Annotated in this window: 48 protein-coding genes and 2 pseudogenes (1 of these 50 cut by a window edge); 23 read left to right on the plus strand and 27 right to left on the minus strand. The window is 73.3% G+C overall.

Annotated features, from left to right (window positions below):
* Positions 1-122 precede the first annotated feature (122 nt).
* Genes ACFWJO_RS27730 through deoC form a run of 3 tightly spaced genes read right to left on the minus strand, consistent with a single transcriptional unit; the run spans position 123 to position 3,407 of the window.
* On the minus strand, positions 123-1,013 hold the full coding sequence (locus tag ACFWJO_RS27730; protein WP_386869386.1) for an aldehyde dehydrogenase family protein: 891 nt from the start codon (positions 1,011-1,013) through the stop codon (positions 123-125).
* The gene (locus ACFWJO_RS27735) at positions 1,006-2,442 is read right to left on the minus strand and encodes an aldehyde dehydrogenase family protein (protein WP_386869388.1); all 1,437 of its coding nucleotides are present in this window, start codon (positions 2,440-2,442) and stop codon (positions 1,006-1,008) included. Before ACFWJO_RS27735 ends, ACFWJO_RS27730 begins: the two co-directional genes overlap by 8 nt.
* 5 nt (positions 2,443-2,447) lie before the next feature.
* Positions 2,448-3,407: a deoxyribose-phosphate aldolase gene (gene deoC, locus ACFWJO_RS27740; protein ID WP_386869501.1), complete on the minus strand. Its 960-nt coding sequence runs from the start codon at positions 3,405-3,407 to the stop codon at positions 2,448-2,450.
* 263 nt (positions 3,408-3,670) lie between these two features.
* Between deoC and ACFWJO_RS27745 the strand changes: the two genes are divergently transcribed.
* The 3 genes from ACFWJO_RS27745 to ACFWJO_RS27755 all read left to right on the plus strand — a co-directional run bounded on the left by ACFWJO_RS27745 (position 3,671) and on the right by ACFWJO_RS27755 (position 6,264).
* Positions 3,671-4,828 carry a hypothetical protein gene (locus ACFWJO_RS27745; RefSeq protein WP_386869390.1) on the plus strand — a complete coding sequence of 386 codons (1,158 nt, stop codon included), beginning with the start codon at positions 3,671-3,673 and terminating at the stop codon, positions 4,826-4,828.
* Positions 4,829-4,950: 122 nt separating this feature from the next.
* Positions 4,951-5,598 carry a class F sortase gene (locus tag ACFWJO_RS27750; RefSeq protein WP_386869392.1) on the plus strand — a complete coding sequence of 216 codons (648 nt, stop codon included), beginning with the start codon at positions 4,951-4,953 and terminating at the stop codon, positions 5,596-5,598.
* A 21-nt stretch (positions 5,599-5,619) separates the two neighbouring features.
* Positions 5,620-6,264, plus strand: coding sequence for a PH domain-containing protein (locus tag ACFWJO_RS27755; RefSeq protein ID WP_386869394.1), 645 nt, complete (start codon positions 5,620-5,622; stop codon positions 6,262-6,264).
* A gap of 75 nt (positions 6,265-6,339) precedes the next feature.
* Here ACFWJO_RS27755 and ACFWJO_RS27760 read toward each other — a convergent pair whose 3' ends face one another.
* The 4 genes from ACFWJO_RS27760 to ACFWJO_RS27775 form a co-directional block, all read right to left on the minus strand.
* Positions 6,340-7,686, minus strand: a complete 1,347-nt coding sequence (locus ACFWJO_RS27760; protein WP_386869396.1) for a hypothetical protein — start codon at positions 7,684-7,686, stop codon at positions 6,340-6,342.
* Between the two features lie 148 nt (positions 7,687-7,834).
* The gene (locus ACFWJO_RS27765; RefSeq protein ID WP_386869398.1) at positions 7,835-9,496 is read right to left on the minus strand and encodes a phospho-sugar mutase; all 1,662 of its coding nucleotides are present in this window, start codon (positions 9,494-9,496) and stop codon (positions 7,835-7,837) included.
* 239 nt (positions 9,497-9,735) lie between these two features.
* Complete coding sequence (locus ACFWJO_RS27770; RefSeq protein WP_384411903.1) at positions 9,736-10,539, minus strand: purine-nucleoside phosphorylase; 804 nt, start codon at positions 10,537-10,539, stop codon at positions 9,736-9,738.
* A gap of 169 nt (positions 10,540-10,708) precedes the next feature.
* Positions 10,709-11,146 carry a gamma-glutamylcyclotransferase gene (locus tag ACFWJO_RS27775; protein WP_260231531.1) on the minus strand — a complete coding sequence of 146 codons (438 nt, stop codon included), beginning with the start codon at positions 11,144-11,146 and terminating at the stop codon, positions 10,709-10,711.
* A 232-nt stretch (positions 11,147-11,378) separates the two neighbouring features.
* Here ACFWJO_RS27775 and ACFWJO_RS27780 point away from each other — a divergent pair, with 232 nt between their 5' ends.
* Both ACFWJO_RS27780 and ACFWJO_RS27785 read left to right on the plus strand, forming a co-directional pair.
* Positions 11,379-12,818: an NAD(P)H-quinone dehydrogenase gene (locus ACFWJO_RS27780; RefSeq protein WP_384411901.1), complete on the plus strand. Its 1,440-nt coding sequence runs from the start codon at positions 11,379-11,381 to the stop codon at positions 12,816-12,818.
* Between the two features lie 248 nt (positions 12,819-13,066).
* On the plus strand, positions 13,067-14,008 hold the full coding sequence (locus ACFWJO_RS27785) for a DeoR/GlpR family DNA-binding transcription regulator (protein WP_386869503.1): 942 nt from the start codon (positions 13,067-13,069) through the stop codon (positions 14,006-14,008).
* 67 nt (positions 14,009-14,075) lie between these two features.
* Here ACFWJO_RS27785 and ACFWJO_RS27790 read toward each other — a convergent pair whose 3' ends face one another.
* The gene (locus ACFWJO_RS27790; RefSeq protein ID WP_386869401.1) at positions 14,076-14,621 is read right to left on the minus strand and encodes a TetR/AcrR family transcriptional regulator; all 546 of its coding nucleotides are present in this window, start codon (positions 14,619-14,621) and stop codon (positions 14,076-14,078) included.
* A gap of 116 nt (positions 14,622-14,737) precedes the next feature.
* Positions 14,738-16,492, minus strand: coding sequence for an acetyl/propionyl/methylcrotonyl-CoA carboxylase subunit alpha (locus tag ACFWJO_RS27795; RefSeq protein WP_386869403.1), 1,755 nt, complete (start codon positions 16,490-16,492; stop codon positions 14,738-14,740).
* A gap of 395 nt (positions 16,493-16,887) precedes the next feature.
* Here ACFWJO_RS27795 and ACFWJO_RS27800 point away from each other — a divergent pair, with 395 nt between their 5' ends.
* Positions 16,888-17,361 carry a hypothetical protein gene (locus ACFWJO_RS27800; protein WP_386869404.1) on the plus strand — a complete coding sequence of 158 codons (474 nt, stop codon included), beginning with the start codon at positions 16,888-16,890 and terminating at the stop codon, positions 17,359-17,361.
* Positions 17,362-17,385: 24 nt separating this feature from the next.
* Here ACFWJO_RS27800 and ACFWJO_RS27805 read toward each other — a convergent pair whose 3' ends face one another.
* The 6 genes from ACFWJO_RS27805 to ACFWJO_RS27830 all read right to left on the minus strand — a co-directional run bounded on the left by ACFWJO_RS27805 (position 17,386) and on the right by ACFWJO_RS27830 (position 25,643).
* Positions 17,386-17,991: a nucleoside triphosphate pyrophosphatase gene (locus ACFWJO_RS27805; protein WP_386869406.1), complete on the minus strand. Its 606-nt coding sequence runs from the start codon at positions 17,989-17,991 to the stop codon at positions 17,386-17,388.
* Positions 17,992-18,030: 39 nt separating this feature from the next.
* Positions 18,031-18,159 carry a morphogenic membrane protein MmpB gene (gene mmpB / locus ACFWJO_RS27810; protein WP_384411891.1) on the minus strand — a complete coding sequence of 43 codons (129 nt, stop codon included), beginning with the start codon at positions 18,157-18,159 and terminating at the stop codon, positions 18,031-18,033.
* A gap of 126 nt (positions 18,160-18,285) precedes the next feature.
* A complete protein-coding gene (locus ACFWJO_RS27815) occupies positions 18,286-23,061 on the minus strand; it encodes a caspase family protein (protein WP_386869409.1) in 4,776 nt (1,591 codons plus the stop codon).
* A 3-nt stretch (positions 23,062-23,064) separates the two neighbouring features.
* Positions 23,065-23,604, minus strand: a complete 540-nt coding sequence (locus ACFWJO_RS27820; RefSeq protein WP_386869411.1) for a hypothetical protein — start codon at positions 23,602-23,604, stop codon at positions 23,065-23,067.
* A gap of 204 nt (positions 23,605-23,808) precedes the next feature.
* A complete protein-coding gene (locus ACFWJO_RS27825; RefSeq protein ID WP_384411881.1) occupies positions 23,809-24,021 on the minus strand; it encodes an acyl-CoA carboxylase subunit epsilon in 213 nt (70 codons plus the stop codon).
* Positions 24,022-24,038: 17 nt separating this feature from the next.
* Positions 24,039-25,643, minus strand: coding sequence for an acyl-CoA carboxylase subunit beta (locus tag ACFWJO_RS27830; protein WP_386869413.1), 1,605 nt, complete (start codon positions 25,641-25,643; stop codon positions 24,039-24,041).
* A gap of 134 nt (positions 25,644-25,777) precedes the next feature.
* Here ACFWJO_RS27830 and ACFWJO_RS27835 point away from each other — a divergent pair, with 134 nt between their 5' ends.
* The 6 genes from ACFWJO_RS27835 (at position 25,778) to ACFWJO_RS27860 (ending at position 33,067) form a co-directional block, all read left to right on the plus strand.
* Entirely contained in the window at positions 25,778-26,629 is an 852-nt protein-coding gene (locus ACFWJO_RS27835; protein WP_386869415.1) for a biotin--[acetyl-CoA-carboxylase] ligase, read from the plus strand.
* A gap of 284 nt (positions 26,630-26,913) precedes the next feature.
* A complete protein-coding gene (locus ACFWJO_RS27840) occupies positions 26,914-28,071 on the plus strand; it encodes an adenylate/guanylate cyclase domain-containing protein (RefSeq protein ID WP_384411875.1) in 1,158 nt (385 codons plus the stop codon).
* A gap of 235 nt (positions 28,072-28,306) precedes the next feature.
* On the plus strand, positions 28,307-29,173 hold the full coding sequence (locus ACFWJO_RS27845) for a hypothetical protein (protein ID WP_386869417.1): 867 nt from the start codon (positions 28,307-28,309) through the stop codon (positions 29,171-29,173).
* A 59-nt stretch (positions 29,174-29,232) separates the two neighbouring features.
* Positions 29,233-30,045 carry an enoyl-CoA hydratase/isomerase family protein gene (locus ACFWJO_RS27850; protein WP_386869419.1) on the plus strand — a complete coding sequence of 271 codons (813 nt, stop codon included), beginning with the start codon at positions 29,233-29,235 and terminating at the stop codon, positions 30,043-30,045.
* Positions 30,046-30,211: 166 nt separating this feature from the next.
* Complete coding sequence (locus ACFWJO_RS27855) at positions 30,212-31,363, plus strand: diguanylate cyclase domain-containing protein (RefSeq protein ID WP_386869421.1); 1,152 nt, start codon at positions 30,212-30,214, stop codon at positions 31,361-31,363.
* Between the two features lie 474 nt (positions 31,364-31,837).
* A complete protein-coding gene (locus ACFWJO_RS27860; protein WP_386869423.1) occupies positions 31,838-33,067 on the plus strand; it encodes a hypothetical protein in 1,230 nt (409 codons plus the stop codon).
* Between the two features lie 84 nt (positions 33,068-33,151).
* Here ACFWJO_RS27860 and ACFWJO_RS27865 read toward each other — a convergent pair whose 3' ends face one another.
* Positions 33,152-33,703: a YciI family protein gene (locus tag ACFWJO_RS27865; RefSeq protein WP_386869425.1), complete on the minus strand. Its 552-nt coding sequence runs from the start codon at positions 33,701-33,703 to the stop codon at positions 33,152-33,154.
* Between the two features lie 152 nt (positions 33,704-33,855).
* Between ACFWJO_RS27865 and ACFWJO_RS27870 the strand changes: the two are divergent.
* From ACFWJO_RS27870 to hutH, 3 genes and pseudogenes are all read left to right on the plus strand, one after another.
* Positions 33,856-35,049, plus strand: a pseudogene (locus ACFWJO_RS27870) (RNA-guided endonuclease InsQ/TnpB family protein).
* A gap of 219 nt (positions 35,050-35,268) precedes the next feature.
* The gene (locus ACFWJO_RS27875) at positions 35,269-36,165 is read left to right on the plus strand and encodes an NmrA/HSCARG family protein (RefSeq protein WP_386869427.1); all 897 of its coding nucleotides are present in this window, start codon (positions 35,269-35,271) and stop codon (positions 36,163-36,165) included.
* A gap of 41 nt (positions 36,166-36,206) precedes the next feature.
* The gene (gene hutH, locus ACFWJO_RS27880; RefSeq protein ID WP_386869504.1) at positions 36,207-37,748 is read left to right on the plus strand and encodes a histidine ammonia-lyase; all 1,542 of its coding nucleotides are present in this window, start codon (positions 36,207-36,209) and stop codon (positions 37,746-37,748) included.
* Positions 37,749-37,888: 140 nt separating this feature from the next.
* Here hutH and ACFWJO_RS27885 read toward each other — a convergent pair whose 3' ends face one another.
* The gene (locus ACFWJO_RS27885) at positions 37,889-38,155 is read right to left on the minus strand and encodes a hypothetical protein (RefSeq protein WP_386869429.1); all 267 of its coding nucleotides are present in this window, start codon (positions 38,153-38,155) and stop codon (positions 37,889-37,891) included.
* 110 nt (positions 38,156-38,265) lie between these two features.
* On the opposite strand from ACFWJO_RS27885, the gene ACFWJO_RS27890 reads away from it, so the two are divergent.
* Entirely contained in the window at positions 38,266-38,610 is a 345-nt protein-coding gene (locus ACFWJO_RS27890; protein ID WP_386869431.1) for a hypothetical protein, read from the plus strand.
* Between the two features lie 239 nt (positions 38,611-38,849).
* The gene (locus ACFWJO_RS27895) at positions 38,850-40,121 is read left to right on the plus strand and encodes an Ig-like domain-containing protein (protein WP_386869433.1); all 1,272 of its coding nucleotides are present in this window, start codon (positions 38,850-38,852) and stop codon (positions 40,119-40,121) included.
* 107 nt (positions 40,122-40,228) lie between these two features.
* Here ACFWJO_RS27895 and ACFWJO_RS27900 read toward each other — a convergent pair whose 3' ends face one another.
* The gene (locus ACFWJO_RS27900) at positions 40,229-41,089 is read right to left on the minus strand and encodes a helix-turn-helix domain-containing protein (RefSeq protein ID WP_386869435.1); all 861 of its coding nucleotides are present in this window, start codon (positions 41,087-41,089) and stop codon (positions 40,229-40,231) included.
* 129 nt (positions 41,090-41,218) lie between these two features.
* Between ACFWJO_RS27900 and ACFWJO_RS27905 the strand changes: the two genes are divergently transcribed.
* Positions 41,219-42,262: an NAD(P)-dependent alcohol dehydrogenase gene (locus ACFWJO_RS27905; RefSeq protein ID WP_386869437.1), complete on the plus strand. Its 1,044-nt coding sequence runs from the start codon at positions 41,219-41,221 to the stop codon at positions 42,260-42,262.
* Between the two features lie 30 nt (positions 42,263-42,292).
* Here the strand turns inward: ACFWJO_RS27905 and ACFWJO_RS27910 are convergent, their stop codons facing one another.
* Both ACFWJO_RS27910 and ACFWJO_RS27915 read right to left on the minus strand, forming a co-directional pair.
* Positions 42,293-42,835, minus strand: coding sequence for a hypothetical protein (locus ACFWJO_RS27910; protein ID WP_386869439.1), 543 nt, complete (start codon positions 42,833-42,835; stop codon positions 42,293-42,295).
* Positions 42,836-42,918: 83 nt separating this feature from the next.
* A pseudogene (locus ACFWJO_RS27915) lies at positions 42,919-43,842 on the minus strand (RNA polymerase sigma-70 factor); the annotation flags it as partial.
* Between the two features lie 342 nt (positions 43,843-44,184).
* Between ACFWJO_RS27915 and ACFWJO_RS27920 the strand changes: the two are divergent.
* Complete coding sequence (locus tag ACFWJO_RS27920; protein ID WP_386869441.1) at positions 44,185-45,525, plus strand: BTAD domain-containing putative transcriptional regulator; 1,341 nt, start codon at positions 44,185-44,187, stop codon at positions 45,523-45,525.
* 24 nt (positions 45,526-45,549) lie between these two features.
* Here the strand turns inward: ACFWJO_RS27920 and msrA are convergent, their stop codons facing one another.
* From msrA to ACFWJO_RS27940, 4 genes are all read right to left on the minus strand, one after another.
* Positions 45,550-46,209 (minus strand): peptide-methionine (S)-S-oxide reductase MsrA, encoded by a 660-nt coding sequence (gene msrA / locus ACFWJO_RS27925; protein ID WP_385693526.1) that lies wholly within the window; start codon positions 46,207-46,209, stop codon positions 45,550-45,552.
* A gap of 103 nt (positions 46,210-46,312) precedes the next feature.
* Positions 46,313-47,404 carry a hypothetical protein gene (locus ACFWJO_RS27930; protein ID WP_386869443.1) on the minus strand — a complete coding sequence of 364 codons (1,092 nt, stop codon included), beginning with the start codon at positions 47,402-47,404 and terminating at the stop codon, positions 46,313-46,315.
* Positions 47,405-47,477: 73 nt separating this feature from the next.
* Complete coding sequence (locus ACFWJO_RS27935) at positions 47,478-49,079, minus strand: M48 family metallopeptidase (RefSeq protein ID WP_386869445.1); 1,602 nt, start codon at positions 49,077-49,079, stop codon at positions 47,478-47,480.
* Positions 49,080-49,238: 159 nt separating this feature from the next.
* Positions 49,239-50,345, minus strand: a complete 1,107-nt coding sequence (locus ACFWJO_RS27940; RefSeq protein WP_386869447.1) for a hypothetical protein — start codon at positions 50,343-50,345, stop codon at positions 49,239-49,241.
* 80 nt (positions 50,346-50,425) lie between these two features.
* Between ACFWJO_RS27940 and ACFWJO_RS27945 the strand changes: the two genes are divergently transcribed.
* Positions 50,426-51,580 carry a cystathionine gamma-synthase gene (locus ACFWJO_RS27945; protein ID WP_386869449.1) on the plus strand — a complete coding sequence of 385 codons (1,155 nt, stop codon included), beginning with the start codon at positions 50,426-50,428 and terminating at the stop codon, positions 51,578-51,580.
* Between the two features lie 200 nt (positions 51,581-51,780).
* Here the strand turns inward: ACFWJO_RS27945 and ACFWJO_RS27950 are convergent, their stop codons facing one another.
* Genes ACFWJO_RS27950 through ACFWJO_RS27960 form a run of 3 tightly spaced genes read right to left on the minus strand, consistent with a single transcriptional unit; the run spans position 51,781 to position 53,048 of the window.
* Positions 51,781-52,032 (minus strand): hypothetical protein, encoded by a 252-nt coding sequence (locus ACFWJO_RS27950; protein ID WP_386869451.1) that lies wholly within the window; start codon positions 52,030-52,032, stop codon positions 51,781-51,783.
* The gene (locus ACFWJO_RS27955; RefSeq protein ID WP_386869453.1) at positions 52,029-52,478 is read right to left on the minus strand and encodes a sigma factor-like helix-turn-helix DNA-binding protein; all 450 of its coding nucleotides are present in this window, start codon (positions 52,476-52,478) and stop codon (positions 52,029-52,031) included. Before ACFWJO_RS27955 ends, ACFWJO_RS27950 begins: the two co-directional genes overlap by 4 nt.
* Before the next feature lie 57 nt (positions 52,479-52,535).
* The gene (locus ACFWJO_RS27960) at positions 52,536-53,048 is read right to left on the minus strand and encodes a MarR family winged helix-turn-helix transcriptional regulator (RefSeq protein WP_384411836.1); all 513 of its coding nucleotides are present in this window, start codon (positions 53,046-53,048) and stop codon (positions 52,536-52,538) included.
* Between the two features lie 112 nt (positions 53,049-53,160).
* Here ACFWJO_RS27960 and ilvA point away from each other — a divergent pair, with 112 nt between their 5' ends.
* The 3 genes from ilvA to ACFWJO_RS27975 form a co-directional block, all read left to right on the plus strand.
* A complete protein-coding gene (gene ilvA, locus ACFWJO_RS27965; protein WP_386869455.1) occupies positions 53,161-54,396 on the plus strand; it encodes a threonine ammonia-lyase in 1,236 nt (411 codons plus the stop codon).
* A 197-nt stretch (positions 54,397-54,593) separates the two neighbouring features.
* Positions 54,594-55,646, plus strand: a complete 1,053-nt coding sequence (locus ACFWJO_RS27970) for an ATP-binding cassette domain-containing protein (RefSeq protein ID WP_386869457.1) — start codon at positions 54,594-54,596, stop codon at positions 55,644-55,646.
* Positions 55,643-56,086 carry the 5' portion of an ABC transporter permease gene (locus ACFWJO_RS27975; protein WP_386869459.1) on the plus strand. The gene runs 402 nt beyond the window's last position, so only the first 444 of its 846 coding nucleotides appear in the window; its start codon is at positions 55,643-55,645; the stop codon falls past the right edge of the window. Before ACFWJO_RS27970 ends, ACFWJO_RS27975 begins: the two co-directional genes overlap by 4 nt.

Below are 56,086 nucleotides of genomic sequence, written 5' to 3' on the forward strand. Positions count from 1 at the left end.
GCACGGCACCTCGCCGCGTTGCCGAAACGCCCCGATAGCTCCGCTATCGCGACGCTCCGGCGCCTTGCGATGCACCGCACCAGACGCCGCGGCCTGTCCGGCCCTGATCCGAAAGAAACGGCCTAGTACGAGGAGCCGGACGCGCCCAGGGAACCCGTCGGGTGCCAGACCGTCTTGGTCTCCAGGAAGGCGGTCATGCGGTCCGTGCCCGGGGACTCGGCGAAGTCCTCGGTGCGGGGGCGCAGCACGCGCTTGAGGTTGTCCGCCGCGGCGATCTCGAGCTCGCGGGCCAGATCGGCGTCCGCGCCCGTGAGGTCGATCGCGTTGACGTCGAGGTGGGCCGCGAGGTGCGGGCCCATCTCGGACGCCTTGCCGGACAGGATGTTGACGACGCCGCCGGGGAGGTCGGAGGTGGCCAGCACCTCGCCCAGGGACAGGGCCGGCAGCGGGGCCTTCTCGGAGGCGATGACGACCGCCGTGTTGCCGGTCGCGATGACCGGGGCGATCACCGAGACCAGGCCGAGGAAGGACGACTCCTGCGGCGCGACGACGGTCACGACGCCGGTCGGCTCCGGGGTGGACAGGTTGAAGTACGGGCCCGCCACCGGGTTGGCGCCGCCGACGACCTGGGCGATCTTGTCGGTCCAGCCCGCGTACCAGACCCAGCGGTCGATCGCGGCCTCGACGACCACGGCCGCCTTGTTCTTCGACAGGCCCTCGGCGTCCGCGACCTCGTGCACGAACTGGCCCTTGCGGCCCTCCAGCATCTCGGCGACGCGGTAGAGGATCTGGCCGCGGTTGTACGCGGTCGCGCCCGACCAGCCGCCGAAGGCCTTGCGGGCCGCCACGACGGCGTCACGCGCGTCCTTGCGGGAGGAGAGGGGAGCGTTGGCCAGCCACTTGCCCTTGCTGTCGGTCACCTCGTACACCCGGCCGCTCTCGGAGCGGGGGAACTTGCCCCCGACGTACAGCTTGTAGGTCTTGAAGACGCTCAGACGGGTCTGATCAGACATCGAGGTAGGCCTCCAGACCGTGGCGGCCGCCCTCGCGGCCGAAGCCCGACTCCTTGTAGCCGCCGAACGGCGAGGTCGGGTCGAACTTGTTGAAGGTGTTGGCCCAGACGACACCCGCGCGGAGCTTGTTGGCGACCGCGAGGATGCGGGAGCCCTTCTCCGTCCAGATGCCCGCCGACAGGCCGTACTGGCTGTTGTTGGCCTTGGCGACGGCCTCGTCCGGCGTGCGGAAGGTCAGCACCGAGAGGACCGGGCCGAAGATCTCGTCGCGGGCGACGGTGTGCGCCTGGGTGACGTTCGTGAAGAGCGTCGGGGCGAACCAGTAGCCGGCGGACGGGATCTCGCAGGCGGCGGACCAGCGCTCGGCGCCCTCGGCCTCGCCCTGCTCGACCAGCGAGGTGATCCGGGCCAGCTGCTCCTCGGAGTTGATGGCGCCGATGTCGGTGTTCTTGTCGAGCGGGTCGCCCAGGCGGAGCGTCGACAGGCGGCGCTTGAGCGAGTCGAGCAGCTCGTCGTGGACCGACTCCTGGACCAGCAGGCGGGAGCCCGCGCAGCAGACCTGGCCCTGGTTGAAGAAGATGCCGTTGACGATGCCCTCGACGGCCTGGTCGATCGGCGCGTCGTCGAAGACGATGTTGGCGCCCTTGCCGCCCAGCTCGAGGGTGAGCTTCTTGTCCGTGCCGGCCACCGACCTGGCGATGGCGCGGCCGACGGCGGTCGAGCCGGTGAACGCGACCTTGTTCACGTCCGGGTGCTCGACGAGCGCGGCGCCGGTGTCCCCGTAGCCCGGGAGGATGTTGACGACGCCCTTGGGCAGCCCGGCCTGGCGGCAGATGTCCGCGAAGAACAGGGCGGAGAGCGGGGTGGTCTCGGCCGGCTTCAGGACGACCGTGTTGCCGGTCGCGAGCGCCGGGGCGATCTTCCACGCCAGCATCAGCAGCGGGAAGTTCCACGGGATGACCTGGCCGGCCACGCCCAGCGGCTTCGGGGACGGCCCGAAGCCGGCGTGGTCGAGCTTGTCGGCCCAGCCCGCGTAGTAGAAGAAGTGCGCGGCGACCAGCGGGAGGTCCGCGTCGCGGGTCTCCTTGATCGGCTTGCCGTTGTCCAGGGTCTCCAGGACGGCCAGCTCGCGGCCGCGCTCCTGGATGATCCGGGCGATCCGGAAGAGGTACTTGGCGCGCTCGGAGCCGGGCAGCGCCGACCACTTCTCGAAGGCCTTGCGGGCGGCCTTCACGGCGCGGTCCACGTCCTCGGCGCCCGCCTGGGCGACCTCGGAGAGCACCTCCTCGGTGGAGGGCGAGACGGTCTTGAAGACCTTGCCGTCGGCCGCGTCGACGAACTCGCCGTCGATGAACAGGCCGTAGCTCGGCGCGATGTCGACGACCGCGCGCGACTCGGGCGCGGGGGCGTACTCGAAGGGGGAGGTCATGTCGATCAGTCCACCGTCACGTAGTCGGGGCCGGAGTAGTGGCCGGTCGCCAGCTTCTGACGCTGCATGAGCAGGTCGTTGAGCAGGCTGGAGGCACCGAAGCGGAACCAGTGGTTGTCCAGCCAGTCCGCACCGACGGTCTCGTTGACCAGGACCAGGAACTTGATGGCTTCCTTGGTGTTGCGGATGCCGCCCGCGGGCTTCACGCCGATCTGGACGCCGGTCTGCGCGCGGAAGTCGCGCACGGCCTCCAGCATCAGGAGGGTGTTGGCGGGGGTGGCGTTGACCGCGACCTTGCCGGTCGAGGTCTTGATGAAGTCCGCGCCGGCGATCATGCCGAGCCAGGAGGCGCGGCGGATGTTGTCGTACGTGGACAGCTCGCCGGTCTCGAAGATCACCTTGAGGCGGGCGCGGTCGCCGCACTCGGCCTTGATGGCGGCGATCTGCTCGTAGACCTCCAGGTACCGGCCGGCGAGGAAGGCGCCACGGTCGATGACCATGTCGATCTCGTCGGCGCCGGCGGCGATGGCGTCGGCCGTGTCGGCGAGCTTGACGGGGAGGGCGGCGCGGCCGGCCGGGAAGGCGGTCGCGACCGAGGCGACCTTGACGCCGGAGCCCTTCAGGGCGGCCTTGGCGGTGGCCACCATGTCGGGGTAGACGCAGACGGCGGCGGTCGTCGGGGTGGCGCGGTCGGTCGGATCGGGGCGGACGGCCTTGGCGGCGAGCGCCCGGACCTTGCCCGGGGTGTCCGCGCCTTCGAGCGTCGTCAGGTCGATCATGGAGATGGCCAGGTCGATGGCGTAGGCCTTGGCCGTGGTCTTGATCGAGCGGGTGCCGAGGGACGCGGCGCGCGCCTCCAGGCCCACGGCGTCGACGCCGGGCAGCCCGTGGAGGAAGCGGCGCAGCGTGCTCTCGGACGCGGTCACGTCGGCGAAAGCGTGTGCTGCAGGTGCAGTGGTGGGCATGGTCACCAGTCGAGCATATCTACGCGCGTAGCGGCGTGTACAGGGGGCTGCTCGTACGAGCGCGTGAAAGCCCAGGTGGGTGTGGGGAAACCGGGGTGCGCGTGAGTCCTGTCACATGCCTGTGACATGGAGCGGACCACTCCAGAACCCATGATCAGTAACGTTTTTCCTGCAGCCAGCCAGAACTCACCGGCCCCGACCGAACGAGATGTCAGCGGCATGCGGCTCTTTCCTCCACCACCTGACCGTCTTCAGGAGTCGTTATGCGCACCGCCCTTCGCACCGCCGTCGCCACCGCCCTCCTCGCGGGCCTCGCGGTCACCCCGGTCGTCGCCGGCACCGCCTTCGCGGCGGACGCCCCGGCCGCCGCCGCGGAGAACAACGGCACGCTCGTCCGGACCGAGACCCTCGACAACGGCAACGTCGTCAAGGTCTACAAGCTCGGCCTGACCTGGTACCGCGCCGAGGCCTTCAAGAACGGCGTGTCGATCGGCACGATCGAGGCGAACGGGCGTCCCGCGGCCGGCAACGACAACGGCAACTACCTCGTCCTCTTCGAGGACGGCCGCACCCTCGCGTGGCGCGGCAACGTGGTCTCGCCCGCCGAGCCCGGCCTGTACCGACTGGCCGACGGCACCGTCGTGGAGCTCGGCAAGAACCCGAAGGACGGCCGCTTCGGCCTGCAGACGGTCGACGCGACCGGCAAGGGCAGCGGCTTCGTCTACGCCTACCACCCGGTCCGCTCGGTGTGGACGTACGGCAAGGCGGTCGTGGTGCTGGAGAACGACGGCGGGCTCGCCGCCTACGTCCCCGGCCAGGCCAGGCAGGCCGCCCCCGTTCACCTCGGCGCCGGCGTCGACCCGAAGCCCGCCCCGAAGCCCGGCACCGTGCTCTCCGGGCCGACGGCGAACGGGTGCACCGTCACCGAGAAGATCGCCTCCGTCTTCCCGTACTGGACGGTCACGCTCACCAACGACCTGAAGAAGGGCCCCAAGGCCGTCCTCAAGGACGACACGGACAAGGTCGTCGGCACCGCCGACCGTCAGCACCCCGTCGACGGCCGCTACGGCCTGAAGATCGAGGGCGCGGACACCACCACCCCGAAGCTCGGCCAGCGCACCCAGGGCGGCGACATGCCGTACCGGTGGGTCGACTTCCCGAAGCTCCCCGGGAACTGCACCACGACGCCCACCGCCACGCCCAGCGCCACCTCCACCCCCGCGCCCACCACCGGGACCGGCACCCAGGGCGGCCAGACCACCGTCGTGCCCAAGGGCGGGGTCGCCGCCGGCGCCGAGTTCGGCACCGTCGAGCACGCCAACGACACCGCGCTGCTGGCCTCCGGCGCGGGCGCGGCCGCGGTCGTCGCCGCCGGCCTCGGCCTCACCGTGCTGCGCCGTCGCGCCGCCGACCGCGGCTGACGGCTTCCCTCCGTCCTCCCGTCCACCTCGCGGCTGACACCCCTCATCGAGCCGCTGTCCCCCTCCGGCGGGCCGCCCTCCCTCCTGGGCGGCCCGCCGCACCCCTTTCCCGGAGCCAGCCCATGACCCGCCGCCCCTTCGCCCTCGCCCTGGCCGCCGCCACGGCCGTCGTCGCGCTCACGGGCTGCGGCGGATCCGGGCCCGCACCCGCCGCCGCGCCCCCCGCGTCCCCCGCGTCCGCCGTGCCCGCCCCGCGCGTCACCGCGACCGCCGCGCCCGCGCCGGCCGGGCAGCTCGCGACCGCCCCGCTGCCCCGCTCCCTGCCCGTACGCGTGAAGGTGCCCTCCGCCGGTGTCGACACCGGCCCGGTGCTGAGCCTCGGCCTCAACCCCGACGGCACCGTCGAGGTGCCGTCGGTCGCGCAGGCCGACCGGATCGGCTGGTACGACAAGGGCGTCACGCCCGGCGAGACCGGACCCGCGATCCTCATCGGGCACTACGACACCGCCGACGGCCCCGCCGTCCTGCGGAACGTCGGCCACATCCGGGTCGGCGACCGGGTCACGGTGACGCGCGCCGACGGCACCGACGCCGTGTTCCGCGTACGGGAGCTCGAACAGGTCGGCAAGAAGACCTTCCCGACGGAGAAGGTGTACGGCGACACCACCCGGCCCGAACTCCGGCTGATCACCTGCGGCGGCGAGCTCGTCGACGGACACCGGCCCGACAACATCGTCGTCTACGCGGACCTCGTCACCGCGGGTGCGTGAGGGCTGAGGCAGAATCGGGCCATGACGACCCCCGAGCCGCCCGCCCCGCAGCCCTCCGAGCCCGTCCGGGACCGCGTCTACCGCTCGCCCATGGGCATCGCGGCCGGCGTCTTCCTGCTCGCCCTCGCCGTGGTCCTCGGCGGCGACTCGATCCTGCGCGGCCACGGCCGCACGCCCTGGCTGGCACTCGCCGCGCTGATCATGGTGATCCCGCTCATCGTCGCGTTCACCATCCGGCCCGCCGTCTTCGCGGGCGTGGAGCGGCTGCGCATCCGCAATCCGTTCCGCACCATCACGCTGCCCTGGGGCGCCATCGCCGACGTCCGGGCCGGCTACTCCAGCGAGGCCCTCACGAGGGAGGGCCGCACGTACCAGCTGTGGGCCATCCCGGTGTCGCTGCGCCAGCGCAAGCGCGCCGCCCGCCAGGCCGCCCGCGCCTCCCAGGACGACCCGCACGGCCGTACGTCGGTGAGCGCCGACGTCCGCGACTCCAAGGCCCGCGTCGCGCCCGCCGACCAGTCGGTGGCCGATCTGCGCGAGCTCGCCGAGCGCCGCGGCGGCCTGCCGGAGACCCAGGGCGAGCCGCAGATCCGCTGGGCCTACGAGGTCATCGCACCGGCGGTCGCGGGCCTGGTGCTCCTGGTGATCCTCGCGGCCACGGGCTGACCGGCGGTCCTGCCCCGCCAGGACGGGGGCAGGGCCGCGGCTCGCGTCGCGGACCGGGCCGGTGCCCGGGACCCGTCACGGCGGGCCCTGCCACACCAGCATCATGTACGCGCCCAGCCACGCGGAGGAGAGCGCCGCGCCGCCCGTCACCAGGGCCGCCGCGGGGAAGCGGGCCCGGGCGAGCGCCGTCGCCACCGGCAGCAGCAGCGGGAACCCGGGGACCAGGAACCGGGCCCGCGGGAAGTAGACCCCGCCGCTGCCGAGCACCACCAGGAGCAGCACCCCGGCGAAGACCAGCAGCGGCAGCGGCTGGCGGTCCGTCAGGCACAGCAGGTACAGGCCCGCGGACACCACCAGGACCACCGAGACCACGGCCAGGAACAGCTGCGGGTCGTCGTCGTACACCAGGTGGGCGCGCAGCCGGGCGCGGGTCACCGCACCGCCGTCCCAGGTGTTGCCCCACACGCGCTGCACGGCGAAGTAGCCGTCCCAGCGGCCCAGCCGCAGGCCCACCCAGCCCACGTACGCCAGCCAGCCCAGCGGCGCGGCGAGCGCGGCGAACAGCGGCGCCCGGCCCTGCCGGCGGGCGGCGAGCAGACCCGCCGCGCAGACGGCGGCGGCCACCGCGACCCCGGTCGGCCGGGCCAGCCCGGCGGCCGCCGCGAGCCCCGCCGCCCAGGCCCAGCGCCCGGTCAGGACCGCGTACAGGGCCCACGCGGCGAGCGCCGTGAACAGCGACTCGGTGTATCCCATCCACTGCACGAGGGCGACCGGGGTCGCGCCCCACAGCACGGCGAGCAGCGTGCCCGTGCGGCGCCCGCGCAGCCGGTCGCCGACCGCGAAGACGCCCCAGGCGGCGGCGAACGAGCACAGCACGGCGAGCACCAGGCCCACGGAGGCCCGCGAGCCGGGCGTGACGGCCGCGAGCACCTTCACGAGCGCCGGATAGAGCGGGAAGAAGGCCAGGCTGCGCGGCGGGTCGGTGAGCCGGTCGCGGTGCTCGTGGGTGTAGCCGTGGTCGGCGATCCCCAGGTACCAGTTGGAGTCCCAGGAGCGGGCGAGCACCGGCCACACGCCGTGCCCCTGGAGGTGCGTCCAGTGGGCCAGGACGGCGAGGCCGAGGAGCCGCACGGCCAGATAGCCGAGCAGGGCGGGGGCGGCGTGCCGGAGGGCCCGCGCCGCCGCATGGCGCAGGGCCCGTTCCGTCGCCGCCTGCCACAGGGCGGCGGCGCGACCCCGGGCGAGTGCTGCGGCAAGGCCTGCGGAGCCTCCGGAGGCTCCTGCCGGGGCCTCGGAAGCCCCAGGAGCCCCAGGAGGAGCCCCAGGAGCACCGGAAGCCCCGGAGGGACCCGGAGCGCCGGGGTCGGCCTCCGGGGTTCCGGGGGCGGGGCGGCGGGTCAGCTGCGGTGGCACGGGAGACACCGGGCCACCCTGCCCCGGCCGCCCGAACGCGGGCAGCGCGTCGCGTCCCCTGTCGTACCCGATTCACCCGAAAGGGCGAGAGCCCGTACGGAAGCGATTCCGTACGGGCCCTCGCCCTTCACGAGGCTGCCGGCGGTGCCGTCGGCGCTCAGAGCCCGGCGGCCTCCGCCAGGTCCTTCTTGATCGCGTTCAGTAGCTCGCCGGCCTTCGCGCGGGCCGTCGCCAGCTCGCTCGCGTCGGCGACCGGGACCACGACCTCCAGGTAGCACTTGAGCTTGGGCTCGGTGCCGCTCGGGCGGACGATCACCCGGGCCTTGTAGTCGCCCTCCAGGTGGTAGCGCAGACCGTCGGTCGGCGGCAGCGACTCCGTGCCCTTGGTCAGGTCCTCGGCCGAGACGACCGTCAGGCCCGCGAGGTGCACCGGCGGCCTCTCGCGCAGCGCCGCCATCGCGTTCGCGATGATGCCCAGGTCCTCCACGCGCACCGACAGCTGGTCCGTGGCGTGCAGGCCGTGCGCCACCGCGAGGTCGTCCAGCAGGTCCGTCAGGGTGCGGTCCTGCTCCTTGAGCTCCGAGGCCAGTTCGGCGACGGCCAGCGCCGCCGTGATGCCGTCCTTGTCGCGGACGCCCTCCGGGTCGACGCAGTAGCCGAGCGCCTCCTCGTAGCCGTAGCGCAGGCCCTCGACGCGGGCGATCCACTTGAAGCCGGTCAGCGTCTCCTCGTGGCCGACGCCCGCCGCCTCGGCGATCCGGCCGAGGAGGGACGACGACACGATCGACTCCGCGAACACGCCCCGCGCGCCCTTGTGCACCAGATGCGCGGCCAGCAGCGCGCCCACCTCGTCGCCGCGCAGCATCCGCCAGCCGCCGTCGACGGAGGCGTCCGGTACGGCCACCGCGCAGCGGTCGGCGTCCGGGTCGTTGGCGATCACGATGTCGGGGTCCACGGCGCGGGCCGCCTCGAAGGCGAGGTCCATGGCGCCGGGCTCCTCCGGGTTGGGGAACGCGACCGTCGGGAACGCGGGGTCCGGGTCCGCCTGCTCGGCGACGAGCGCCGGCGCCGGGAAGCCGTGCCGGGCGAAGGCGGCCGTCAGGACCTCCTTGCCGACGCCGTGCATGGCCGTGTAGACGGTCCGCACGGTGCGCGGGGACCCCGGGGTCAGGACGGCGTCCGTACGGGCCAGGTAGGCCTCAAGCACCTCGTCGCCGAGGGTCTCCCAGCCCGAGTCCGGGCGCGGCACGTCCGCGAGGGCGGCCACGGCGTCGATCTCGGCGGCGATCTCCGCGTCGGCCGGCGGCACGATCTGCGAGCCGTCGCCCAGGTACACCTTGTAGCCGTTGTCGCGCGGCGGGTTGTGGCTCGCGGTCACCTCGACGCCGGCGACGGCGCCCAGGTGCCTTATGGCGTACGCCAGCACGGGCGTCGGCAGCGGGCGCGGCAGCAGCGCGGCGCGCAGCCCGGCGCCGGTCATCACGGCGGCGGTGTCACGGGCGAAGTCGGCGGACTTGTAGCGGGCGTCGTAGCCGATGACGACGAGGCCACCGGCCTGGCCCTTGGCCTTGAGGTACGCCGCGAGGCCGGCGGCGGCGCGGATGACCACGGCGCGGTTCATCCGCATCGGGCCGGCGCCCAGCTCGCCGCGGAGTCCGGCGGTGCCGAACTGCAGCGTGCCGGCGAAGCGGGCGGCGAGCTCGTCACGCGCGGCCTCGCCGCGGTCGAGGAGCGCGCCGAGCTCCTCACGGGTCTCCGGATCGGGGTCCTCGGCGAGCCACGCCTGGGCCCGGGCGAGGAGGTCGTCCTGCGTCGTCACGGTGGTGTGCCTTTCGGAGGGTGCGGCGGGAGGGGGCGGGCGGTTCTTCTTCCCCACCCCGCCCCTTCCCGAACGGGGGACGGGCTCCCAGGCCCCCATACGGCCTGCGGCCGTGCCCTCGGAGGCCGGGACGGCCGGAATCCCGCCCGGGGGCGGCATTCCGGCCTGGCCGGCGATCGGGGCGCGGGGATCCGGGGGCGCGGCCCCCGGTCACGGGAAGGGACGGGTGCGGGAAGGACTCAGATCCGGTCCAGGACCCGCGTCAGCAGCTCGCCCATCCGGGCGGCGGAGTCGCGGCCCGCCTGGAGGACCTCCTCGTGGTTCAGCGGCTCGCCCGAGAGTCCGGCGGCGAGGTTGGTGACCAGCGAGATGCCCAGGACCTCGGCGCCGGCCTCACGGGCCGCGATGGCCTCCAGGACCGTGGACATGCCGACCAGGTCGCCGCCCATGACGCGGACCATGTTGATCTCGGCCGGGGTCTCGTAGTGCGGGCCGGGGAACTGGACGTACACGCCCTCTTCCAGGGTCTCGTCGACCTCCTTGCACAGCGCGCGCAGCCGCGGCGAGTACAGGTCGGTGAGGTCCACGAAGTTGGCGCCGACGATCGGCGAGGCGCCCGTCAGGTTGAGGTGGTCGCTGATCAGGACCGGCTGGCCGGGGCGCATGCCCTCGCGCAGACCGCCGCAGCCGTTCGTCAGGACGATCGTCTTGCAGCCGGCGGCGACGGCGGTGCGCACGCCGTGGGCGACGGCGGCGACGCCACGGCCCTCGTAGTAGTGGGTGCGGCCGAGGAAGACCAGGGCGCGCTTCTCGCCGATCTTGTACGAGCGGATCTTGCCGCCGTGGCCCTCCACGGCCGGCGGCGGGAAGCCGGGCAGCTCGGTGACCGGGAACTCGGCCTCGGGAGCGCCCAGGGCGTCGACGGCAGGGGCCCAGCCGGAGCCCATGACCAGGGCGACGTCGTGGTTCTCGACGCCGGTCAGCTCGCGAAGGCGCGCGGCGGCGGCCTCGGCGGCCTCGTACGGGGTGGCAGTAGCGTTCACTGACTCTCTCGCCTCGGGGAGGGGGGTCCGAGGGAAGCCCCGGACGGATTTGATACGTCCAGCAGCCTAGCCCGAGAATCCCTACGCGCGTAGATGACGTCGCGCACGGACCTGCGATCGTTGTCTTGTCGTTTCCGACGAAAGCGGCGGTTCCGCCTCCGGACCGGTGTCAGCAGGGGCGCTTGCGGAGCTCCATCACGTAGTCGTGCGGCGCTCCCGCCGACTCCGCCGCGTCCGCGACCTCGCCCAGGTAGCGGGCGGAGGGCAGCCCGCCCTCGTACGCGTTGAGCACGTACACCCACGCCGGCTCGTCGCCGTCCAGGGTGTGCACGCGGACCCGCATCCGCCGGTAGATGTCGAGGCCGACGCCCTCCCAGCGGTCCATCGACTCCTCGTCCATCGGCGCGATGTCGTACAGGGCGACGAACACCTGGGACCGCGGGGCCTCCACGATCGTGGCCAGCGCCCCTTCCCAGCCCATCTGCTCCCCGCCGAAGGTCAGCCGCCAGCCGTTGAGCCAGCCGGTGCCGCGCAGCGGCGAGTGCGGTGCGCGGCGGGTCATGAGCCGCGCGTCGAGGTTGCCGGCGTACGCGGCGTAGAGCGACATGGGGTCGAGAGTACGGGAGGGCGCGGGGTGGATGACGAAGTCCGGGGTGACCTGCCCCTACGCGCCCCCTCCCGCCCTCCGCGACCCGCCGGGCGGCCCCGGCGCGTGGGTCGTTCGTCCGTGCGGGACAATGGGGTACGCACTTTGAAGCGTGCGGGACAATGGCGTACGCACTGCAGCCCAGCGGGGGCCGCACCCCCCGGCAGAACGAGAGCGCGAGGCGTAGATCCCAGTGACCCGGATCGTGATCATCGGCGGCGGACCCGGCGGATACGAGGCGGCCCTGGTGGGCGCCCAACTCGGCGCGGAGGTGACCGTCGTCGACTGCGACGGTCTCGGCGGCGCGTCGGTCCTGACCGACTGTGTTCCCTCCAAGACCCTCATCGCCACCGCAGAGGTGATGACCACCTTCGACTCCTCCTACGAAGAGCTGGGCATCATCGTCGCGGACGACACCCCGCACATCGAGCAGGCCGCCCGCGTGGTCGGCGTCGACCTCGGCAAGGTCAACCGCCGTGTGAAGCGGCTCGCGCTCGCCCAGTCGCACGACATCACCGCCTCCGTCACCCGGGCCGGCGCCCGCGTGCTGCGCGGCCGCGGCCGGCTCTCCGGGCGGCAGGCCCTCGACGGCTCCCGCCAGGTGGTCGTCACCGCCGCCGACGGCACCGAGGAGACCCTCACCGCCGACGCCGTCCTGATCGCCACCGGCGGCCACCCGCGCGAGCTGCCGGACGCCAAGCCGGACGGCGAGCGGATCCTCAACTGGACCCAGGTCTACGACCTCAAGGAGCTCCCCGAGGAGCTCATCGTGGTGGGTTCCGGTGTCACCGGTGCCGAGTTCGCCGGCGCCTACCAGGCGCTCGGCTCCCGGGTCACCCTCGTCTCCTCCCGCGACCGCGTGCTGCCCGGCGAGGACCCCGACGCCGCCGCCGTCCTCGAGGACGTCTTCCGGCGCCGCGGCATGAACGTCATGGCCCGCTCCCGCGCCGAGTCCGCCAAGCGGGTCGGCGACCGGGTCGAGGTCACCCTCTCCGACGGCCGGGTCATCTCCGGCACCCACTGCCTGATGGCCGTCGGCGCCATCCCGAACACCGCGGGCATGGGCCTGGAGGAGGCCGGGGTCCGGCTCAAGGACTCCGGGCACATCTGGACCGACAAGGTCTCCCGCACCTCCGCCCCCGGCGTCTACGCGGCCGGCGACGTCACCGGCGTCTTCGCGCTCGCCTCGGTGGCGGCCATGCAGGGCCGCATCGCCATGTACCACTTCCTCGGCGACGCGGTGACCCCGCTCAACCTGAAGACCGTCTCCTCCAACGTCTTCACCGACCCGGAGATCGCCACCGTCGGCTACACCCAGGCCGACGTGGACGCCGGCAAGATCGAGGCCCGGGTCGTCAAGCTGCCGCTGCTGCGCAACCCCCGGGCGAAGATGCAGGGCATCCGTGACGGCTTCGTCAAGATCTTCTGCCGCCCCGGCACCGGCATCGTCGTCGGCGGCGTGGTCGTCGCGCCCCGCGCGAGCGAGCTGATCCACCCCATCTCGATCGCGGTCGACAACAATCTGACGGTCGAACAGATCGCAAATGCTTTCACCGTGTACCCCTCCCTGTCGGGCTCGATCGCGGAAGTGGCACGGCAGTTGCACACCCGAAAGACCGCGGGCGAGGCCTAGTCACCCGGCCGGCCGGCGGCCGACGGCCGTCCCGGCCTGCGGGAACGGTTCGCCGACTCGGACAACCCCCGGCAAGGCGGGGCATAGCCCTGGCAACGAGCGGAACAACGGCGGGGCCTCCCATACCACTTGGGGGCCCCGCCTGTGTGCATCTTCTGCAATTCGGCCCATAGTGCTGAAAAGCATCGTCCGGTCACGTTACTGTCAGTTTCGTGTTCGCTGCAGAACGTCGCCAGTTGATCCTCGAAATGGTGCGCGCCAATGGAGCCGTGTCGCTCCGCGAGCTCGCCCGCGTCGTCCAGACCTCAGAAGTGACCGTACGGCGAGACGTGCGGGCCCTGGAGGCAGAAGGACTCCTCGACCGCCGGCACGGCGGTGCGGTACTGCCGGGCGGGTTCACCAGAGAGTCCGGCTTCCCGCAGAAATCCCATCTCGCGACCGCCGAGAAGACGGCCATCGCCGATGTCGCCGCGGGCCTCGTCGAAGAGGGCGAGGCCATCGTCGTCGGCGCGGGGACCACCACGCAGGAGCTGGCCCGCCGGCTCGCCCGGGTGCCCGGGCTCACCGTCGTCACCAACTCGCTGCTCGTCGCCCAGGCCCTCGCCCACGCCAACCGGGTCGAGGTCGTCATGACCGGCGGCACCCTGCGCGGCTCCAACTACGCGCTGGTGGGCAGCGGGGCCGAGCAGTCGCTCCAGGGCCTGCGGGTCTCCCGGGCCTTCCTCTCCGGCAGCGGACTGACCGCCGAGCGCGGCCTCTCCACCTCCAACATGCTCTCCGCGAGCGTGGACCGGGCCCTCGTGCAGGCGGCGGCGGAGGTCGTGGTCCTCGCCGACCACACCAAGCTCGGCACCGACACCATGTTCCAGACGGTGCCGACCGACGTCATCACCCGCCTGGTCACGGACGAGCCGCCGGTCCACGACGAGCGGGCCGCGACCGAGCTGCAGGCCCTGGCCGACCAGGGCGTGCAGATCGCGGTGGCCGGTACCGGGGCCCCGACCCACGGGGGAGAGCAGCACCCCCCGGGCGGCCGCCCGCGCCGTGACCTGCCGCTGCCGGGGCAGCGCGGCCGGCTCCCGGGCGGGCAGTTCCGCGGCGGCCCCGGCGGTCCGGGCGGCCCGCTCGCGAGCGACGTGCTGGCGGCCGAGCGCCAGGCCGTACGCGTCGCGGACATGCGCCGCCGCTGAACCGGCCGGGCCTCGGCCCGATTCCGCAGGCCCTCAGGCACGAAGGCCCCTCAGGCCCGAAGGCCCCTCAGGTCCGCAGGCCCCGTACCGTCACGTCGAGCAGTCGGTCCGCCAACTCCGGGTCCTCCGGGGAGCGTTCGGCGGCGAGGGCGATGGCGTTGGCGAGCTTCATCAGGTCGCCCATCGACACGTCGGCCCGCACCGTGCCCGCCTCACGGGCGCGGGCGAGCAGCCGCTCGCCGGCCGCCCGCAGCGGCTCGCTGCACTCGGCGAGCGCCGAACTCCGGCCGTACGGCGCGGACATGAGCGCCACCGAGAGCCCGCGGTACTCGCCCGCGTGGGAGATCAGGGTGCGCAGCCAGGCGACCAGTGCGGCGCACGGATCGCTCGCCCCGGCGAGTTCCGCCGAGCGGTCGAGCAGTTCCGCGAGTCCGTCCCGGAAGACGGCGCCGAGCAGTTCCTCCCGGCTGGGGAAGTGGCGGTAGAGCGTGCCGATGCCGACGCCGGCGCGTCGGGCGATGTCCTCGAGGGACGCGTCGGTGCCCTGGGCGGCGAAGGCGGCGCGGGCCTCGGAGAGCAGCCGCTCGCGGTTGCGGCGCGCGTCGGCACGCATGGCGGTCCCTCCTGGACGGGATGTCGGCCCTGATCCGCCCACGGCCCCCAGGCGAAGGGCCCGCGGCGGATGCCTGCGGGCCCTTCGTACCGTACCCCGGGCGGCCGGGGGCCGGTTCAGTCCTTGATCTCGCAGATCGCCGCGCCGGAGGTGACGGAGGCGCCGACCTCGGCGGACAGGCCCTTGATGGTGCCGGCCTTGTGCGCGTTGAGCGGCTGCTCCATCTTCATGGCCTCCAGGACGACGATCAGGTCGCCCTCCTTGACCTCCGCGCCCTCCTCGACGGCCACCTTGACGATGGTGCCCTGCATCGGGGACGCGAGGGTGTCGCCGGAGGCGGTCGGGCCGGACTTCTTCGCGGCGCGGCGCTTCGGCTTGGCGCCGGCGGCCAGGCCCGTACGGGCGAGGGTCATGCCCAGCGAGGACGGGAGCGAGACCTCCAGGCGCTTGCCGCCGACCTCGACGACGATGGTCTCGCGACCGGCCTCGTCCTCCTCGGCCTCGGCGCCCGCCGGGGCGAACGGCTTGATCTCGTTGACGAACTCGGTCTCGATCCACCGGGTGTGGACGCGGAACGGGTCCGCGGTGAACGCCGGGTCGACCACGACGGCCTGGTGGAACGGGATGGCGGTGGCCATGCCCTCGACCTTGAACTCCGCCAGCGCGCGGGCGGCGCGCTGCAGCGCCTGCTCACGGGTGGCGCCGGTGACGATCAGCTTGGCGAGCAGCGAGTCCCAGGCCGGGCCGATGACCGAGCCGGACTCGACGCCCGCGTCCAGGCGGACGCCCGGGCCGGTCGGCGGGGCGAAGGTGGTGACGGTGCCGGGCGCCGGGAGGAAGTTGCGGCCCGGGTCCTCGCCGTTGATGCGGAACTCGAAGGAGTGGCCGCGGATCTCCGGGTCGCCGTAGCCGAGTTCCTCGCCGTCGGCGATGCGGAACATCTCGCGGACCAGGTCGATGCCGGTGACCTCTTCGGTGACCGGGTGCTCGACCTGGAGGCGGGTGTTGACCTCCAGGAAGGAGATCGTTCCGTCGAGGCCGACGAGGAACTCGACGGTGCCGGCGCCGACGTAGCCGGCCTCCTTGAGGATGGCCTTCGACGCGGAGTACAGCTGGGCGTTCTGCTCGGGCGTCAGGAACGGGGCCGGGGCCTCCTCGACCAGCTTCTGGTGGCGGCGCTGGAGCGAGCAGTCACGGGTGGAGACGACGACCACGTTGCCGTGCTTGTCGGCGAGGCACTGGGTCTCGACGTGGCGCGGCTTGTCGAGGTAGCGCTCGACGAAGCACTCGCCGCGGCCGAAGGCGGCGACGGCCTCGCGGACGGCGGAGTCGTAGAGCTCCGGCACCTCTTCGAGGGTGCGGGCGACCTTCAGACCGCGGCCACCGCCGCCGAAGGCGGCCTTGATGGCGATCGGCAGGCCGTGCTCCTGGGCGAACGCGACGACCTCGTCGGCGCCGGAGACCGGGTCGGGGGTGCCGGCGACCAGCGGGGCACCGGCGCGCTGCGCGATGTGACGGGCGGCGACCTTGTCACCGAGGTCACGGATGGCCTGCGGCGGCGGGCCGATCCAGTTGAGACCGGCGTCGAGCACGGCCTGGGCGAACTCGGCGTTCTCGGAAAGGAAGCCGTAGCCCGGGTGGACCGCGTCCGCGCCGGAGTCCGCGGCGGCCTGGAGCACCTTGGCGATGTCCAGGTAACTGGTGGCCGGGGTGTCACCGCCCAGGGCGAACGCCTCGTCGGCCGCGCGGACGTGCAGGGCGTCCCGGTCCGGATCGGCGTAGACGGCTACGCTGGCGATCCCGGCGTCCCGGCAGGCCCGGGCGACGCGGACAGCGATTTCGCCACGGTTGGCGATGAGCACCTTGCGCACGATGGCTCCCTCCTTGAAACAAGCTGAGTTTAGGGACTGCCGACACGGCACTTCGACCCGTCCCCAATGGTGAGCTTGCCCACACGGAGCGTGAATCGAGGCTCGCTCGGGTCGTGAAATCCCTTGTCGCACCACGGTACGCAGGGATTCTTTACGGCACAGTAGCTCCGGGGTGTGGCGCAGGTCTCTGTTCCCGGAGCCAGTCGCCAAACGGGTTTCTTTGTGGAGTCCCTACGAATGGCTCAACGATTCTTTGCCTCTACGCCGTCCGGACGTCGCCCACCTGCGCTCGTTTCCCTTCCCGGTGCGAACCCTTGTCCGAGGTTTTACCGGCCAGTAGCCTTCGCCGTGTCGTACGTACCGGAGGTAACAGCCGTTTCCAGGGGGTGGCCGAGGTGGCCCGCAGACCGATAGCACTCGTGACGGCGGCGGTGCTCCTGCTCGAAGCACCCGGCATCGTGGCGATCAACGCCGTCATGGCCCGGTTCGTGAAGGCCCAGTCGATGTCCCTCGACGGACTCGACCCCGACGCCATGTACACCGGCACCTGGGCGCTCGGCATCGGCTCCGGCGCGCTGCTCGTGCTGTGCGCGCTCGTCCCGCTGGTCGCGGCGATACGCGACCGCCGCCCCGGCCGCCCGGGCCGCGCCCTGCTCATCGGCTGCGCGGTCGTCCACGGCGTCCTCGGCGCGGTCGCGGTCGGGCTGCTCGGCTGGGCGGCGTTCGTGTTCCTGATGGTGGTGGTGGGGCTGATCGTGCTCACGCTCGTGGCGTACGGGGAGACCCGCGAAGAGCCCCGGTCCGACACCCGGGCCGACGGCCCGTCCGGCGGCCCGAACGGCGGCCGGCAGGCACCGGCCGCCGCGTGAGGCCCCGCGTCGAGGGCCGGCCCGTCAGACCCAGAGGTCGGTGATCGGGACGCCCAGCTTGCCGAGCAGCTTGCGCAGCAGCGGCAGGGACAGGCCGATCACGTTGCCGTGGTCGCCCTCGATGCCCTCGATGAAGGGGGCCGAGCGGCCGTCGAGGGTGAACGCACCGGCCACGTGGAGGGGTTCGCCGCTGGCGACGTAGGCGGCGATCTCGGCGTCCGTGGGCTCGCCGAAGCGGACGACGGTCGAGGCGGTGGCCGACTCGTACCGCTTGGCCGTCGTGTCGTACACGCAGTGACCCGTCTGGAGGATGCCGACCCGCCCGCGCATCGACTTCCAGCGGGCGGTGGCCTCCTCGGCGTCGGCGGGCTTGCCGAGGGCCTGCTTGTCCAGCTCCAGCACCGAGTCGCAGCCGATGACCAGCGCGCCCGCCACCTCCGGACGGGCGGCGACGTGCGCGGCCTTGGCCTCGGCGAGGGCGAGCGCCAGCTCGGCCGGCGTCGGGGCGTGCACCTTGTCCTCGTCGACACCGCTCACGATGACCTCCGGCGCGAGCCCGGCCTGCCGGAGCAGTCCGAGCCGGGCGGGAGAGGCGGAGGCGAGCACGAGGCGGCGGCGATCAGCAGTCATGGGGGCAGCGTAGCGAGCCCGGGCCGGGTCCTCAGCCCTTCAGCGCGCGCCGACCGCGAACATCGCCACCACCATCGCCAGGGCGAGCAGGATGCCCGCCCGGCGCAGCATCGCCTGCATGTCGCGCAGTTCCTTCGGCGGCTCGTTCTCGGGGTCGGACCACAGCATGCTCCCGATCGTGCGGGGCGCGCCCGCGGGGGCGCCTGAGTACGGGTACTCAACCGCGCCGGTGACAAAGGACTAGTCCGGGGCCGGAGTGCACCGTTCCGGGCTCCGGCTCCGGCGCCGGCCGCGTCAGCAGGAGGCGCGGTAGGCGAGGTCGGGGAAGAGCGCCTTCCACTGCTCCCGTCCGACGTCCAGCGGGTTGGTCGTGCACAGCCGTTCGTAGACGGCGTCGGTGTCCCGGTCGAGGAGGAAGGTGTACTCGGTGCCGCGGAGGTTGCTCTGACCGGGCCGTACCAGCAGGAAGGGGCTCTTCCCCCGGGGCAGGACCACCCCGTCGGCGTCCTCCAGGGTGGCGAACGCCGGGGTGACCCAGCGGCCGTCCGGGGCGATGTCCCAGACGCGGTACGGAGCGCCCGTGAGCACCCGGCCGCCGTCCCCGGCGGCCACGACGTCGGTGATCTCGCGGTCGAACCGCATGGTGTGCACCACGGCCCCGTTCCGTACGTCCAGGAGCCGTACGGTCCCGTCGGCGAGCGTGGTCGCGAGCAGCGTGCCGTGGCGTCCGCCGCCGACCGGCGTGTAGCCGCCGGAGGCGGCGGCGAGCGTGGTCACGGGCCTCGGGTGCCGGACGTCCGTCAGGTCCCACAGCTTCGCCCGCTGACCGATGTGGTCGGTGATCAGCGTCCTGCTGTGGGGCAGGTAGGCCGCCTGCCCTCCGGCCGCGCCCTCGAGCGGCGCGCCGGCCCGGACCGGGCGTGCGGGGTCGGTGAGGTCCCACAGGCGCAAGTCGTCGGCCACGCCGTCGCCGGAGGCGTCCTCCACGGTCGCGAGCGTGCGGGGGCCGAAGAAGTTCATGGTGCGGGAAAGGCCGGCGGGAGGCACCGTGACCGTGCCGCGCTTCACCGGCCGGCGCGGGTCGCCGATGTCCCAGACCTCGCCCCGCGGCGCCAGGGAGCCGGCGACCACCAGGAGCCTGCCGTCCGACGACACCGCGGTGCTCACGTCGGGGGCCCGCACCGCGATCTCGGGGCCCGCGACCGGCGGTCCGTCGCCGCCGAGGTCCCAGATCCGGAAGGCGTGGTCCTGGGATCCGCCGCCGCCCCACCGGTGGGCCAGTACCAGCGGCCGTTCCCGGCCGGGGAGGAAGTCGTTCGCCTCCCACCCGGGCGGCAGGGCGAACACCGGCCGGGGTGCCGTGCCCTTCCGGGTGTCGGCCGCACGGAGGTCCCACACCCGGGTCAGCCGGCCGACGGCGCCTTCGCCGACCCGGGCCTCGCTGGTGAGGGCGAGCCGGCCGTCCCCGCTCACCGACGCCGCACCCGGCGCCGCGTACTCCAGCGTCCCGCGCAGCGCGAGCGCGGCCGTCCGCTCCGGCCACAGCCGTACGTTCCCGCCCACGTCCCCCACGGCGAGATGGGCACCGTCCGGGCTGTACGCCACGGACTGGACGCGCTCGCCGCCGGGCAGGATCTCGCGGTCGGCGGTGGTCTCCAGGAGTTCCGGGCCGTCGCCGTCGTCCACCGCCCGGGTCCTGCCGCCGCCCGCCCCGCCCGTGTCCGCCGCGGCGAGCATCTCGCCGTCCCGGCGGAAGCTGAGCGACGGCATGGCGTCGCCGGCCCCCCACGTGTTCTCGTACGGGTCCTTCGCGACGATCCGGACGAGCCGCCCGCGCCTGTGCCCCGGCCCTCCCGTCTCCACCCGCCACCAGGCCATCGCGTTCTCCCCGCCGGTCGCCACCAGCAGGTCCCGCTTCGGATGAAAGGCCACGGCCATCACTGACGCGGCGGTGACCGTGTCGTGCAGGGCGGGCGCCGCCGGCACGCGGACGTCCCAGAGCCGCACCTGCGCGGGCGTCTCGCGCCCCTTGCCGTCCTTGCCGAAGCCGTTGCCCGTGGCCAGGAAACGGCCGTCGCGGTGGAAGGCGACCGCCATGAGGTGGGCCGTGGCGACGGTCCGCCCGAAGACCTGGCGGGGGCTCGCCGGGTCGGACACGTCCCAGAGCCGCAGCAGGCCCTTCGCGCCGCCTCCGGCGAGGGTGCGTCCGTCGGGACTGAAGGCGAGGCTGAAGGCGCTCGTACGAGGAAGGGCCAGCCGGCCGACCGGCCGCGGGTCCGCGGGGTCGGCGGTGTCCCACAGGGTCAGCGCGTCCGGGCCCAGCGCGGCGAGCAGCCGGGACCGCGGATGGAAGGCGATCACCGCGGCCCCGCGCTGCTTCGGCAGGGCCTTGCCCGGCACCGGTACGGTCGGCCGGGTGACGTCCCAGGGCCGGACGACGCCGTTGCTCTGGGCGACGGCCAGCACCTTGCCGTCCGCGCTGTACGCGAGGTTGACGACCGGGTCGTGCCCGCCGCCGGCCGGCAGGTCCACCTGCGGCCGGGAGGTGTAGGCCGCGTACAGACTGGAGCGCGTCTCGCTCGTCTCCGCCGTGCGGTACGCCGCGAGGCTCAGCCGCAGGGCCGTCTGCGGGTCGCGCTCGCGCATCGCGTCCGCCTGGACGGCCAGACGCCTGGCGATGAGGAGGGTCTCGCGGCTCTCGGCCTCCCGCAGCGCGTCCCGGGCCACGAAGGCGAGCAGACCGGCCAGCACCGCGAGGACCGACACGACGGCGACGACCGCCCGGCGCGCCCGCCGGGCCCGGTGCTCGGCGCGCTCGCTCGCCCGCAGGAAGTCCCGCTCCACCGGGCGGAGCTGTCCGGCCGCCGCTCCCGCGGCACGGGCCGCCGACCGCGGGCGGGCCGAAGGGACGTGATCGCCCGGCTCCCTCAGCAGCGAGCGGGCCGAGGCGAGTTGGTCGCCCCGGTACAGGGCGCTGTCCGGGCGGCCCGCCTCCTCCCAGCCGTCGGCCGCGTCACCGAACCGACGCCGGACCAGCAGGCCGACCCGGTCGTCCCGGATCCAGTCGCGCAGCCGGGGCCACCCGTGCAGCAGCGAGTCGTGACACAACTGCGCCACACCACGGTCGAGCACCACCAGCCGGGCGTCGGCGAGCAGCCCGAGCAGCTCCCGGTCCGCGTCGCCGTCCGCACCACCGCCGGGCTCGGGGACCGGGAGCCGGCGGCGCACCACCCGCCCGTCCGCGTCGACCAGGGTCACCATGCGCAGCAGCAGTGCCCGCAGGCGCGCGCGGCCCTCGGCGTCGAGGGAGTCGTGGACCTCGTCGGCGACCCGGGCCACCGAGCGCCGGATGCCGCCGGAGGCCTCGTAACCGGCGAAGGTCAGCAGGGTGCCGCGGCGCCGGGCCCAGGTCTGCTGGAGGGCGTGGGCGAGGAACGGCAGCGCGACCGCCTCGCCCGCGCCGGCCGACTCCCGGCGCAGCTCGTGCAGCAGATGCTCGGCGAGACCGTCCTCCAGGCGCAGTCCGGCGTGCTCGGCCGGCCGCTCGATCGCCGCCCGCAGCTCGTCGTCGGACATCGCGCCCAGGGTGAACTGGCCCGCCTGCGCGACCCGCGCGAGCCGTGCGTCGCGCAGGCAGGCCCCGTAGAAGTCCGCCCGCAGCCCGAGCACGATGCGGGGACGGGCGGCCGAGGCGACGCCCGAGTGGCCGGGGCGGCGGCCGGAGGGCTTGGAGCCGTCGGAGGGGCCGGAGCCGTGGGAGTGCCCGGTGTCGTCGGGGGCGTCGGCCTCGCCCGTCACGGCGCGGAGGAAGAGCTCGCGCTCCTCCGGGTCCTCGCACTCGGTGAAGATCTCCTCCAGCTGGTCGACGATCAGGACCTCCGGGCCGCCCTCCGGGCCGGCGCCCGCGCCGAAGCGGCCCGAGCCCAGCTCCCGTTCGACCTCCGCGAAGGGGCGGCGCACCGCCCGCGCCCAGTGCTCGACGAGGGTGCGGAAGGGGTGGGCGCCGGGGCCCGGGACGAGCAGGACACGGGACCCGCCCAGGTCTTCGAGGCCCGCCACCAGACCGGCCCGCAGCAGCGAGGACTTGCCCGCTCCGGACGCGCCGACGAGGACGACGGGGCCCGGGTCCGTGCCGTGCCGCACGCGGTCGAGGAGGGCGCGGGCCGCCTCCTCGCGACCGAAGAACAGATGACGCTGCTCGGGCAGGAACGGGCGCATGCCGGGATACGGGCACGGGCCCGCGGAGCCCGCCCCTCGCTCCTGCTCCGCCTCGGGCGCGCCCGCGCCCGCGTCCGCGGCCGCGGGATAGCCGGCGTTCCGGGCGACGACCAGGTCGCCCGCCCGCCCGACGCCGTCCGCGTACGGCCGCGCCGGGCCGCCCTGGAAGCGCCGGTCGAGGATCCGGTACAGGTCGATCAGGGTGAGCCAGCGCGGCCCGCCCGGGTCGCCCGCCGTGAGCAGCCGGATCAACTCGCCGCCGAACAAGGTGTGTTCGGCGCCGACGGGCGCGAACGAGGCCGCGTAGTGCGTCGCCGAGGCGAGCAGGAAGCTGCCGTCGGGGCGGGCGGAGGCGTACGGGTCGCGGTGGGCGTCGCTCGGCGCTGCCTCGGCCCGGCCGGAGAAGCAGCAGTCCAGGACGACGACCGTGCGCGCGGACGCGTCGGCGAGCAGGTTGCGGACCTCCGCGTACGGCACCGCGTCGACGGTGTCGTCGGCCGTGGCGGTCCGGGCGGTGGCCAGGTAGAGCTGCCGGCGCGGGCCGAGCAGGCCGTGTCCCGTGAAGCAGAAGAGGACGGTGCCGCCCTCCGCGCGGTCGACGGCGCTCCGGAGCGTGTGGAGGACGTCCGTCGGGCTCTCCGGGTCGATGACTTCGGTGACCCGGTCCGCCATGCCGCAGTGCTCGCGCAGCACGCGGGCGAGCGCGCGTGCGGTGTCCGCCGCGCTCGGCAGGTCGGTGAGCCGGGCGCCGTCGGCGGATGCGGCGGCTTCTCCGCCGGCCGCCTGGCGGCCCGTGCCGACCACGACGGCGTGGCAGTCCGGGCCCGCCAGATCCCCCGCTCGGTCCGGCATGACTCAGACGCGCTCGCCGGTGCCGACGCCGGCGCCTGTGCCGGTGTCGGTGTCGGCTGCGGTGGTGGTGGAGCCGGTTCCGGCAGCGCGGGTGTCTGTGCTGTCGGGGGTGTCGGCGTCACCGCCCCGGTCGCCGGTGGCACCGTCTGCCGTGGGCGGGGCCTGGACCGAGGGCGGGGGAGGAGTCGGTGCCTGCAGCGCCTGTGCCACCCGCTCCGCCAGCTCGCCGCTGCTCTCCGGCGTGAGCCCGCGCACGCCCTCCGAGGTGACGACGACCTGCGTGCCGTCCGGCTTGGTGATGGTCACGGTCTGGCTGCCCTTGCGCGTCTGCAGCCAGGCCACCACCGAGGCGGCCAGGGTGACGGTGAGGCCGCCCGGCTCCAGGAGCAGTGCGACGAACTCGCCGAGTCCGCCCATCGCGCCGGGCTCCGGTGCCTGCACCGGGGCGCGGCCGACCCGGTCGCGCAGCTCCGGATCGCCGCGCAGCCACTCCCGCAGGTCGAGGGCTTCACCGGCGCCGGCGACCTCCAGGGTGATCCTCACGTGACCTCCGTTGCCTCCGAGCCGTATGAGGGTACGACGGCAACTGCGGCTCCTCCAGGCGGATTTCGGACGCGCGCGCGAACCGGCCGCGGGCACGCCGGAGGCCGGACCCCCCGCACAAGGGGCCCGGCCTCCGGCGGACGAACGTGTCCGGGTGTCGGGTGCTAGGTGTCGCGGACCCGGCCCTGATCCGAAAGAAACGGCCTAGGCCGGCCAGTAGGACCGCGCCCAGGAGCGCGGGCCCGGCCGGGGCCGGACGCTGCGGGCGATGCGGGCCGGGTCCGACCAGCCCTCCGGTACCTTCGGGCCGCCGCCCTCGGCGGCTGCCGCCGCCGTCGCCGCGGCCCGGGCCTGGACCACCGCCAGTGCGGCGGCCAGCTCCTCCGGGGTCGGGTTTCCTCGTACGACCTTGATCACAACGGCTCCTTGAGGTCCTAGAGGGGGATGTTGCCGTGCTTCTTCGGAGGCAGCGATTCCCGCTTCGTCCGCAGCTGACGCAGTCCCTTCACGATCTGCGCGCGGGTGTCGGACGGCATGATCACCCCGTCGATGTAGCCGCGCTCGGCCGCGATGTACGGGTTGAGCAGGGTGTCCTCGTACTCCTGGATGAGCCGGGTGCGCACCGCCTCGACGTCCTCGCCGTTCGCCTCGGCCTCGGCGAGCGTGCGACGGTGCAGGATGTTGACGGCGCCCTGCGCGCCCATGACCGCGATCTGCGCCGTCGGCCAGGCCAGGTTGAGGTCGGCGCCCAGGTGCTTGGAGCCCATGACGTCGTACGCGCCGCCGAAGGCCTTGCGCGTGATGACGGTGATCAGCGGGACGGTCGCCTCGGCGTACGCGTAGATGAGCTTCGCGCCGCGCCGGATGATGCCGCCGTACTCCTGGTCCACGCCCGGCAGGAAGCCCGGCACGTCGACGAAGGTGAGCACCGGGATGTTGAAGGCGTCGCAGGTGCGGACGAAGCGCGCGGCCTTCTCGGAGGCGTTGATGTCGAGGCAACCGGCGAACTGCATGGGCTGGTTGGCCACGATGCCGACCGGGAAGCCCTCGACGCGGCCGAAGCCGGTGACGATGTTCGGCGCGAACAGGGCCTGGGTCTCCAGGAACTCGCCGTCATCGAGGACGTGCTCGAGCACGGTGTGCATGTCGTACGGCTGGTTCGCGGAGTCCGGGATCAGCGTGTCGAGCTCGCGGTCCTCGTCCGTCGCCTCGGTGTCGGCGACCTCCGGGAAGGCCGGCGGCTCGGAGAGGTTGTTCGAAGGCAGGTACGACAGAAGGGACTTGACGTACTCGATCGCGTCCTTCTCGTCGCCCGACATGTGGTGGGCCACACCCGAGGTGGTGTTGTGGGTGCGTGCGCCGCCGAGCTCCTCGAAGCCGACGTCCTCGCCGGTGACCGTCTTGATGACGTCGGGGCCGGTGATGAACATGTGCGAGGTCTGGTCGACCATCACCGTGAAGTCGGTGATGGCGGGCGAGTAGACCGCGCCGCCCGCGCAGGGGCCGACGACCAGGGAGATCTGCGGGATGACGCCGGAGGCGTGGGTGTTGCGGCGGAAGATCTCGCCGTACGCGCCGAGGGCCATGACGCCCTCCTGGATGCGGGCGCCGCCGGAGTCGTTGATGCCGACCACCGGGCAGCCCGTCTTCAGCGCGAAGTCCATGATCTTCACGATCTTCTGGCCGTACACCTCGCCCAGCGCGCCGCCGAAGACGGTGAAGTCCTGCGAGAAGACGGCGACCGGGCGGCCGTCGACGGTGCCGTAGCCGGTGACCACGCCGTCGCCGTACGGGCGGTTCTTCTCCAGGCCGAAGTTGGTCGAGCGGTGCCGGGCCAGCTCGTCCAGCTCCACGAACGAACCTTCGTCGAGCAGGAGTGCGATGCGCTCCCGTGCGGTCAGCTTCCCCTTCGCGTGCTGCTTCTCCACGGCCCGCTCGGAACCGGCGTGCGTGGCCTCGCCGATCCGGCGCTGCAGATCCGCGATCTTGCCCGCGGTCGTGTGAATGTCGATCTCGTTGTGCTCTGCCGGCTCGGACATCGGGATGCGGCTCCCTGCCTGGTCACGGGGGGTTCGTTGACTACGAATGGGCTACTGCCCTGCTACTGACCCGTAGCGTATCGGCGTCGATACGGTTCGGCAGTGCGGCGTTTGCCACACCTACGCTGGCTTGCATGACGTCCTCCCAAGGCTCAGCGGGACGCTGGTCCGACCTCGACCGGCCTCCTCTCAACGCCCTCGCCCTGCGCCGCGCGCTCGTGTCCTCCGACGGCCTCTGGACCTCGCTCGACGTGGTCGAGTCCACCGGCTCCACCAACTCCGACCTCGCCGCCCGCGCCGACGAACTCCCCGAAGGCGCGGTGCTCGTCGCCGAGGAGCAGACCTCCGGGCGCGGCCGGCTCGACCGCAGCTGGATCGCACCCGCCCGCTCCGGCATCTTCGTCTCCGTCCTGTTCAAGCCCTCCGTGCCCGTGCACCACTGGGGATGGCTGCCGCTGCTCACGGGCGTGGCCGCCGCGACCGGCCTCGCGAAGGCCGCCGGCGTCGAGCTGTCCCTCAAATGGCCCAACGACCTCCTGGTCGGCGTGGGCGGGGAGGAGCGCAAGACCGGCGGCATCCTCGCCGAGCGGGCCGGCGCCGACGGCGTCGTCGTCGGCCTCGGCATCAACGTCAGCCTCCGCCAGGACGAGCTCCCCGTGCCGGCGGCCGGCTCCCTGCTCCTCGCCGGTGCCGTCTCCACCGACCGCGACACCCTGCTGCGGGCCGTGCTGCGCTCCCTGGAGCAGTGGTACGGCGCGTGGGTGCGGGCCGACGGCGACCCGGCCGCCTCCGGCCTCCAGGAGGCCTACACGACCGCCTGCGCCACCCTCGGCCGCCGCGTCCGCGCCGATCTGCCGGGCGAGCGGATGCTGGAGGGCGACGCGGTGGACGTCGACGGCGACGGCCGTCTCGTCGTGGCCACCGAGGGCGGCGGGACGGAGGCGGTCGCGGCGGGCGACATCGTCCACCTGCGGTCGGCGGACTGACCGGCGGACGGGTCGGTGGGGCGGCGGTGGCCGCTGGTGTGGCGGGCGGCGGGCCGGTCCGCGGGGCGGCCGGCGGGCGGTCGGCCGGGGCGGGCCGGGGCCGGAGGCTCACCCTTACGGACCGGCCGTTCCCGCCCGTGGCGGGCGGTGCGCGGCCGGTTCGGGCGTGAGCCAGCACACACCTGTCGTATCGTGGAGCGCGATTCGTGGAGCGCGACGCGTGACGCGTCATCCACGCGACAGAACGGCAGGACAGTGGGCAGGGAACGGGCAGGAGGCGGCCGGTGACCGTCGACGACGCGAACAACGGCGGCGCGGCCGAACCAGCTGGACCAGCCGAACCCTCGGCCTACCCCACGCCCCACCATGTCGTCGACCACACGGCCGAGCCGACCGACGACCCGCTGGCGATCCGCCTCGAACAGCTCATCCTCGGCGCCGACCGCCGCTACACGCCCTTCCAGGCCGCCCGCACCGCCGGCGTCTCCATGGAGCTCGCCTCCCGGTTCTGGCGCGCCATGGGCTTCGCCGACATCGGCCAGGCCAAGGCCCTCACCGAGGCCGACGTGCTCGCACTGCGCCGCCTCGCAGGTCTCGTCGAGGCCGGGCTGCTCAGCGAGCCGATGGCCGTGCAGGTCGCCCGTTCCACCGGCCAGACCACGGCCCGGCTCGCCGAGTGGCAGATCGACTCCTTCCTGGAGGGCCTCACCGAGCCGCCCGAGCCCGGCATGACCCGTACGGAGGTCACGTACCCGCTGGTCGAGCTGCTCCTGCCCGAGCTGGAGGAGTTCCTGATCTACGTGTGGCGGCGCCAGCTCGCCGCCGCCACCGGCCGGGTCGTGCAGGCCGCGGACGACGAGGAGATGGTCGACCGGCGGCTCGCCGTCGGCTTCGCCGACCTCGTCGGCTTCACCCGGCTCACCCGGCGCCTGGAGGAGGAGGAGCTCGGCGAGCTCGTCGAGGCCTTCGAGACCACCTGCGCCGACCTGGTCGCCGCGCACGGCGGCCGGCTGATCAAGACGCTCGGCGACGAGGTGCTGTACGCGGCCGACGACGCCGGTACGGCCGCCGAGATCGGGCTGCGGCTGATCGAGACCCTCGGCCACGACGAGACGATGCCCGCGCTGCGGGTGGGCCTCGCCTTCGGCACGGTGACGACCCGGATGGGCGACGTCTTCGGCACCACCGTGAACCTGGCCAGCCGGCTCACGTCGATAGCGCCGAAGGACGCCGTCCTGGTCGACAGCGCCCTCGCCGAGGAGCTCACCAGGACCGGTGACGCGCCCGTCTCCGAGACCAGGGCGGCGGAGGAGCTGGCCCGCGCCGAGAAGGAGGGCGAGCGTCCGCCCGCGTACCGCTTCGCGCTCCAGCCGATGTGGCAGCGCCCGGTGCGAGGACTGGGTGTCGTGGAGCCCTGGCTGCTGAGCCGCCGTCCGACCTAGAGGGTGTCTCGCCGATCATGCCGGGCCTGATCGACGAAACACCCCCTAGGACCTGACCCGACCCGCCGGTCAGGCCCTGGCGTCCTGAGCCGGAGATTCCGTCAATGCTCCTGGCCGGCGGTTGGCGCCCTGGGGTGACATCCGGTGCGGGATCCGGCACAGGGGCGGAGCGTGCCTCCATCCTCGGGGAAGGCGACCGGCACGGGGCCGGTCAGGACCGCCGGGGAGAGACACGGTGACCATCCGTCCGACCACCACCCTGAAGGTACTGGCCGGGGCGGTGGTACTGCCGCTCCTCGCGCTGGTCGCCCCGGTCTGGGGACGGCCGTCCGCCGAGCCGCCGCCTCCGGCGGCCGCGGAGCCGGCGACGCTCTGCGCGCCCGCCGGAACCCTGCACGGCGCGGACGGCGCGTACGCAGAGGTCGGTCTGTGCGCGGACAGCGGCGGCCTGCGCCTCACCGTCTCGGCGCCGGCCTCCTGCGGGCGCGCCGGCTCGCGCACCACGTACAGCTGCCGCAGCACCGGCACCTGGACGGCCCGGCACGCCGGGAGCACGCTCGCCGGCACCCTGCCCGGCCCCGCCGAGTACCCCGGCCCGGGCACGTACGACGTCACCGCCTCCGTCCGCATCCGGTCCGAGCCCGCGGGCGTCGACCTCCGGGGCACCGTCCGCGCCTCCCTCACGCTGACCGCCCCCCGGGCGCGGCCCACCCACGCCGTCACCGTGGACCGTGCGACGCTGCGCCGGGGCACCACGACCACCGTGACCTACACCGTCCGCCGGGACAGTGAAGACGGCGACGGCAGCGCCCGGTTCGGTCTGATCGGCGAGGAGGGCTCCGGCGTACGGATCTCCTCGGCCGACGTCCGCTGCGTCAATCCGCTGGTCGGCCGGTATCCGGCGACGACCCGCCTCCCGCACGCACTCGACTGCGCCCTCACCGCGCTCCAGCCCGGCCGCCCGGAGACGGTGACGGTCCAGGTGTCCGTGGGGCCCGAGTGCTCCACAGTGGTGTCGAAGCTCGGCTACTGGATGGCGGACGGCCAGGCCCTCTACACCGGAAACATGCAGCCGGGACCGAAACTGGCCTGTGCTGGCTAGGATCTCCCGGTGAACAGCCGTTAACACCCGTTAACAGGCGCGACCGGAGGGGCCTGAGGATGTCCGAGCAGTCCGAGCAGTCCGAGCAGCGTTTTGGTGAGTTCGTCGCCGTGCGGAAGGACGGGCGCGGCCATGTCGCCGAGCTCGTCCTCGACCGGCCCAAGGCGATGAACGCCGTCTCCTCCGAGATGGCCCGCTCCATCGGCGCCGCCTGCGCCGCGCTCGCCGCCGACCCCGCCGTCCGCGTCACCGTGCTCACCTCCTCCAACGACCGCGCCTTCTGCGTCGGCGCCGACCTCAAGGAGCGCAACTCCTTCACCGACGCCGAGCTGGTCCGCCAGCGGCCCGTCGCCCGCGCCGCGTACACCGGTGTCCTGGAGCTGCCGATGCCGACCGTGGCCGCCGTGCACGGCTTCGCCCTCGGCGGCGGTTACGAGCTCGCGCTCTCCTGTGACGTGATCGTCGGCGACGCGACCACCGTGGTCGGGCTGCCCGAGGTGTCGGTGGGCGTGATCCCCGGCGGCGGCGGCACGCAGCTCCTGCCGCGCCGGGTGGGCGCCGCCCGCGCCGCCGAGCTGGTCTTCACCGCGCGCCGGGTCGAGGCGGCCGAGGCGCGCGAGCTGGGCCTCCTCGACCTCCTGGAGGAGGACGCCCGTACCGCCGCCCTGGAGCTCGCCGGGCGGATCGCGGCGAACTCGCCGGTCGGCCTGCGCGCGGCCAAGAAGGCCATGCGCCTGGGTCAGGGGCTCGACCTGCGGGCGGGCCTGGAGGTCGAGGACGCGGCGTGGCGCTCGGTGGCCTTCTCCGGGGACCGGGCGGAGGGCGTGGCGGCGTTCAACGAGAAGCGTCGCCCGGAGTGGCCGGGCGAGTGAGCCCGCCGCCCGCCGCGCCCCGGCAGCCGTAGCCCCCGGGTAGCCGCAGCCCCTCCGTCCGCCGAGCCCTTCCGTCCCGCAGGTCGTTGGTCCCGATTTGCACTAAATGTCACTTTCTGTGACGTCTCAGAAGGGAAAACGGATCAAACCTCCCTAAGCTGGAGGAATGGGAGAGGACGTGCGGCTGCGGGCCGTGGTGGCGCTGGCTCAGGCGATGGCGGCGGCGCACACTCCGCGCGAGTTCTGGCGGGCCGCCGCGCTGGGCGCCCGTGACGCGCTCGGCGGCAGCTTCGCCGCGCTCTCCGTCTGGGAGCGGGACCACGGCCGGCTCAAGGTCCTGGTGAACGCGGGGGAGCGTGCGGTGGGGGAGGAGGAGTTCCCCGACGCGGAGACGTATCCGGTGCACCAGTTCCCGGAGATCACGGAGTTCCTGCACGAGCAGTGGGCGGGCGGCGGCGAGCCCGACGCCTGGGTGGAGACCGCCGACGACCGCGTACCGACCGGCCGGGTCACCGGCCTGCGGCGGCGCGGGCGCGGCTGCTGCGTGGTCGCGCCGATCGTGCTGCACGGGCGCGCCTGGGGCGAGCTGTACGTGGCACGGCCGGCCGGGGCGGTGCCGTTCGACCGCGACGACTCCGACTTCGCGACCGTGCTCGCGGCCGTCGTGGCGGCGGGGATCGCCCAGGCGGAACGCCTGGAGGAGGTCCGGAAGCTGGCCTTCACGGATCCGCTGACGGGCCTCGCCAACCGCCGGGCCGTCGACACCCGGCTCGACCAGGCGATCGAGCGCTACCGGGTGGACGGGTCGGTGGTGAGCCTGCTGGTCTGCGACCTCAACGGGCTCAAGCGGGTCAACGACACGCACGGTCACGCGGTCGGCGACCGGCTGCTGGAACGGTTCGGCTCCGTGCTGTCACGGTGCGGCGCGATGCTTCCGGGCGCACTGGCGGCCCGGCTCGGCGGCGACGAGTTCTGCCTGCTGACGGTCGGGCCGACGGCGGACGAGGTGGTGGCGGTCGCCGAGGAGCTGTGCGTACGGGCGGCGGAGCTGGAGCTGGGCGAGGGCGTCGCGTGCGGGGTCGCCTCGACCGGCGACCCGATCGGCCCGCTGAAGTCGGCCCGCCGCCTCTTCCGCCTCGCCGACGCGGCCCAGTACCAGGCCAAGGCCGCCCGCTCGGCGAAGCCCGTGGTCGCGGGCCGCGACGGCACCGTCATCCGCCTGGCCGACGCCCCGCCCGGCGCCCGCGACCGCCGCCGCTTCCGCGACGCCCCGCCGGCCGAGGGCCCGCCGGGCGGAGCGGGCTCCGACACTCACTAGCGAGCGCCGCGATCCGGCCCTGAAGTGCCGGGGCGGGGAGGGGGATGCCCCTCCGGCCCCGGCGCACTTCGGCGCCCGTGCCGGTGCCGAAGTGCGCCCTCGCTTCCACCCCCGCCCCCGGACTCGTACGCGCACAGCGCGCGTCGGGCGGGCATGCGCCCTCGTGCGCGGGGCGGGTGGCGGCGCGCGGGGCGAGGGCCGCCACCTTCGGCCGTACCAGAGCCGCACCAGGGCCGTACCAGGGCCGTACCGGGGTCGTACCAGGGCCGGGCCCGTGCGCCGGGACGTGCGCGGGGAGGGGCGGGGGCCGCCATGGCGTGACGTTCCGGCTCGTGGCGGGCCCTGCTCGGCGGCGGGGGCGGTCCCGGAGGCCGCCGCGTGCGCCCTTGTCGGTCCCGAAAGCCCCTCCCTAGCATCCCCGGACACCGAGACCCCGCGACCGCGGGGCAGGTGACGGTTGATCAGGGGGGTTTCATGAAGAGCCGGTTCAGACGTTCCCTGGCATTCCTGGGAGCGCTCGCTCTGCTGCCCTTAGCGGCGGTCTCCGCCCACGCGGAGCCGTCCGAACCACTGTCCGCCGACCGGGTCGCGGCCATGTCCCCGGAGCGGCAGGCCGAGGTCCTCGAACCGCTGAGGCTGGCGGCCGACGCCGCCGCCCAGGCCGGTCAGGGCCCCATGGCCGACATCTACACCCAGGTCGAGATGGCCTCCGACTACCGCTCCGTGAACGTCTATCTGACCGACCCGGACCAGGGCGCACGCTTCCTGGCGGCCGCCCACCGCGCCGTACCGAACGCGGACACCCGGCTGCTCCGCGTCCTGCCCGCCAAGAAGTCCCGCAAGGACCTCAAGGCGGAGATCTCCGCCCTCACTTCCCGCAAGGACCTGCCCTTCACCGTCTCCCTGGCGGGCACCTCGGTCGACGGCGGCACCATCGAGCTCGCGGTCGACAGGCCGGGCGCGGCCCGCGACTGGTTCGCCTCCCCGGCCGTGGCCGGGCAGCGCAGGGCCGCCGGGGCCACTCCCGTACAGGTGCGGCAGGCGCCGCCGTCGGCGCCGCTGAGCCGGTGGAACGACACCTCGCCCTTCTACGCGGGAGCCGCGCTCGGCCCGGCCAACGGCGACCGCTCGTGGTGCACCAGCGGAATCCCCGCCATCAGCACCTGGGACGGCCGCAAGTGGCTGGTCACCGCCGGCCACTGCTACAACGTGAACGACAACGTGTGGGCGGCCGGCGGCAACTACATCGGCCAGGTCAAGTACAAGCGGCCGGACCTCGACTCCGCCTTCATCGAGGCCCCCACCTACCGCTACACCTGGGACGGCGTCGACGCGGCGGGCTACAGCCGCTACCTGAACGGCGTCCGCAACGTCGCCGTCGGCGACTTCACCTGCCAGCTCGGCTACAACTCCAAGGTGGTCTGCAACATCCGCACGGTGTACGCCGGCAACTCCAGCTGGAACGTCAACGGAACCACCGTATGGGGCAGTTACGGCGTCCCGCACTACGGCGGCATCGTCGGCCGCGGCGGCGACAGCGGCGGCCCGGTGATCTACATCAACGACCCGAACTCGCGGCAGCTCAACGGAATCGTGAGCTACGGCTACGGCTGCAACGCCGCGAAGGAGTGCAGCACCGGCCTCGCCTGGGTCGACGTCTGGTCCATCTTCAACGGCTTCGCGATCAAGCTGAACCCGTCCTGACGGGCGGCCGAACGCGCACGCGCCCCACGGCCGGCGGACCGGCCGCGGGGCGCGTCCGTCGTCTGCGGCGCTTGTCCGAGGCCGCTACCGGCGTCCGCCGAACTCCCAGGCGTACACCTCGACAACCGCGTACCGCTCCACCGTCAGCAGCGCACGCGCCGACTCCGCGTCCGGCGCGCGGACCAGCGCCGCCGTACCCAGCCAGGCGGAGCCGTCGTCGGAGAGCAGCGGGCCGTACGCGATCAGCTCGTCCCGGTCCTCCGGCACCTCCAGGTCGACCGGCTCGCCCTGGCCGAGGCCGAGCACCAGGAAGCGGTCGCCTCCGGTCCGGCCCCCGGGGAAGTCCCACATCGTGCGCCCGAGCGCGTTGCGCCACCGGCGGATGAGCACGTCCCGTATCGCCCCGGCCTGGTAGGCCGGCTCGCCGAAGGCGAACTCCCGCGCCGCGGCGGGACCGGGCAGGTCGACGACGTGCACACTGCCCACGAGCTTCTCGGTGTCGTCGACGTCGAAGGCCGGCCCGCGGGCGATCATCTCCTTCTCGAACCGGTCCATGTACGACCAGTGCGCTTCCAGCGTTTCCCGGCGCAGCGGCAGGGAGCCGGGCCGGTCGCGGTGATGGACGAGGAATTCCATCCTGTCTCCTTCGTGGGTGCCCCCGCCTTCAGGCCGGGAGGAAACGAAGCTCCTGCGGAGCAGGGCAAGGAGCGGCGATTCGCCGCTGGGCGGACCGCCGTTGTCAGTGGCCCGCACTATGGTGATCACAATGATCTGAGGGGGTGATTCCGTTGATCCGTGCCTACAAGTTCCGCCTGTATCCGACCGTGCGTCAGGAGCAGGCGTGGGGCGCGATGCTGAGGGATCACGCCTCCCTCTACAACGGTGCTCTGGAGGAACGGCGGGCCGCGTACCGGCACGCGTCGAAGACGACGGTCCGGTACGGGCAGTAGTCCGCCCAGCTCAAAGAGATCCGGGGTTTCGACCCCGAGCGGCAAGGCCGCTGGTCGTTCTCGTCCCAGCAGGCCACGTTGCGGCGTCTGGACAAGGCGTTCCAAGCGTTCTTCCGCCGGATCAAGGCCGGCGAGACGCCCGGATACCCCCGGTTCCGCAGTGTGCTCCGATTCGACACGGTGGACTTCCCCAAGGACGGGGACGGCTGCCGCTGGGACTCCACCCCGCACGATCCGCAGACGCGGGTACGTCTTCAGGGGGTCGGGCATGTCAAGGTCAAACAGCACCGGCCGGTGGCCGGGAAGGTCAAGACCGTCAGCGTCAAGCGGGGAGGCCGCCGCTGGTACGTGATCCTCACCGCCGACCAGACGCAGCCCGAACCACTCCCCGAACCCGGGGCTGCGGTCGGCATCGACATGGGTATCGCTTCGTTCCTGACCACCTCCGACGGTGTGCACGTCGACAACCCGCGCCACGGCCGCAACGCCGCGTAGAAACTTCAGGCCGCACAGCAGGTCGTCGCCCGCTGCAAGCGCCACTCCAAGCGGCGCCGTAGGGCGGTGGAACGGGTCGCCGCCCTGCACCGCAAGGTACGGCGCCAGCGCCTTGACCACGCGCACAAGACCGCGCTTGGCCTCGTACGGACAAACGACGTCATCGCGCACGAAGACCTCAAGATCCGCAACATGAGCAAGGCCCCCGTCCCGCGACCGAACGGGGACGGCACCTACGCCCCCAACGGAGCGGCAGCGAAGGCTGGGCTCAACCGAAGCATCGCCGATTCCGGATGGGGGGTGTTCCTCGCGATCCTGGCCGCCAAGGCGGAAGGTGCCGGACGAGTCGTGATCGCTGTGGACCCCCGCAACACCTGCCGCACCTGCCCTGAATGCGGGCATGTCGCGAAGGAGAACCGGCCCACCCAGGAGAAGTTCCACTGCGTCGCGTGCGGCCACACCGCGCACGCCGACGTTGCAGGGGCTTCCAACGTCTTGCGGGCCGGGCTGGCCCGTCGCCAAGCCCAACCGGCTTAGCGAGAAGCCCCCTCGTTTGCGAGGAGGAGTAGTCACGCCGAGAGGATGCGCGAGCGGGCACTCGCGAGTCGACCGGTTTCAAGCCACCTGGTGTTGGCCTACGTAGATCACGGACGTCACCGCTTCGCGCGCCGAATAAATCTGCGCGGCGCAGACGAATGCAGTACTCTCCGCGTGATGCAAAGGTTGCGTCACGCAGAGAACTCTCCGGAGGATCGCATGCTCACCGTCGCCGTCACCGGTGCCACCGGCGCCCAGGGCGGAGCCACCGCCCGCGCCCTGCTCTCCGCCGGACAGCACGTCCGCGCCCTCACCCGCGACCCCGGCTCGCCCGCCGCCCGCGCCCTGGCCGCCCTCGGTGCCGACGTCCGCCGCGCCGACTTCGACGACCGCGCCTCGCTCGACGCCGCCCTCGCCGGCGCGGACTCGCTCTTCGCCGTCACCACGCCCTTCGGCACGGACATCGCCACCGAGATACGTCAGGGCAAGGAGCTCGTCGACGCCGCCGCGGCCGCCCGTCTCGGCCACGTCGTGTTCACCTCCGCCGCCCACGCGGACCGCGGGACCGGCGTCCCGCACTACGACAGCAAGTGGGCCGTCGAGCAGCACCTGTACGCCTCCGGCCTGCCCTGGACGGTGCTCGGCCCGGTCGCCTTCATGGGCAACTACGCCGACGGCTGGACCCTGGAGAGCCTGCGCGAGGGCTCCTTCGCCTGGCCCATGCCGTCCGCCACGCCCCTCACCCTCATCGCCGCCACCGACATCGGCGCCTTCGCCGCGCTCGCCCTGCAGCGCCGCGCCGAGTTCACCGGCCGCCGCGTCGACATCGCCTCCGACGAGCGCACCTCCGAGGAGATGGCCGCGATCCTCGCGTCCGCCGCCGGCCGGCCGATCGTCCACCACGAGGTGCCGCTCGACGTCGTCCGCCGCCACTCCACCGACCTGGCCGCCATGTTCGCGTACTTCGCCGACCATGGCCTCGGCGTCGACGTCGCCGGCCTGCGCCGCGCGTACCCCGAGGTCGGCTGGCACACCTTCGCGGACTGGGCCGCAGGTCAGGACTGGGCCGGACTGCTCGCGCGGGGCGAGAACGAGAGCCTCACTCCTGCCGTCTAGTGACAGGTCGCTCTTCAGTCCGTAGGGTGCTGAATATGGATATGCAGACTGTCGTCCTTGGGACGTCCGGCACCACCCCGCAGGACGTCATCGACGTAGCCCGCCACGGCGCCCGCGTCGAGCTGTCGTCCGAAGCCGTCCAGGCGCTCGCCGCCGCCCGCGCCACCGTGGACGCGCTCGCCGCCAAGCCCGAGCCGGTGTACGGCGTCTCCACCGGGTTCGGGGCGCTCGCCACCCGGCACATCGGCCACGAGCTGCGCACCCAGCTGCAGCGCAACATCGTGCGCTCGCACGCCGCCGGCATGGGTCCGCGGGTCGAGCGCGAGGTCGTGCGCGCGCTGATGTTCCTGCGGCTCAAGACCGTCGCCTCCGGCCACACCGGCGTCCGGCCCGAGGTCGCCCAGACCATGGCCGACCTGCTCAACGCGGGCATCACGCCGGTCGTCCACGAGTACGGCTCGCTCGGCTGCTCCGGCGACCTCGCGCCGCTCTCCCACTGCGCCCTCACCCTCATGGGCGAGGGGGACGCCGAGGGCCCCGACGGTGTCGTCAAGCCCGCCGGCGAGCTGCTCGCCGCCGCCGGCATCGAGCCCGTCGAGCTGCGCGAGAAGGAGGGCCTCGCCCTCCTCAACGGCACCGACGGCATGCTCGGCATGCTGGTCATGGCCCTCGCCGACCTCGACAACCTCTACAAGTCGGCCGACGTCACCGCCGCGCTCTCCCTCGAAGCGCTCCTCGGCACCGAGAAGGTCCTCGAGCCCGAGCTGCACGCCATCCGCCCGCACCCGGGCCAGGCCGCCTCCGCCGCCAACATGCTGGCCGTGCTCAAGGGCTCCGAGCTCACCGGCCACTACCAGAGCGGCGAGGCCCCGCGCGTCCAGGACGCCTACTCGGTGCGCTGCGCCCCGCAGGTCGCCGGTGCCGGCCGCGACACCATGGCCCACGCCCGGCTCGTCGCCGAGCGCGAGCTGGCCGCCGCCGTCGACAACCCGGTGGTCCTGGGCAACGGCGAAGTCCGCTCCAACGGCAACTTCCACGGCGCCCCCGTCGCGTACGTCCTCGACTTCCTCGCGATCGCCGCCGCCGACCTCGGCTCCATCGCCGAGCGCCGCACCGACCGGCTCCTCGACAAGAACCGCTCGCACGGCCTGCCGCCGTTCCTGGCCGACGACGCCGGCGTGGACTCCGGCCTGATGATCGCCCAGTACACGCAGGCCGCCCTGGTCAGCGAGATGAAGCGGCTCGCCGTCCCGGCCTCCGCCGACTCCATCCCGTCCTCGGCGATGCAGGAGGACCACGTCTCCATGGGCTGGTCCGCCGCCCGCAAGCTGCGCACCGCGATCGGCAACCTCAACCGGATCATCGCCGTCGAGCTCTACGCCGCCACCCGCGCCATCGAGCTCCGCCACGGCCTGAGCCCGGCGCCCGCCTCCGCCGCGGTCATCGAGGCGCTGCGCGCGGCCGGCGTCGAGGGCCCCGGGCCGGATCGTTTCCTCGCGCCCGACCTGGCCGCCGCCGACACCTTCGTACGCGAGGGCCGGCTGGTCGCCGCCGTCGAGCCGGTCACCGGCCCGCTGGCGTAACTCCGCACTCCGCGAGCACACGCGCGAGGGCCGTCCCGGATGCCGGGGCGGCCCTTCGCCGTACGGGACGAGGACTCGGCACGTCTCGACGAGCCCCGGCCGACGCGCGACGCCGACGCGCGACGCCGACGCGCGACGCCTTACGCGGCCCGGCCGCCGCGGCGCATCGCCAGGGTCACGAAGCCCGCGCCCACGCCCAGGAACAGCGTCCCGCCCAGCAGGTACGGCGTGGTGTCCAGGCCGCCGGTCTCCGCGAGCCGCGCGTCCTGGCCCTCCGTGACGGCCGGTCGGCCGCCGTCGGATCTGCCCTGCTCGCCCGTCGCGTTCGCGGACGGCACGAACCACAGTGCGCAGAGCAATGTCCCCGCGGCGGTGGCGGTGAGCAGCGGGCGTCGGGCGACGGACACGTGTTTTCGATCCCCCTTGCGGAAACCGCGAACTTGGTAGGTGCGCCGATGGTATTGAACACAGCGGGTCGCGGGAAAGCCGAGGCCACCCGGCGCTCTACGCTCCGCCCATGAGCACTTCCGAGACTTCACGCTATGTACGGCTTCGGGTCGATCTGGTCCTCGAGATCGACGGGCCCGCCGAGCTGACCGAGGCCGCCGTCGGCCGCATCGAGTCCGACACGTCGCTGCCGGAGGAGGAGCGGACGCACGCCCGCACCGCCGTCGTCGAGGACAGCGCGGAGGCCCTGGCCTACCTGGTCGAGCCCTTCGACGTCGTCGGGACCGTCCCCGGGATCGAGCTGGTCCAGGCCTCGTGGAGCACCGAGGAGATCGACTACGACCCCGATGCGAGGGACTGGGACGACGAGGACGAAGATGGTGGGTGGGAAGACGACGAAGAAGACCGCACCTGACTCCTTCCGGTCGGGCGGCGACCGTGTGCGGATCGCCGGCCGACCGTGTGCCGATCGCCTGCCGATCGCGTGCTGACGGAGGCCCCGGGGCGTCGGTGTCCCGGGGCCTCCCCGCGCCCGGGAACCGAACGGCCCGCCGGTGCGTGTGGATCAGTGGTGTTCCCCACAAACCCTCCGGATACGGAACCGGGCGGGTTCTGATGGTCGTTCCAGTGGGAAGTGGCAGGTAGTCGGCGACGATGGAGAAGCGTGTGATGACGGACGGCAAGCGCCGCAAGAGCCTGGCGGCCGCGGCCGCGGTGCTCGGTGGCGTGCTGGTGCTCTCGGCTTGCAGCGACAGCGACAAGGGCGGCAGCGCCGCCGACGCCTCGCAGAGCGCGCAGTCACAGGCCCAGGTCGACGAGGCCGCCGCCCAGAAGACCTCCAAGGCGCAGATCACCATCTCGCCGGAGAACGGTGCCCAGAACGCGTCGATCAACGACGACGCCAAGGTGACCGTCACCGACGGCAAGCTCACGGACGTCACCATGACCTCCGCCGAGGGCACCGCCGTCGAGGGCGAGATAGCCGCCGACGGTCTCAGCTGGAAGCCGACCGGCCAGCTCAAGCGCGGCACCGTCTACAAGATCGCCGCGACCGCGAAGGACGCCTCTGGCCTCGAGGCCCACGAGAACTCCTCGTTCACCACGGTCTCGCAGGCCAACAGCTTCATCGGCAACTTCACGCCGGAGAACGGCTCCACGGTCGGCGTCGGCATGCCGGTCTCGATCAACTTCAACAAGGCGATCACCGACAAGAAGGCCGTCCAGGGCGGCATCTCCGTCACTTCCAGCTCCGGCCAGGAGGTCGTCGGCCACTGGTTCAACTCCACGCGGCTCGACTTCCGCCCGGAGAACTACTGGGCCGAGGGCTCGACGGTCACCATGAAGCTGGACCTCGACGGCGTCGAGGGCGCCAAGGGCGTCTACGGCGTCCAGCAGAAGACCGTCACCTTCAAGATCGGCCGCAACCAGGTCTCCACCGTCGACGTCAAGACGAAGACGATGACCGTCAAGCAGGACGGCCGCACGGTCAAGACCATCCCGATCTCCGCCGGCTCCCCGGACAACACCACCTACAACGGCCAGATGGTGATCTCCGAGAAGTTCAAGGAGACCCGGATGAACGGCGCCACCGTCGGCTTCACCGACGACGACGGCAAGGGCGAGTACGACATCAAGGACGTGCCGCACGCCATGCGCCTGTCCACGTCCGGCACCTTCATCCACGGCAACTACTGGGGTGCCCGCTCCATCTTCGGCAGCGTGAACACCAGCCACGGCTGCGTGGGCCTCGCCGACGTCAAGGGCGCCGGCGACCCGAACCAGCAGGCCGCCTGGTTCTACAACAACTCGATGATCGGCGACGTCGTCATCGTCAAGAACTCCGCGGACAAGACGATCGCTCCCGACAACGGCCTCAACGGCTGGAACATGAGCTGGTCGGCGTGGAAGGCCGGCTCCGCGGTCTGACCCGTCCGGCACGAGTCGACGACAGGCTTCGACGGCACAGGTCGACGTCAGGCTTCGACGACAGGAAAGGCCCCCTCCGGCAGCGGAGGGGGCCTTTCTCGCGCCTCTCACACCTCGGCGGGCTTGTCCACGCCCCACTGCGCCAGCAGCCGCAGCGCGTCCGCCGAGGGCGAGCCCGGCTCCGCGTGGTACGTCACGAGCACGAGGTCCGGGTCGTCGCCCGACACCTTCAGCGACTCGTACTGCAGCGTCATCTCGCCCACCAGCGGATGCCGCAGCCGCTTCTGCCCGTGCCCCTTGTCGGTCACCGTGTGCGCCGCCCACAGCGAGCGGAACTCCTCGCTCCGGACCGACAGTTCGCCCACCAGCGACAGCAGCTCCGGATCGTCGGGATAGACACCGGCGTACAGCCGCAGCACGCTCACGACCTCGGTCGCCTTGCACTCCCAGTCGACGTACAGGTCACGCGCGTTGGGGTCGAGGAAGATCATCCGGGCCATGTTCCGGTCCCGCGGTTCCCACGCGTCGAGATCGCCCATCAGGGCCCGCGCCATCCTGTTCCAGGCCAGGATGTCGCCCCGCCGCCCCAGGACGAAGGCCGGCACGCCCTCCAGGGCGTCGAGGAGATGCGCGAGGCCCGGCCGGATCTGCTGGGGGCGGGCGCTCGCCGCCCGCTGCCGCTTCTTCACGGTCGGCCTGGCGAGGTGCGTCAGATGAGCCCGCTCGGTGTCGCTGAGCCGCAGCGCCCGCGCGATCGAGTCCAGGACCTCCATGGACACGTTCCTGCCGTTGCCCTGCTCGAGGCGGGTGTAGTACGCCACGGACACGCCGGCCAGCTGCGCAAGCTCCTCCCGGCGCAGGCCCGGCACCCGGCGGTGCCGCCCGAACTCGGGCAGTCCCACGTCCTGCGGCTTCAGGCGTGCCCGGCGGGAGCGGAGGAATTCGCTGAGTTCGGCACTGAGGTCCATACGACCCCAGTATTCCCGTTCGTGGCCGGGAACGGACGTACGTTCCTGTCCCTGCCAGTGGTAGGCACACGGGTCGTAGGCAGAACAGTGGTCTGGGTACGGCCGAAAACCTCCGGCAGGCTTTCCGCCATGACCACGAACGTTTCCGCCATCGCAGCACCCGCCGCCAACGCCCCGCTGGAGCGCACCACCGTGCCGCGCCGCGCGGTGGGCGAGCACGACGTCCTCATCGAGATCAAGTACGCCGGCATCTGCCACTCCGACATCCACCAGGCACGCAACGGCTGGGGAGAGGGCATCTTCCCGATGGTGCCCGGCCACGAGATCGCCGGAATCGTCACCGAGGTCGGCCCCGGCGTCACCAGGCACAAGGTCGGCGACCGCGTCGGCGTCGGCTGCTTCGTCGACTCCTGCCGCACGTGCGAGTACTGCCAGCAGGGCCTGGAGCAGTACTGCGTCAACGGCATGACGGGCACGTACAACGCCCTCGACAAGAACGGCGAGCCGACCTACGGCGGCTACTCCAGCCACATCGTCGTCGACGAGAACTACACCCTGCGCATCCCCGAGGGCATCTCGCTCGACGTCGCCGCCCCGCTGTTGTGCGCCGGCGTCACCCTCTACTCGCCGCTCGCCCACTGGCAGGCCGGTCCCGGCAAGAAGGTCGCGATCGTCGGCCTCGGCGGCCTCGGCCACATGGGCGTCAAGATCGCCCACGCGCTCGGCGCCGAGGTGACCGTCCTCAGCCAGTCCCTGAAGAAGCAGGAGGACGCCCTCAAGCTGGGCGCCGACCACTACTACGCCACCAGCGACCCGGAGACCTTCACGGCCCTCCGCGGCACCTTCGACCTGGTGATCTCCACGGTCTCCGCGCCGCTGGACTTCGACGCCTACCTGAGCCTGGTCAGGACCGACGGCGCCCTGGTGAACGTCGGCGCCCCGGAGGAGCCGGTCAAGGTCGGCCTGTTCTCCCTGATCGGCGGCCGCAAGACGCTGGCCGGCTCGATGATCGGCGGCATCAAGGAGACCCAGGAGATGCTGGACTTCTGCGCCGCGCACGGCCTGGGCGCCGAGATCGAGCTGATCACCGCCGACCAGGTCAACGAGGCCTACGAGCGGGTCATCGCGTCCGACGTGCGCTACCGCTTCGTGATCGACGCGTCGACGATCTGACGAGCATGGCGACGGCGCGGCCGCGCCCGCTCAGGCGACCTTGTCGCAGAGCGGGTCGGTCGTGCCGTCGAGCATCGTCAGCGTCTTGTAGCCGGTGGTGGAGACGTCCAGGGTGTATGCGCCGTCCAGGGTGTACAGGCCGCGCGGCACGTTGCCGCCGTCCGTGCCGAAGCCCGCCAGGATCGGGCCGAACACGTACCAGCGCTGCGAGCGGTCGGGCCGGAGCTCGACCAGCGCGTGGCCGCTCGCGTCCGCGTCGTACGAGGCGCCCGTCGCGGTGTTCACCACCCGGACCACGAGCGCGCCCTTGTACTCGACGAGCTTCGTGCCGTTCGGATAGGCCGCGACCGTCCGTCGCACCACCTCGTCCACCACCGGCGCCCCCTGCACCGCGAAGTCGCAGCGCACGCCTGCCGGATACGACCAGGACGGGGAGGGCGCCGGCTCCCAGCCGGTGCCGCCGTCGGTGGCCGCGTCGGAGGCGGTGCCGGCCGAGCCGGCGGCGCCGGCCGGGACCGTCGCGGCGAACAGGGCGGCGCAGGCGGCGGTGAGGGAGACGAGGACACGTCGCATGGAAACTCCTTGCGGGGAAGGGCGGTCGAACCGTTGCGGTGCCACCCTCGCGCCGTGCCCTCACCAGAACCTGACCACGGAGCTCACGACGTCCGGCGTTCCTCGCGGCGGCGGTCCTTGATCTCCTCGGCGACGCCCCAGCCGTCCCCGACCGGACCCAGGTGCCCGAGCTTGTCGGGATTGGACACCGAGCGGATCGTCTGGATGTGCCCGTCGAGCACGTCGAGCGTCCAGGTGAACAGCACCCGGCCGTCCCGGTCGCGGAAGACCGCGCCCGGGCTGCCGTTCACCTCGCGCGCCTCGCAGGTCACGTCGACGTCGAGCAGCACGCCGTAGTACGCGGCGAGCAGACGGGCCACGTGGTCGGCGCCGACCACGGTCCTGCCCAGCTGCGGAGCCTTGCCGCCGCCGTCCCCGACCAGCTGCGCGTCGGCCGAGAGCAGCGCCCGCAGCCCGTCGACCTCGCCCGCCTGGAGCGCGTCGAAGAAGCGCGCCGCCAGCTCCTCCCGCTCCACGCGGTCCGCCTCGAAGCGCGGCCGCCCCTCCGCCATGTGCCGCCGCGCCCGTACCGCGAGCTGCCGGCAGGCCGCCTCCGAACGTCCCACCGCCGACGCGACCTCCGGGAAACCGAAGCCGAAGACCTCGCGCAGCACGAACACCGCCCGCTCCAGGGGACTCAGCCGCTCCAGGAGCAGCAGCGCCGCCATCGACACCGAGTCCGCCAGCTCCGCCGAGCGCTCGGGGTCCTCGTACGGGTCGGCGAGCAGCGGCTCCGGCAGCCACTCGCCGACGTACTGCTCCCGCCGGACCCGCGCCGACCGCAGCACGTCGATGGAGATGCGGGTGACGGTCGCGGAGAGGAAGGCCTTGGTCGAGCGGGGCGGGTTCGGGGCGGAGGCGTAGCGCAGCCAGGTCTCCTGCACGGCGTCCTCGGCCTCGCTGACGCTGCCGAGGATCCGGTAGGCGATGGAGAACAACAGCGGCCGCAACCCCTCGAACTCCTCGGTCCCACCAGCCCCGCCGGCCCCGTCGGCCCCACCAGCCCTGCCGACCCTGTCGACCCCACCAGCCCTGTCGACCCCACCAGCCCTGTCGGCCCCACCAGCCCGGTCGGCCCCTCCGGCCCCACCAGCCCCGCCCGAGCCGCCGCTCCACCCCTCCGCCGTGCCCGACCCGCTCATTCCGCTCTCCTCCTCGTGACCCGTGGCCGGCCGTCTCCGTGCCGGGAGACACCGCTCCACCCTCGGAGACGAGACGGCCGCCCCGTCTGTGACATCCCCGCTCCCGGCGGCAGACCGTCCCGCCGCGGGCCGTGCCGGCGCCCGCCCTGCCTCCTAGGGTGACCCTCCATGGACTTCAGCCTCCTCGGTCCCTTCGAGGCCCGCCATGAGGGCGCGCGCGTCGAGCTCGGGACCCGCCGCCAGGAGCGGTGCCTGCTCGCGATCCTGCTGCTCGACGCGGGACGGGTGGTGCCCGTGGCCCGGCTCGCCGAGCTGCTGTGGAACGGCGTCCCGCCCGCCTCCGCGCGCTCCACCGTGCACACCTACGTCGGCCGGGTGCGGGCCGCGCTCAAGCCGTACGGCGTGACCGTCGCCACCCGCCACGAGGGCTACGCGATCGAGCTGGACGACGGCCGGCACCGGGTGGACGTACGGGAGTTCCTCGACCTCGTCGGGCGGGCGGCGACCGCCGGCGACCCCGGCGAGCAGGTGCGCTGTCACGACGCGGCGCTCGCCCTGTGGCGCGGCCCGCTGCTCGACGGCACCGTCGACGAGGCCCTGCGCGAGCGGCTCGGCGGCCGGCTGGCCGAGCTGCGGCTCTCCGCGCTCGAACAGCGGGCCGAGACCCAGCTGGCCATGGGCCTGCACACCCGGGTGCTCGCGGACCTCGGCCCGCTCGCCGCCGCGCACCCCGGCAGGGAGCGCCTGGTGGCGGCCCTGATGACGGCCCTCTACCGGGCCGGGCGGCAGTCCGAGGCACTGGAGCTCTACGAGACCACCCGCCGCCGGCTCGACACCGAACTCGGCATCGACCCCGGCCCGGTCCTGACCACCCTCCACGACCGCATCCTGACCGGCGACCCGCGCCTGGACCGCCCGCCGGCGCCGCTGTACGCGGTCCGGGTCCGCGACCAGTGGCTGCCGTGGACGACCGGCGGGCATCCGGCCCTGGAGTTCTGCAACACGTACGCGGGCTGGCGCCGCGACCCGGCCGTGCCGGGCTCCGACTGGCTGCGCGGCTACCCGGCGCTCGCCGCCTGGGCCGGGCACCACGACCTGGCGGACGACGCCCTCGTGGACCGGCTCCTCAAGGAGGCCGCCGACCGGCCGGAGGCCGCCGCGACGGCCCTCGACGAGGCCCGGGCCTTCCGCGCCGCGCTGTACGCCTGCCTCACCGATCCCGCCGACGCCCGCGCCTTCCGCACGGTCGCCGACGCGGCACGGCGGGCGGCCCGCGCCGCCGTGCTCACCCTGGGCCCCGACGGCCTCGCCCACTGGCGGCTGACTCCCTCGGCGGGCCTCGACCTCCCGCTGCTCGCGGTCGCCCGCGCCGCCGCCGACCTCCTCGCCGACCCGCGCCGGCTCACCCTCCGCGCCTGCCCGAGCGCCGACTGCGGCTGGCTCTTCCTGGACGAGTCCGGCCGCCGCCGCTGGTGCTCACTGGCGACCTGCGGCGACGGCCGGGACTGACGAGGAACGGGCGGGCCGGCGGGGCTACTCCGCCTTGGCGACCCCGATCGGGCAGGACACGCCCGTGCCGCCGATGCCGCAGTAGCCGGCCGGGTTCTTGTCCAGGTACTGCTGGTGGTAGGCCTCCGCCGGGTAGAAGGTGCGGCCCTCGGCCGGCAGGACCGTGGTGGTGATCTCGCCGTAGCCGGAGCCGGTCAGGACCTTCTGGTACGCCTCGCGGGAGGCCTCGGCCGTCGCGGCCTGCTCGTCGGAGTGGGTGTAGACGGCCGAGCGGTACTGGGTGCCGACGTCGTTGCCCTGGCGGAAGCCCTGGGTCGGGTCGTGCGACTCCCAGAACAGCTTGAGCAGCCGCTCGTACGAGACCTTCGACGGGTCGAAGACCACGCGGACGACCTCCGTGTGGCCCGTGAGGCCCGAGCAGACCTCCTCGTACAGCGGGTTCGGCGTGTAGCCGCCCTGGTAGCCGACGAGCGTCGTGTACACGCCCTCGGTCTGCCAGAACTTGCGCTCGGCGCCCCAGAAACAGCCCAGGGCGAAGTCCGCGACCTCCAGGCCCTCCGGGTAGGGGCCGAGCAGCGGCGTGCCGAGGACGGTGTGGCGCTCCGGGACCTGGAACGCGGGCTCGGGGCGCCCGCCCAGGGCCTGGTCGGGAGTGGGGAGGACGGGGGTGCGGGACAGGAACATGCTGCATCTCTCCTCGACGGTCGGCGACAGGCACAACGCGGCGGGGCCGCAAGGGATTCCCGACCCGCCCCCTCGCAGCCCCGCCGCGTCCCGGCCCGTGTCCTCAGCCCGCCTTGCGGACGGTCAGCTCGCGGGCCTTCACGTACGCCTTCGCCGGGTCCCCGTAGTAGTTCCACGGGAACGCCCCGATGTGGCCGTCCACCAGCCGGAACTGCTCCAGGGCCTCCGGGTAGCGGCGCAGCTCGACCAGGTACCAGGCGAGCAGCAGCCTGACCTCGTTGAGCCGCAGGTGGTCGGCCGGCGCCGCCGCCACGTCCGCCGCCAGGGCGTCGACCATGGCCGACACCTCGGGCGTGCGGTAGCCCCGGTCGGTGTGGCCGAAGGACTCGTGCTCGTACCAGCTGATCAGCGGGAACGCCGTCAGCAGGCTGCCGGGGGGAGCGGTGGCGACCACCCGGTCGGTGAACTCGCGCGCCAGTTCCACCGAGCCGCGCCACTTCTGGCACCAGTACTGCATCGCCGCGTAGTGCGCCGAGTAGTGGTGCGGGGCGCGGGCCGTGATGCGCTCCCAGAGGGCGCGCATGTCGTCGTGCGAGTAGCGCAGGGCGAGCGCGACCCAGATCTCGTCGATGTACGGGGTGGGGTCGGCGGGGTTGAGTTCGGCGGCCCGGGCGATCTCGCCGCGGGCCCGGCGCATCATGCGGTGGAAGCCGTCGAACTGCTCCTGCGTGGTGTTGGCCGCCGTCGCGCTGCCGCGCAGTTCCCCGGCCAGGCTGACGGAGCTGTCGGCGCGTACGACGGCGGCGTCCGGGCTGTCGGGATCCGCGGCCTCCCACGCCGCGAGCCAGGTGTCGTCCTCGGCGGCCAGCGAGCCGAGCCGGGCCACCTGGAACGTCCGGGTCTCCCAGTCGGGACCGGCGGTGGTGGCCGACAGCAGCTCCGCGGCGGGCTTCCAGTCACCCGTGCGCGCGGCGTCGAGCGCCGCGGCGAGCGCCGGGTCGAGCGGTCGGCTCCGCTCGGTGTCGAGCCGGTCGGCGGGCAGGAAACCGAGCGCGGCCGAGCGGGCCGACAGCTGCGGTGCACCGGCCGCCCGGCCGGTGGCGGCCGGTCCGGACTCCGCCTTCCGGGCCTTGCGGGACCGGAGCCAGAAGTAGATCGCCACCGCGATCACGATCATGGGGATGAGACGGGGCATCAGTGGAGGTTCCTCGTGAGAAGGTCTGGGGCCTGTCCGGCGGATCTGGGCCGGACAGGCCCTGGGGGGACGCTCAGTGGGCCGTGGCCGGAGCGGCCGGCGCCAGCAGCGCGCGCAGCGGACCCGTGTCCGGACGGTCGGCCGTGGCCGCGTCCAGGGCCGCGGGGAGACGGTCCGCCGTGTCGTCGGCCAGGTGCAGGGTCGCGGGGCCGCTCCAGGAGAGCTCCCAGCGGGCGCGGCCCGAGCGGAGCAGTTCGTCGGTCACCATCGCGGACAGGCCGCGGCGCAGGGCGGGGCGGGCGAACTCGCGGGCCACGCGGCCGCTCGCCGCCGCGGCCTCCTCGGACTTCGGCAGGCGGCCGGCGATCTCCCACAGCGAGCCGGCGTCGATCGCGTCGAGCAGCCCGGGGAGCGTGACCGCCGCCCCTCCGGCCGCCGTGCGCAGCTCCTCCGCGCCCTGGGCGACCCGGGCGCTCATGGACTCGTGGACCAGCTCGGGCCATGCCAGGCGCCGCATCCGCTGCGCCTCCGGCGTCAGGGACACGTCCTCGACCGCCGCCAGCGCGGCCTCGGGATCGGTCAGCAGACCGAGCGCGGGCCCGGTGCCCTCGGCGGACCGGCCGTCGTCCGGCAGCGCCTCGATCCGGGCGACCCGCTCGGCCACCGGCGGGTGGGAGTCGTAGGGGGAGGCGGGCTCCTGCGGCAGTTCCTCGCGCAGCCCGGCCAGTTCGCCGGCGCGGGCGGCGAGCAGGTGCCGTACGCCGCCGAACACCTCGCCACGGGCGGGCAGCAGCCCGAACTCGGTGCCGAGGGTCGCGTACGACGAGAGGTAGAAGTCGTGGGCGGCGTCGATCGCGTGGATCTCGCGCAGCGCCCGCGCCGTGGCGTCGCGGCCCGCGATCCGGGCGGCGGCCAGGTCGGCGGCGAGTTCCTGGCGACGGGCGCCGGACAGGGTGGCGCGCAGGTAGAGCCGCCCGTACGCCGAGTAGATCTTCGCCATCACGCGGTAGGTGACGCCGGTGCCGGTGGTGTCGACCTCCTTGGCCGACTTGCCCTTGGCGACCCGCTTCTCGGACTTCTTCTCCTGGCGCGCCCGCTCCTGCGCGACCTTGGCGTCGGCCTTCGCGTGGAACATCGCGATCATGCGGCCGACCTGGACGCGCCCGCGGACGGTGAGCGCGGACAGGCGGGTGTCCGCGTTGCCGTAGTGGCCCAGCTCGTGGGCGAGGACCGCGCGGAGCCCGGCCTCGTCGAGGCCGGCCATCAGCGGCAGCCCCAGGAACAGCCGGCGGCGGCCGCCAAGCAGGCCGAGGAAGCGGGCGTCCTCGCTGACGGCGGCGTTCACGTCGGGAGTCAGCCGGATCTCGTCCGGCGCCCGGGTGCCCACCTGCCCGGCCAGCTCGCGCACGGTCGCCCACAGCCGGGGCTCGTCCGCCTCGCTGACGAGGAGTCCGCCGGGCTCGCCGTCACGCGGGGTCCGCAGCATGAACATGCCCCGGACGACAGGGATCGCCAGGACCACGGTGAGCACGAAGATCTTGAGCCGGACCGCCGCGGGCGCCCACACCCACGACGCCCAGTCGACGGCACCGAGCAGTGCGAGCAGCCCGAGGCCGAGCAGATAGAAACCGGAAAGCAGTACGAACGCGCGCACGGCACGCAGAGTCGCGCCCATCGGGCAGAGTCCCCCCACGGGAAAAACGGAAACGATCAGGCATGTGGGGGGAGTGCGGAGTATCGCCTACCCGCGGGTAGGACGTCCAGCCGATTCCGCGCGAGCCGACCGCCCCGACGTCCAGCCGATCGCGCGCGGGCCGGCCGCCCCGCGCCCCGCTCACCGCGGCAGCGTCGCCGGGCTCCCGCCGTTCGCCTCGTACGCCGCCACCACCAGGTTCCGCCGCAGCGTGTACGCCGCCGCCGGGTCCTCGTCCAGCGTCCACGGCAGCGCGCCCACGTAACCGTCCACCTTCAACAGGAGCTGCATGGCCTCGCTCCAGCGCTCCGCGCCCAGCAGGAACTCCACGAGCAGGTGCCGCACGTGCGCCAGCATCGGGTCGTCGGCCCGCGCCGAGTGCACCGCGTACATGGCGCCCTCCACGGCCTTCGTCACCACCGCCGTGCGGTGGAAGTCCACGCCGACGACGAACTCGGGCCGGTTCTCGAAGACGGCGAACAGCGGCAGCGCCGCGAGCAGCGAACCGCGCGGTGCGCGGGCGGCGGCCGTCGTCGCGAAGTGGTCCGCCTCCTCACGCGAGCCGTGCCACTTCTCGCACCAGTAGTGCAGCGCCGCCAGATGCGCGCCCATGTGCTCCGGCGCCCGGTCGATGACCTTCGCCCACACCAGGTCGAACTCCTCGTGGGCGTATCCGAGTCCACGGGCCACGGCGAGCTGCGAGATGTACGGCACGGGGTCGCCCGGCGCGAGGAGCGCGGCCTGCTCGCACGCCGTCCTCGCCTCCTCCAGGATGACCCGGAAGTCCTGCGTGCCCGCCGCCGAGGTCCGCCACGCCTGCTGCACCAGGAACTCGGCGTACACCTGCGCGCCGCCCGGGTCCTTGGGCGCCTCGGCCCGCCAGGAGCGCAGCCACGCACCGCCGACGCCGGGCCGCTCGGCCAGTTCGAGGGAGGCCGCGCCCGCGAAGGCCTGGACCCGCTGCCAGCGGATCTCGCCCTCCTTCTCGGTGCCCTTCAACAGCTGCGAGGCGGCCCGCCAGTCCTGCGTCGCCTGCACCACGTCCAGCACGTCGAGGAGATCCCGGTCCGGTCCCGGCAGCCGCACGTCCTGCTCCTCCTGGCGCAGGAACCCGTACGCCTCGGGGTCCGCCGCGTCGGGCGAGCCGGGCGCCACGGGGCGGATGACACCGCGCCTGCCGCGCCACACGAAGGGAGCCAGAACACCGAACAGCATGCCCAGCGCGATGAGGAACCACAGAATCTCCATGCGTCCATTGTCCAGGACGCTCCGGCACACCTGCTGAGACACCGGGCGGCGGCCCGGGCACGGGACTACGCTCCTGCATCATGAGCGACCAGCACTCCCACCAGAGCTTCGAGACCCGCGCCATCCACGCGGGCAACACCGCCGACCCGCTGACCGGCGCGGTCGTCCCGCCCATCTACCAGGTGTCCACCTACAAGCAGGACGGTGTGGGCGGACTGCGCGGCGGCTACGAGTACAGCCGCAGCGCCAACCCGACCCGGACCGCGCTGGAGGAGAACCTCGCGGCCCTGGAAGGCGGCCGCCGCGGCCTCGCCTTCGCCTCCGGCCTCGCCGCCGAGGACTGCCTGCTGCGCACCCTGCTCGTCCCCGGCGACCACGTCGTCATCCCCAACGACGCCTACGGCGGCACCTTCCGCCTGTTCGCGAAGGTCGTCCAGCGCTGGGGCGTCGACTTCTCCGTGGCGGACACCTCGGACGTCGAGTCGGTGCGCGGCGCGATCAACGACCGTACGAAGCTGGTCTGGGTCGAGACGCCCTCGAACCCGCTGCTCGGCATCACCGACATCGAGGCCGTCGCGGGCGTCGCCCGGCAGGCCGGCGTGAAGCTGGTCGTCGACAACACCTTCGCCTCCCCGTACCTCCAGCAGCCGCTGTCGCTGGGCGCGGACGTCGTCGTGCACTCGCTCACCAAGTACATGGGCGGCCACTCCGACGTGGTCGGCGGCGCCTTGGTGACGGCCGACGCGGAGCTCGGCGAGGAACTGGCGTACCACCAGAACGCGATGGGCGCGGTCGCCGGCCCGTTCGACTCGTGGATCGTGCTGCGCGGCATCAAGACGCTCGCCGTCCGCATGGACCGGCACAGCGAGAACGCCGGCAAGGTCGTCGAGATGCTGACCCAGCACCCGAAGGTCACCCAGGTCCTCTACCCGGGCCTGCCGGAGCACCCGGGCCACGAGGTCGCGGCCAAGCAGATGCGTTCCTTCGGCGGCATGATCTCGTTCCGCGTCGAGGGCGGCGAGCAGGCGGCCGTCGACGTCTGCAACCGCGCCAAGCTCTTCACCCTGGGCGAGTCCCTGGGCGGCGTCGAGTCGCTCATCGAGCACCCGGGCCGGATGACGCACGCGAGCGTCGCGGGCTCGGCCCTGGAGGTCCCGGCGGACCTGGTCCGCCTGTCGGTCGGCATCGAGAACGTCGACGACCTGCTCGCGGACCTGCGCGAGGCGCTCGGCTAGCCGCCACACCTCCGGCGCGACCGCGCCGCACCGACGACGGCGGGGAGGGGTGCGGGGCCGGAGCGGGGTTGGGGGTGTCCGGACGTTTTGGCCTCCTCCACGAGCGAAGCGAAGTGGAGGTGGCAGTCCGGACACCCCCGCCCCCGTGGAGGTCCCGCACCCCGGCACCAGACCCCGGACCCGCCCGGCCGGGCCGGGTGTCACCAGCCCTCCAGCGGCGGCGTCGTGCCGGCCGGCGGGACCTCCCACGGGCGGGCCACCGACGCCCACACCACGAAGGCGACGGCCGCCGCGGCGAGCAGCGTCCACCAGATCCGGCGCAGCACCCGGTCCCGGCGCAGCAGGCGGGTGCCGCGGGCGACGGCCCGGGCGGTGAGGTCGCCGGGGACGTGCGGGTGGCCGGCCTCCATCATCCGGCGGACCGCGTCCTCCTTGCGTTCGTGGCGGTTCACGAGGCTGCCGCCCGCAACGCGCTCACGGCCCGTGCGCAGACGGCCCGTATCCGGTCCTCGGGCACCCCGAGCAGCGCGGCGGTCTGCTCCTCGGCGACGCCCTCGTACAGCCGGAGCACGACGACGAGACGTTCCTGCGGGGTGAGGGAGGAGAGCACCCCGCCCCGGCCGCGGTGGTGCCGCCAGGCGGTCCGGGCGAAGCGGGTGGCCAGGTCGGAGCGGGTGACCTCGTACGGGTCCTCGCCGCGCAGCCGGTCCCAGTGGGCGTAGGTGTGCGCGAGGGAGGCGGTCAGGAGGTCCTGGGCGAGCGGGTTGCGGTGTGCGGGCTCGGTGGTGAGCAGCGTCGCGACGTGCAGCAGCCGGCCCGACGCCCCGGCCGTGAAGGCCGTGAACTCCCGGGTGCGGTGGGCTTCTTCGCCGCTGTGGCCGTTTCCGGTCTCTCGCACGTCCTCAGTTGAGGCCAGTGCGGGGCCGGGGTCAAGCCCCGTGTCCGGGGCGCGGGGTCACGACTTCGGCGCGGTGTCGTCGGCCGTGGCCGGAAGGCCCGACTGGCGTGCGGAGAGCGCGGAGTTGAAGCGCGTGAGGAGCGAGCAGAAGGACTCGCGCTCGGCGGGCGTCCAGCCCTCGGTGACCTCCGCCATCAGCTGCCGCCGCGAGGCGCGGACCTCCTCCAGGCGGGCCTGGCCGCGCGGGGAGAGCTGGAGCACGACGGCGCGGCCGTCCTCGGGGTGCGAGGTGCGCTTGACCAGGCCGGTGTCGACGAGCGGGGCGACCTGGCGGGTGACCGTGGACGAGTCGATGCCCATGCCCGCGGCGAGCGCCTTGACGCCCATCGGGCCTTCCTGGTCGAGCCGGTTGAGCAGCAGGTAGGCGGCGCGGTCCATCGAGTTGCGCAGCTGACCGGTGCCGCCGAGCCGGGTCTGCTCGGCCCGCCGGGCGAAGACGGCCACCTGGTGCTGGAGGGCGTCGAGGAGACCGGGGTCGAGCTCAGTCGTCATGTCCTGAGACGTGGGCATGGCTGTGGTGGCTCTCTCGTGCGGTGGTCGGTTGGTGGGGGACAGAGTACGCGGCGTTTCCGGGGTCCGTACCGGCGCTGCACGATCCGGATATGCTGCGAGACTTGCTGTCATGAGCTTCCGTAGGCCAGACCCCTTGCATCGGCTGATGCTCGACGACGTGCGCGGGGCGCAGAAGATGCTCGCCGGGGTGGCCCGGGTGACCGCGATGGAGGGCAGCCGGCACCTGTCCTCGCTGGTCGGCTCGCCGGTGCACCTCAAGTGCGAGAACCTCCAGCGCACCGGCTCGTTCAAGCTGCGCGGCGCGTACGTGCGGATCGCGGGGCTGCGGCCCGAGCAGCGGGCGGCCGGGGTGGTCGCCGCCTCGGCGGGCAACCACGCGCAGGGCGTGGCCCTGGCCTCGTCGCTGCTCGGGGTGCACGCGACGGTCTTCATGCCGGTGGGCGCCCCGCTGCCCAAGGTGGCGGCGACCCGCGAGTACGGGGCGGAGGTGCGGCTGCACGGCCAGGTGGTCGACGAGACGCTGGCGGCCGCGGAGGACTACGCACGGGAGACCGGTGCGGTCTTCATCCATCCCTTCGACCACCCGGACATCATCGCGGGGCAGGGCACGGTGGGTCTGGAGATCCTGGAGCAGTGCCCGGAGGTGCGGACGATCGTCGTCGGCGTCGGCGGCGGCGGTCTGGTGGCGGGCATCGGCCTCGCGGTGAAGTCGGTGCGGCCCGACGTGCGGGTCGTCGGCGTGCAGGCGGAGGGCGCGGCGGCCTATCCGCCCTCGCTCGCGGCGGGCCACCCGGTGGCGGTCGAGTCGCCGGTGACGATGGCGGACGGCATCAAGGTGGGGCGCCCCGGTGACGTGCCGTTCAGCCTGGTGCAGGAGTACGTGGACGAGGTGCGCACCGTCTCGGAGGACGCGCTGTCGTCGGCGCTGCTGCTGTGCCTGGAGCGGGCCAAGCTGGTGGTGGAGCCGGCCGGGGCGAGCCCGGTGGCGGCGCTGCTGGCGGATCCGGGGGCGTTCCGGGGCGGCGGGCCGGTGGTGGCGGTGCTGTCCGGCGGCAACGTCGACCCGCTCCTGATGCAGCGGATCCTGAGGCACGGCATGGCGGCCGCGGGCCGCTATCTGAGCCTGCGCCTGAAGGTGACCGACCGGCCGGGCGCGCTGGCGACGCTGCTGGCGGTGCTGACGGTGGTGGACGCGAACGTCCTGGACGTCAGCCACGTGCGGACCGATCCGCGGCTCGGCCTCACGGAGGCGGAGGTGGAGCTGCACCTGGAGACGAAGGGCCCGGAGCACTGTGAGGAGGTCGCGGCGTCGCTGCGGGAGGCGGGGTACACGATCCTGGGCTGAGCCGGGCCGTGCGGGGCGGGGGCGGCTCGGGCTCAGGCGGGCCGGGCGGGGGCGCGTGCGCGTAAATCGGTTGTGTGTCGCGATGTATCGCGTTAGCTTGTGGTGTGGGTCACGGGAATGCCGGGCGCTCTCGATCCGGCATACCTAGACTTGGACAGAAATGCTCAAATCCCGCCACATCTGCTGGGAGACCCCACATGGCAGGCGCGATCCACGCCGAAGGCCTGGTGAAGACCTTCGGTGACGTACGAGCTCTGGACGGCGTGGACCTCGACGTCCCCGAGGGCACCGTCCTGGGCCTGCTCGGCCCGAACGGCGCGGGCAAGACGACCACCGTGCGCGTCCTCACCACACTCCTGAGACCCGACAGCGGCCGGGCCGTCGTCGCCGGGATAGACGTGCTCAAGCACCCCAACGAGGTGCGGCGTTCCATCGGCCTCTCCGGCCAGTTCGCCGCCGTCGACGAGTACCTGACCGGCCGCGAGAACCTCCAGATGGTCGGGCAGCTGTACCAGATGAACGCGAGGGCGGCGAAGGCCCGGGCGGACGAGCTCCTGGAGCGGTTCAACCTCGCCGACGCCGCCGACCGGACCGCCAAGACGTACTCCGGCGGCATGCGCCGCCGCCTCGACCTGGCGGCCGCCCTGGTCGTCTCCCCGCCCGTGATGTTCATGGACGAACCCACCACCGGCCTCGACCCCCGCAACCGCCAGTCCCTGTGGGAGGTCATCCAGGACCTCGTCGCCGGCGGCACCACTCTCCTTCTCACCACGCAGTACCTGGAGGAGGCCGACCACCTCGCGCACGACATCTGCGTCGTCGACCACGGCAGGGTCATCGCCCGCGGCACCTCCGACGAGCTCAAGGCCCAGACCGGCGGCGAGCGCGTCGAGGTCGTCGTCCACGAACGAGGGATGATCCCCTCCGCCCGCGAGATCCTCGCCCGCTACGGCATCGCGGGCGTCGGCCACGGCGAGATCAGCGTCGAGGACCACACCCGCAAGCTGACCGTCCCGGTCACCGGCGGCGCCAAGATCCTCGCCGAGGTCATCCGTGACCTGGACGCCGTCGGCGTCGAGATCGACGACATCGGCCTGCGCCGCCCCACCCTCGACGACGTCTTCCTCTCCCTCACCGGCCACGTGGCCGAGCAGGCGGACGAGGAGAACGGCGACGGCCCGCCGCCGGACGCCCGCGGCAGGCGCGCGAAGCAGCAGGCCAGGGAGACGGTGAAGGAGGCGGCCAAGTGACCGCACTGACCGACACCGCCGCGCGGCCGAAGGCCCGCGGCGCGATCACCCAGTCGATCGCCGACTCGCTGGTCGTCACCAAGCGCAACCTGATCAGGATGATGCGCATCCCGGAGATGATCATCTTCGGCCTGATCCAGCCGATCATGTTCGTGGTGCTGTTCAGCTACGTCTTCGGCGGCTCCATGCAGATCGGCAGCTCCACCTCGCCGCAGGTCTACCGCGAGTTCCTGATGGCGGGCATCTTCGCCCAGACCGTCACCTTCGCCACGGCCGGCGCGGGCGCGGGCATCGCCGACGACATGCACAAGGGCCTCATCGACCGCTTCCGCTCGCTGCCGATGGCCCGCGGCGCGGTCCTCACCGGCCGCACCCTCGCCGACCTCGTGCAGACCACGCTCACGGTCGTGGTGCTCGCGATAGTGGGCCTGCTGGTCGGC

This window comes from Streptomyces sp. NPDC127092 (genome assembly GCF_042722475.1).
Taxonomy (GTDB): domain Bacteria; phylum Actinomycetota; class Actinomycetes; order Streptomycetales; family Streptomycetaceae; genus Streptomyces.

What these genes read in the sequence shown, in the direction of transcription:
- ACFWJO_RS27730 (WP_386869386.1), bottom strand. Translation starts at nt 1,013, where the DNA reads ATGTCTGATCAGACCCGTCTGAGCGTCTTCAAGACCTACAAGCTGTAC.
- ACFWJO_RS27735 (WP_386869388.1), bottom strand. Translation starts at nt 2,442, where the DNA reads ATGACCTCCCCCTTCGAGTACGCCCCCGCGCCCGAGTCGCGCGCGGTC.
- deoC (WP_386869501.1), bottom strand. Translation starts at nt 3,407, where the DNA reads ATGCCCACCACTGCACCTGCAGCACACGCTTTCGCCGACGTGACCGCG.
- ACFWJO_RS27745 (WP_386869390.1), top strand. Translation starts at nt 3,671, where the DNA reads ATGCGCACCGCCCTTCGCACCGCCGTCGCCACCGCCCTCCTCGCGGGC.
- ACFWJO_RS27750 (WP_386869392.1), top strand. Translation starts at nt 4,951, where the DNA reads ATGACCCGCCGCCCCTTCGCCCTCGCCCTGGCCGCCGCCACGGCCGTC.
- ACFWJO_RS27755 (WP_386869394.1), top strand. Translation starts at nt 5,620, where the DNA reads ATGACGACCCCCGAGCCGCCCGCCCCGCAGCCCTCCGAGCCCGTCCGG.
- ACFWJO_RS27775 (WP_260231531.1), bottom strand. Translation starts at nt 11,146, where the DNA reads ATGTCGCTCTACGCCGCGTACGCCGGCAACCTCGACGCGCGGCTCATG.
- ACFWJO_RS27785 (WP_386869503.1), top strand. Translation starts at nt 13,067, where the DNA reads ATGGTGCGCGCCAATGGAGCCGTGTCGCTCCGCGAGCTCGCCCGCGTC.
- ACFWJO_RS27790 (WP_386869401.1), bottom strand. Translation starts at nt 14,621, where the DNA reads ATGCGTGCCGACGCGCGCCGCAACCGCGAGCGGCTGCTCTCCGAGGCC.
- ACFWJO_RS27805 (WP_386869406.1), bottom strand. Translation starts at nt 17,991, where the DNA reads ATGACTGCTGATCGCCGCCGCCTCGTGCTCGCCTCCGCCTCTCCCGCC.
- mmpB (WP_384411891.1), bottom strand. Translation starts at nt 18,159, where the DNA reads ATGCTGTGGTCCGACCCCGAGAACGAGCCGCCGAAGGAACTGCGCGAC.
- ACFWJO_RS27815 (WP_386869409.1), bottom strand. Translation starts at nt 23,061, where the DNA reads ATGCCGGACCGAGCGGGGGATCTGGCGGGCCCGGACTGCCACGCCGTC.
- ACFWJO_RS27830 (WP_386869413.1), bottom strand. Translation starts at nt 25,643, where the DNA reads ATGTCCGAGCCGGCAGAGCACAACGAGATCGACATTCACACGACCGCG.
- ACFWJO_RS27835 (WP_386869415.1), top strand. Translation starts at nt 25,778, where the DNA reads ATGACGTCCTCCCAAGGCTCAGCGGGACGCTGGTCCGACCTCGACCGG.
- ACFWJO_RS27850 (WP_386869419.1), top strand. Translation starts at nt 29,233, where the DNA reads ATGTCCGAGCAGTCCGAGCAGTCCGAGCAGCGTTTTGGTGAGTTCGTC.
- ACFWJO_RS27855 (WP_386869421.1), top strand. Translation starts at nt 30,212, where the DNA reads ATGGGAGAGGACGTGCGGCTGCGGGCCGTGGTGGCGCTGGCTCAGGCG.
- ACFWJO_RS27860 (WP_386869423.1), top strand. Translation starts at nt 31,838, where the DNA reads ATGAAGAGCCGGTTCAGACGTTCCCTGGCATTCCTGGGAGCGCTCGCT.
- ACFWJO_RS27865 (WP_386869425.1), bottom strand. Translation starts at nt 33,703, where the DNA reads ATGGAATTCCTCGTCCATCACCGCGACCGGCCCGGCTCCCTGCCGCTG.
- ACFWJO_RS27875 (WP_386869427.1), top strand. Translation starts at nt 35,269, where the DNA reads ATGCTCACCGTCGCCGTCACCGGTGCCACCGGCGCCCAGGGCGGAGCC.
- hutH (WP_386869504.1), top strand. Translation starts at nt 36,207, where the DNA reads ATGCAGACTGTCGTCCTTGGGACGTCCGGCACCACCCCGCAGGACGTC.
- ACFWJO_RS27890 (WP_386869431.1), top strand. Translation starts at nt 38,266, where the DNA reads ATGAGCACTTCCGAGACTTCACGCTATGTACGGCTTCGGGTCGATCTG.
- ACFWJO_RS27895 (WP_386869433.1), top strand. Translation starts at nt 38,850, where the DNA reads ATGGAGAAGCGTGTGATGACGGACGGCAAGCGCCGCAAGAGCCTGGCG.
- ACFWJO_RS27900 (WP_386869435.1), bottom strand. Translation starts at nt 41,089, where the DNA reads ATGGACCTCAGTGCCGAACTCAGCGAATTCCTCCGCTCCCGCCGGGCA.
- ACFWJO_RS27905 (WP_386869437.1), top strand. Translation starts at nt 41,219, where the DNA reads ATGACCACGAACGTTTCCGCCATCGCAGCACCCGCCGCCAACGCCCCG.
- ACFWJO_RS27910 (WP_386869439.1), bottom strand. Translation starts at nt 42,835, where the DNA reads ATGCGACGTGTCCTCGTCTCCCTCACCGCCGCCTGCGCCGCCCTGTTC.
- ACFWJO_RS27920 (WP_386869441.1), top strand. Translation starts at nt 44,185, where the DNA reads ATGGACTTCAGCCTCCTCGGTCCCTTCGAGGCCCGCCATGAGGGCGCG.
- msrA (WP_385693526.1), bottom strand. Translation starts at nt 46,209, where the DNA reads ATGTTCCTGTCCCGCACCCCCGTCCTCCCCACTCCCGACCAGGCCCTG.
- ACFWJO_RS27930 (WP_386869443.1), bottom strand. Translation starts at nt 47,404, where the DNA reads ATGCCCCGTCTCATCCCCATGATCGTGATCGCGGTGGCGATCTACTTC.
- ACFWJO_RS27935 (WP_386869445.1), bottom strand. Translation starts at nt 49,079, where the DNA reads ATGGGCGCGACTCTGCGTGCCGTGCGCGCGTTCGTACTGCTTTCCGGT.
- ACFWJO_RS27940 (WP_386869447.1), bottom strand. Translation starts at nt 50,345, where the DNA reads ATGGAGATTCTGTGGTTCCTCATCGCGCTGGGCATGCTGTTCGGTGTT.
- ACFWJO_RS27945 (WP_386869449.1), top strand. Translation starts at nt 50,426, where the DNA reads ATGAGCGACCAGCACTCCCACCAGAGCTTCGAGACCCGCGCCATCCAC.
- ACFWJO_RS27960 (WP_384411836.1), bottom strand. Translation starts at nt 53,048, where the DNA reads ATGCCCACGTCTCAGGACATGACGACTGAGCTCGACCCCGGTCTCCTC.
- ilvA (WP_386869455.1), top strand. Translation starts at nt 53,161, where the DNA reads ATGAGCTTCCGTAGGCCAGACCCCTTGCATCGGCTGATGCTCGACGAC.
- ACFWJO_RS27970 (WP_386869457.1), top strand. Translation starts at nt 54,594, where the DNA reads ATGGCAGGCGCGATCCACGCCGAAGGCCTGGTGAAGACCTTCGGTGAC.